The sequence below is a fragment of the Jiangella asiatica genome (assembly GCF_004349065.1).
Taxonomy (GTDB): domain Bacteria; phylum Actinomycetota; class Actinomycetes; order Jiangellales; family Jiangellaceae; genus Jiangella; species Jiangella asiatica.
Window position 1 is genome coordinate 1 of the sequence record NZ_SMKZ01000054.1, and the last position, 44,702, is coordinate 44,702.

39 protein-coding genes, 2 tRNA genes and 1 pseudogene are annotated in these 44,702 nt (G+C 70.3%); 24 read left to right on the forward strand and 18 right to left on the reverse strand.

The window, feature by feature from the left end:
* A partial coding sequence (locus tag E1269_RS32510) for a hypothetical protein (RefSeq protein WP_162606635.1) occupies window positions 1-424 on the forward strand: 424 nt, incomplete at its 5' end.
* Between the two features lie 51 nt (window positions 425-475).
* Complete coding sequence (locus E1269_RS26275; RefSeq protein ID WP_203434092.1) at window positions 476-1,498, forward strand: hypothetical protein; 1,023 nt, start codon at window positions 476-478, stop codon at window positions 1,496-1,498.
* Between the two features lie 4 nt (window positions 1,499-1,502).
* Here the strand turns inward: E1269_RS26275 and E1269_RS26280 are convergent, their stop codons facing one another.
* Window positions 1,503-3,167 carry an LCP family protein gene (locus E1269_RS26280; RefSeq protein WP_162606636.1) on the reverse strand — a complete coding sequence of 555 codons (1,665 nt, stop codon included), beginning with the start codon at window positions 3,165-3,167 and terminating at the stop codon, window positions 1,503-1,505.
* Between the two features lie 150 nt (window positions 3,168-3,317).
* The gene (locus E1269_RS26285) at window positions 3,318-3,968 is read right to left on the reverse strand and encodes a phosphoribosyltransferase (protein WP_131900177.1); all 651 of its coding nucleotides are present in this window, start codon (window positions 3,966-3,968) and stop codon (window positions 3,318-3,320) included.
* A gap of 72 nt (window positions 3,969-4,040) precedes the next feature.
* On the opposite strand from E1269_RS26285, the gene E1269_RS26290 reads away from it, so the two are divergent.
* The 3 genes from E1269_RS26290 to E1269_RS26300 all read left to right on the forward strand — a co-directional run bounded on the left by E1269_RS26290 (window position 4,041) and on the right by E1269_RS26300 (window position 5,542).
* A tRNA-Ser gene (locus E1269_RS26290) sits at window positions 4,041-4,131 on the forward strand.
* Window positions 4,132-4,355: 224 nt separating this feature from the next.
* The gene (locus E1269_RS26295; RefSeq protein WP_131900179.1) at window positions 4,356-4,745 is read left to right on the forward strand and encodes a VOC family protein; all 390 of its coding nucleotides are present in this window, start codon (window positions 4,356-4,358) and stop codon (window positions 4,743-4,745) included.
* A gap of 56 nt (window positions 4,746-4,801) precedes the next feature.
* Complete coding sequence (locus tag E1269_RS26300) at window positions 4,802-5,542, forward strand: hypothetical protein (RefSeq protein WP_131900181.1); 741 nt, start codon at window positions 4,802-4,804, stop codon at window positions 5,540-5,542.
* Here E1269_RS26300 and E1269_RS26305 read toward each other — a convergent pair.
* The 3 genes from E1269_RS26305 to E1269_RS26315 form a co-directional block, all read right to left on the reverse strand.
* Window positions 5,539-5,976, reverse strand: coding sequence for a VOC family protein (locus tag E1269_RS26305; protein ID WP_131900183.1), 438 nt, complete (start codon window positions 5,974-5,976; stop codon window positions 5,539-5,541). The genes E1269_RS26300 and E1269_RS26305 overlap by 4 nt on opposite strands.
* Window positions 5,977-6,023: 47 nt before the next feature.
* Window positions 6,024-7,859 (reverse strand): phosphoenolpyruvate carboxykinase (GTP), encoded by a 1,836-nt coding sequence (locus E1269_RS26310; RefSeq protein ID WP_131900185.1) that lies wholly within the window; start codon window positions 7,857-7,859, stop codon window positions 6,024-6,026.
* 321 nt (window positions 7,860-8,180) lie between these two features.
* Complete coding sequence (locus tag E1269_RS26315; protein WP_131900187.1) at window positions 8,181-9,380, reverse strand: metal-dependent hydrolase family protein; 1,200 nt, start codon at window positions 9,378-9,380, stop codon at window positions 8,181-8,183.
* A gap of 160 nt (window positions 9,381-9,540) precedes the next feature.
* Between E1269_RS26315 and E1269_RS26320 the strand changes: the two genes are divergently transcribed.
* A tRNA-Arg gene (locus E1269_RS26320) sits at window positions 9,541-9,613 on the forward strand.
* A 65-nt stretch (window positions 9,614-9,678) separates the two neighbouring features.
* On the opposite strand, the gene E1269_RS26325 is transcribed toward E1269_RS26320, so the two are convergent.
* Window positions 9,679-10,074, reverse strand: a complete 396-nt coding sequence (locus tag E1269_RS26325) for a site-specific integrase (protein WP_203434093.1) — start codon at window positions 10,072-10,074, stop codon at window positions 9,679-9,681.
* A gap of 56 nt (window positions 10,075-10,130) precedes the next feature.
* Between E1269_RS26325 and E1269_RS32515 the strand changes: the two genes are divergently transcribed.
* Complete coding sequence (locus tag E1269_RS32515) at window positions 10,131-10,565, forward strand: hypothetical protein (RefSeq protein WP_162606637.1); 435 nt, start codon at window positions 10,131-10,133, stop codon at window positions 10,563-10,565.
* Here the strand turns inward: E1269_RS32515 and E1269_RS26330 are convergent.
* Window positions 10,487-11,695, reverse strand: coding sequence for a YbfB/YjiJ family MFS transporter (locus E1269_RS26330; protein WP_203434094.1), 1,209 nt, complete (start codon window positions 11,693-11,695; stop codon window positions 10,487-10,489). The genes E1269_RS32515 and E1269_RS26330 overlap by 79 nt on opposite strands.
* A 71-nt stretch (window positions 11,696-11,766) precedes the next feature.
* On the opposite strand from E1269_RS26330, the gene E1269_RS26335 reads away from it, so the two are divergent.
* A complete protein-coding gene (locus E1269_RS26335; RefSeq protein WP_131900191.1) occupies window positions 11,767-12,732 on the forward strand; it encodes a helix-turn-helix domain-containing protein in 966 nt (321 codons plus the stop codon).
* 344 nt (window positions 12,733-13,076) lie between these two features.
* Here the strand turns inward: E1269_RS26335 and E1269_RS34405 are convergent.
* The 6 genes and pseudogenes from E1269_RS34405 to E1269_RS26365 form a co-directional block, all read right to left on the reverse strand.
* Window positions 13,077-13,148: pseudogene (locus tag E1269_RS34405) on the reverse strand (hypothetical protein); the annotation flags it as partial.
* A gap of 105 nt (window positions 13,149-13,253) precedes the next feature.
* On the reverse strand, window positions 13,254-14,177 hold the full coding sequence (locus tag E1269_RS26345; RefSeq protein WP_131900193.1) for an AEC family transporter: 924 nt from the start codon (window positions 14,175-14,177) through the stop codon (window positions 13,254-13,256).
* Between the two features lie 36 nt (window positions 14,178-14,213).
* Window positions 14,214-15,407 carry an acyl-CoA dehydrogenase family protein gene (locus tag E1269_RS26350; RefSeq protein ID WP_131900195.1) on the reverse strand — a complete coding sequence of 398 codons (1,194 nt, stop codon included), beginning with the start codon at window positions 15,405-15,407 and terminating at the stop codon, window positions 14,214-14,216.
* On the reverse strand, window positions 15,404-16,522 hold the full coding sequence (locus tag E1269_RS26355) for a CaiB/BaiF CoA transferase family protein (RefSeq protein ID WP_131900197.1): 1,119 nt from the start codon (window positions 16,520-16,522) through the stop codon (window positions 15,404-15,406). Before E1269_RS26355 ends, E1269_RS26350 begins: the two co-directional genes overlap by 4 nt.
* Window positions 16,519-17,763, reverse strand: coding sequence for a hypothetical protein (locus E1269_RS26360; protein WP_131900199.1), 1,245 nt, complete (start codon window positions 17,761-17,763; stop codon window positions 16,519-16,521). The genes E1269_RS26355 and E1269_RS26360 overlap by 4 nt, the downstream gene beginning before the upstream one ends.
* Window positions 17,760-19,064, reverse strand: coding sequence for a CaiB/BaiF CoA transferase family protein (locus tag E1269_RS26365; RefSeq protein ID WP_162606638.1), 1,305 nt, complete (start codon window positions 19,062-19,064; stop codon window positions 17,760-17,762). The genes E1269_RS26360 and E1269_RS26365 overlap by 4 nt, the downstream gene beginning before the upstream one ends.
* A 94-nt stretch (window positions 19,065-19,158) precedes the next feature.
* On the opposite strand from E1269_RS26365, the gene E1269_RS26370 reads away from it, so the two are divergent.
* A complete protein-coding gene (locus tag E1269_RS26370) occupies window positions 19,159-19,953 on the forward strand; it encodes an IclR family transcriptional regulator (RefSeq protein ID WP_162606639.1) in 795 nt (264 codons plus the stop codon).
* On the opposite strand, the gene E1269_RS26375 is transcribed toward E1269_RS26370, so the two are convergent.
* Window positions 19,913-20,710: an enoyl-CoA hydratase/isomerase family protein gene (locus tag E1269_RS26375; RefSeq protein WP_162606640.1), complete on the reverse strand. Its 798-nt coding sequence runs from the start codon at window positions 20,708-20,710 to the stop codon at window positions 19,913-19,915. The two genes, E1269_RS26370 and E1269_RS26375, sit on opposite strands and share 41 nt — an antisense overlap.
* A gap of 43 nt (window positions 20,711-20,753) precedes the next feature.
* Window positions 20,754-21,557, reverse strand: coding sequence for an enoyl-CoA hydratase/isomerase family protein (locus tag E1269_RS26380; protein WP_162606641.1), 804 nt, complete (start codon window positions 21,555-21,557; stop codon window positions 20,754-20,756).
* 290 nt (window positions 21,558-21,847) lie between these two features.
* Here E1269_RS26380 and E1269_RS34410 point away from each other — a divergent pair, with 290 nt between their 5' ends.
* The 11 genes from E1269_RS34410 (at window position 21,848) to E1269_RS26430 (ending at window position 31,448) form a co-directional block, all read left to right on the forward strand.
* Entirely contained in the window at window positions 21,848-22,075 is a 228-nt protein-coding gene (locus E1269_RS34410) for a hypothetical protein (RefSeq protein WP_420810675.1), read from the forward strand.
* 127 nt (window positions 22,076-22,202) lie between these two features.
* Complete coding sequence (locus tag E1269_RS26390; protein WP_162606642.1) at window positions 22,203-23,231, forward strand: Bug family tripartite tricarboxylate transporter substrate binding protein; 1,029 nt, start codon at window positions 22,203-22,205, stop codon at window positions 23,229-23,231.
* Window positions 23,228-23,770, forward strand: coding sequence for a tripartite tricarboxylate transporter TctB family protein (locus E1269_RS26395; RefSeq protein WP_131900211.1), 543 nt, complete (start codon window positions 23,228-23,230; stop codon window positions 23,768-23,770). The genes E1269_RS26390 and E1269_RS26395 overlap by 4 nt, the downstream gene beginning before the upstream one ends.
* A 10-nt stretch (window positions 23,771-23,780) precedes the next feature.
* Complete coding sequence (locus E1269_RS26400; protein WP_131900213.1) at window positions 23,781-25,346, forward strand: tripartite tricarboxylate transporter permease; 1,566 nt, start codon at window positions 23,781-23,783, stop codon at window positions 25,344-25,346.
* Window positions 25,324-26,331: an aldo/keto reductase gene (locus tag E1269_RS26405; protein WP_203434095.1), complete on the forward strand. Its 1,008-nt coding sequence runs from the start codon at window positions 25,324-25,326 to the stop codon at window positions 26,329-26,331. The genes E1269_RS26400 and E1269_RS26405 overlap by 23 nt, the downstream gene beginning before the upstream one ends.
* A gap of 39 nt (window positions 26,332-26,370) precedes the next feature.
* On the forward strand, window positions 26,371-27,588 hold the full coding sequence (locus tag E1269_RS26410) for an enolase C-terminal domain-like protein (RefSeq protein ID WP_131900215.1): 1,218 nt from the start codon (window positions 26,371-26,373) through the stop codon (window positions 27,586-27,588).
* Window positions 27,589-27,624: 36 nt separating this feature from the next.
* A complete protein-coding gene (locus E1269_RS26415; protein ID WP_162606643.1) occupies window positions 27,625-28,299 on the forward strand; it encodes a GntR family transcriptional regulator in 675 nt (224 codons plus the stop codon).
* A 49-nt stretch (window positions 28,300-28,348) separates the two neighbouring features.
* Complete coding sequence (locus tag E1269_RS26420; RefSeq protein ID WP_131900219.1) at window positions 28,349-29,458, forward strand: Ldh family oxidoreductase; 1,110 nt, start codon at window positions 28,349-28,351, stop codon at window positions 29,456-29,458.
* Between the two features lie 16 nt (window positions 29,459-29,474).
* Entirely contained in the window at window positions 29,475-29,612 is a 138-nt protein-coding gene (locus E1269_RS32520; RefSeq protein WP_162606644.1) for a hypothetical protein, read from the forward strand.
* Window positions 29,613-29,640: 28 nt separating this feature from the next.
* On the forward strand, window positions 29,641-30,660 hold the full coding sequence (locus tag E1269_RS26425; protein WP_131900221.1) for a 2-hydroxyacid dehydrogenase: 1,020 nt from the start codon (window positions 29,641-29,643) through the stop codon (window positions 30,658-30,660).
* 5 nt (window positions 30,661-30,665) lie between these two features.
* On the forward strand, window positions 30,666-31,448 hold the full coding sequence (locus E1269_RS26430; protein WP_131900223.1) for an HpcH/HpaI aldolase family protein: 783 nt from the start codon (window positions 30,666-30,668) through the stop codon (window positions 31,446-31,448).
* Window positions 31,449-32,073: 625 nt separating this feature from the next.
* Here the strand turns inward: E1269_RS26430 and E1269_RS26435 are convergent.
* Entirely contained in the window at window positions 32,074-32,796 is a 723-nt protein-coding gene (locus E1269_RS26435; protein ID WP_476702872.1) for a phosphotransferase enzyme family protein, read from the reverse strand.
* Window positions 32,797-33,108: 312 nt separating this feature from the next.
* Between E1269_RS26435 and E1269_RS26440 the strand changes: the two genes are divergently transcribed.
* The 3 genes from E1269_RS26440 to E1269_RS26455 all read left to right on the forward strand — a co-directional run bounded on the left by E1269_RS26440 (window position 33,109) and on the right by E1269_RS26455 (window position 37,434).
* On the forward strand, window positions 33,109-36,381 hold the full coding sequence (locus tag E1269_RS26440) for a galactose-binding domain-containing protein (protein WP_131900227.1): 3,273 nt from the start codon (window positions 33,109-33,111) through the stop codon (window positions 36,379-36,381).
* 236 nt (window positions 36,382-36,617) lie between these two features.
* The gene (locus E1269_RS33945; protein ID WP_275264644.1) at window positions 36,618-36,746 is read left to right on the forward strand and encodes a hypothetical protein; all 129 of its coding nucleotides are present in this window, start codon (window positions 36,618-36,620) and stop codon (window positions 36,744-36,746) included.
* 349 nt (window positions 36,747-37,095) lie between these two features.
* Window positions 37,096-37,434: a HEAT repeat domain-containing protein gene (locus E1269_RS26455; RefSeq protein ID WP_203434096.1), complete on the forward strand. Its 339-nt coding sequence runs from the start codon at window positions 37,096-37,098 to the stop codon at window positions 37,432-37,434.
* 17 nt (window positions 37,435-37,451) lie between these two features.
* Here the strand turns inward: E1269_RS26455 and E1269_RS26460 are convergent, their stop codons facing one another.
* Window positions 37,452-40,145 (reverse strand): LuxR C-terminal-related transcriptional regulator, encoded by a 2,694-nt coding sequence (locus E1269_RS26460; RefSeq protein WP_131900231.1) that lies wholly within the window; start codon window positions 40,143-40,145, stop codon window positions 37,452-37,454.
* 135 nt (window positions 40,146-40,280) lie between these two features.
* Here E1269_RS26460 and E1269_RS26465 point away from each other — a divergent pair, with 135 nt between their 5' ends.
* Window positions 40,281-40,889, forward strand: coding sequence for a dihydrofolate reductase family protein (locus tag E1269_RS26465; protein WP_131900233.1), 609 nt, complete (start codon window positions 40,281-40,283; stop codon window positions 40,887-40,889).
* An 81-nt stretch (window positions 40,890-40,970) separates the two neighbouring features.
* Here E1269_RS26465 and E1269_RS26470 read toward each other — a convergent pair whose 3' ends face one another.
* Window positions 40,971-43,889: an AfsR/SARP family transcriptional regulator gene (locus tag E1269_RS26470; protein ID WP_131900235.1), complete on the reverse strand. Its 2,919-nt coding sequence runs from the start codon at window positions 43,887-43,889 to the stop codon at window positions 40,971-40,973.
* Between the last annotated feature and the right edge of the window lie 813 nt (window positions 43,890-44,702).

Below are 44,702 nucleotides of genomic sequence, written 5' to 3' on the forward strand. Positions count from 1 at the left end.
GACAGCCGTGGGGCTGGGCCTGGTCACCATCGGCCTCACGGTGGTGCTCGCGCTCGATCTCGCCGGCTGGCTGCGCGCCACCCTCCTGGTGGTGCTGGCCGTCGCCGCCCTCGTCGCCCTGGTCGTCCTGCTGGCCGGGGTAGCACGGGTGATGCGTCGTGGCACGCGGCTCGTGCTCGACGACGACGGCTTCGTCAACGCAACCGGGTTCGGCGTCCGGGCGGAGCGGGTTCCGTGGCGTGACGTGCGGAAGGTCCAGACCGACGGCACCATCGTGTCCGTCGACCTCGCGCATGGGCGGCAGAGCCTGATCCGCACCTCGGCCATCGACGTCGAGCCGCGGGTCCTGGCGCGCGAGCTGCGCGGCCGGCTCAACCGCGACCGCGGCTACCGCCCGCTGAGCGGGCCCGAGGGTCCCTTCTGATCCACATCGCGCCCGTGTGCCGCGCGGACGAATCGGGGCACACTGGAACGAATGCGTAGATGTCTGGTTCTGCTCGCTGTGCTGACCGCGCTGCCGGCGGGGTGCTTCTCCGGCACCGGCTCCCCGGACGCGTCGGCACCATCGGGATCGACGTCGTCGACGGCGTCACCGTCGGCCGCGGCGCCGAGCCGGACGCCGTCGTCGCCGCCCATGGACACCCCCAGCCCCGCACCGACGCCGAGCCCCACGCCGTCGCCGGCCTCAACCGCACTGGAGGGGACCACACTGCCGGGCGGCGGGCGCACGATCCTGCCCGATCACCGCCTGGTCGGCTTCGCCGGCGGCCGCTCGGCATCGTTCGGCCGGCTGTTCACCGACGACCTCGACGCCGTCGCCGCGCGGCTGGGCGACGTCGCCGACCACTATGTGCCGGACGGGCGCCGGCCACTACCGGTCTTCGAGCTCATCACCGTGATCGCGCACAAGACGCCGGCCGCCGACGGGCTCTACCGGACCCGCGAGCCCGACGACGTCATCCAGGCCTACCTCGACACCGCCCGGGCGCACGGCGGGCTGCTGCTGTTGAACATCCAGCCCGGCCGGGCGGACTTCCTCGACGAGGTGAGCCGGCTGGAGCGGTGGCTAATCGAACCGGACGTCGGCGTGGCACTGGACCCGGAATGGGCGGTCGGACCCGGCCAGGTACCCGGGGACGTCTACGGCAGCACCACCGGCGCCGAGCTGGACTCCGTCGCGGCGTACCTGGCGTCGCTGGTCCGCGCGCACGACCTGCCGGAGAAGGTGATGGTGTTCCACCAGGTGCACTCGTCGGTCGTCCAGGACGAGGCGGCGCTACGCCGGCACGACGGCGTCGTCACGATCAAGAGCGTCGACGGCATCGGCGACCGCGCCAGCAAGGAGGAGACCTGGCGGACCCTGATGCGCACCAAGCCGGCACACGTCGCGGCCGGGTTCAAGCTCTTCTTCGACGAAGACACCGAGCAGGGTCCGCTGATGACACCGGCGCAGGTGCTCGCGCTAACCCCGAAGCCGGACTACGTCATGTACGAGTGAGCGGTCAGCACACCGCGCCGGTGTCGACCGGCTCGTCGGCCGGCTCGTCGGTGGCGTCGTCGGACGGGCTCTCCTCGGACTGCTCCGTGCCGTCGGTGCCGCCTTCGGTGGTCTCGTCGCTGGACTGGCGCGCCTCGGTGTCGGTAACCGTCGATCGCTCCGCACTGGCCTCGGCCGCGGTGTTCTGCTCGGCCGCCTCGGTCGTGTCCTCCGGGGCCTCGTCCGTGGGCGTGTCTGCGGGCGTCTCGGTGCCGGTGGGCTCCGCGGCGAGGATCTCGACGATGCGGGCGTGCAGCTCGTCGTAGTCCGGGTCGCTCGACGTGGTGCCCATGCTGGCGAAGAAGTCGTCGTCGAGCGTCAGGCTCTCCAGCGGCTGGCCCTGGACCTTGACCATCAGCTCGATGAGCGCCGGGAACATGTCGGCCGGCACGTCGGAGGTGATGATGTCGCCGGCGGCGTTGGCCAGGCTCTGGTACTGGCTGAGCAGCGTGGCCGGGTCGGCCTCGTCGACGATGGCGTTCATGACGCAGCGCTGGCGCTCCATGCGCTCGTAGTCGTCGCTGCCGCAGCGCGAGCGGGCGAACCACAGCGCGTGGAACCCGTCGAGCAGCTGGTCCTCGCCCTGCTCGATGTAGCCGTTGGCTTCGGTGCAGGACCCGTCGGGAAGGCTCTTGTTGCCGTACGGGATGTCACGTGGGACGTCGACGGTGATGCCGCCCAGCGCGTCGACGACCGCCTCGAACCCGGCGAGGTCGACCATCATGAAGTAGTCGACCTCGATGCCCAGCGCGCCCTCGACGGCCCACTTGTTGGCGTCCGCACCGGGGTCGCCGACCCCTTCGAACACCTCCGGGTGCTGGGTCGGGATGTTGCGGTAGACGGCGTTGAGCATCCACTCGCCGGCGTCGCCGGAGCCGTCGAATCCGTCCGGGTACAGCTCGGCCAGCGGGCTGTCCGCGGGGAACGGGAACCCCTGCAGGTTGCGGGGCAGCGAGATCATGGTGGTGGCGCCGGTCTCGGTGTCGATGCTGGCAAGGATCTGGGTGTCAGGACGCAGCCCTTCGCGGCCCTCGCCGGCGTCGCCGCCGAGGAACAGCACGTTGAGCCGCGGCTTGTCGGCCCACGGGTCGGCGGTGTCGAGCTCGGGCGTGGTGTGGCTCGCGCCGCTGGAGGAGATGTTGCCGATGAGCTCGCGCTGTGTGAACGCGTACCGGGAGCCCACCGCCATCGGCGCGACGACGACCGACGCCGCCACGATGACGACGGCGGCACCGGCCAGCCGCTTGCTCGCGGGCAACCCCTCCGGCTCCAGCACCCGGTGCGTGCCGAGCGCGACCAGCAGCCAGGCCACCGCCGCGACGGCGAGCACACCCCCGAGCATGAACATCATCTCGCGGTCGCCGCCGTAGGACGCCAGCTCCGACGGCGGGATCAGCACCACCACGGCCAGCGTGGCGGCGAGGGCGAGGCAGAGGAGAACGACTATGGTCGTGCCGATCCGGCGCCTGCCGGCGGCGATGAGGCCGGTACCGGGGACGAGCGTCCCGAGGAACGTCAGACCGAGGAAGCGCCCATAGCGCTGGTCGCGCGACTGCCGGCGCGACTGGAGTCGAGCGCGGCGAGCACCCTGCGCGCGGCGGCTGGCCGGTCTGCGCCGGACGTCGTTCACGTGCCCTTCACACCTCCTCGCTGCCATGATCCGCCGGAGCCAGGATAATCACACCTTGCACCGGCATAGTGGGCCGTCTGTGTTAGATGACGCCCGAAGCGGCCGAGAAGTTGCCATAGGTGACCACGGTCACGACGTCCGCCCGGCGTGTCACCGTGACAGTGTGGCTCGGACCTCGTCATCGGTGACCTGGGAGAAGTCCCGGTACCAAGCCCCGACGGCGGCGAAATACCGCGGCATCTGCAGCACCACAACCGCGTCGACCAGCTCCGCCAGTTGGTCGATCGCCTCCCGCGGACCGACCGGCACCGCCGCGACCACCTGCTCCGGCGCCGGCCGGTGCGACGCGACCAACTCCGCCGCGGCCCGGATGGTCGCGCCCGTCGCGATGCCGTCGTCGACGATGACGACGGTGCGACCGCCCAGCCGCGGGGGTGGCCGGTCACCACGCAGCAGCCGCTCCCGCTCGCGCGCCTCGGTCTGCGCCTGGCCGTACGCTTCCTCCAGCTCCTGGTCGGAGATGCGAGCGTGCGCGATGACGTCGTCGTTTCGGACCCGCAGCCCGGCCGCCGTCACCGCGCCCGCCGCCAGCTCCGGCTGCCACGGCACCCCCACCTTGCGCACCACCAGCACGTCCAGCTCGCCGCCCAGCTCCAGCGCAACCGGGGCGGCCACATCCACCCCGCCCCGCGGCAGGCCCAGGACCAGAGCCTCCGCCGGGCGGCCCAGTTGCTCTCGCAGGGCAGCACCCAGCTCCTCGCCGGCTTCCCGGCGGTCACGCCAGACGCGTCCGGACGGCATCACACCCCCTGACTTTGCCGCCTCCGGCGGCGGAAGGGTAGCCTTGCGTCGCTCCGTATTTGTACGAGGCATGGAGGCGTCGCCTAGTCCGGTCTATGGCGCCCGCCTGCTAAGCGGGTTGAGGGCTCAAACCCTCTCGCGGGTTCAAATCCCGCCGCCTCCGCCCCACCAGCACGAACACGACGGGCCGGTCCACACCAGGACCGGCCCGACGCACGTCCCGTCTCAGTTTCGTCTCAGTTGTCATCGTCCCGGGCGAGACCGTGATACTGGCCGACCCGTCCCGCGTGACCCGGGGCGACCGCGTGATGCACCTGCTCTACGACGTGGAGAACGCGGCGCCGCGGTGATCACGACCCTGTCACCGGCCGCTGCTAACGTCCAGGCATGTTCACCTCCCCGCAGGTCAACGTGTATGCCCGCGACGTCGCCCGCTCGGTCGAGTTCTATCGGGCCTTCGGGTTCGAGGAGACGTTCCGGACGCCGCGCGAGGGTGACCCCATCCACGTGGAGCTGCAACTCGACGGGTTCACGCTCGGCGTGGCGGCCGTGAGCTCGGCGATCGCCGATCACGGGCTCGATCTCGATCCCGACCGTCCGGGTCGCGGCATGGAGGTCGCGATCTGGACCGACGACGTCGACGGCGTCGTGGAGCAGTTGGCGGCGGCCGGAGCACCGGTGCTCTCAGAACCGCACGACTGGCTCGACTCACTCCGGGTGGCGTGGGTCGCCGACCCCGACGGCAACCCCGTCGAACTGGTGCAACGGCGGCCCTGAATGCCGGGGTTGCTACTGTTTCCGCGGCCTTGACGTGCTGACGAGAGGTTCCGCAGGTGTCCGCAGCGTTCACGCGTTCCCGTTCGGCCGCCGTCGCAGTCGCCGTCGTCGCCCTCGGTGTGGTCCTGGCCGGATGCGGCGGCGACGACGGCCAACCGGCCGCCGCCACCGGCAACCCGTCCGCGACCGAGCCGGCCGAAGCTCCCGTGTCCCCAACGCCGGCAGCTACGACCACCGCCGCGCCGGCCACGCCGCCCGCGACCGATGCCGCCGCGCCGGCGGAACCGGCGGCGCCGGCCGGTGAGGAGCAGCCCGCCGCCGAGGGCGAGCCGCCCGCGGCCGAGCCCGAGACGCCGGCACCGGACGTGCCGCCCGCGGAACCGCCGGCCGAGCCCGACGACCCAGCACCCGATCCGCCGGCCTCGGCGGCGGACGTGTGCACTCTCGGCGCGGAGGCGATCACCGGGCTGCTCGGTGCCGGCGCCGCCCCCATGCCCGAGGAGGCCGATCCGAACGTCTGCTTCTGGTCCAGCCCAGCCGGCCAGGAGCTCGTGGTCAGCGTGTCGCCCTACGACGACTGGGTGCCCGCGGACGCCGTGCCGGGCACCCGGCCGCAGGCGGTGCCCGACCTCGGCGACGAGGCCTGGGCGTCGCTGGGCGCACCATCCAACCTGCAGGTGGCGTGGCGGCGGGCCACCATCTCAGCCAGCGTCAGCGCGAGTCTGCCCAGCGGCGGCTCGGAGCTGCCCGACGTCGCTCGCGCGGTCGATGCCGCCCTGCGAGCGGCCGGCTCCTAGCTGATCACGTACTCGTCGCCGACGGCGTCCTGCAGCTCCTGCCTGGACGCCGGCGTCTCCGGGCCGCTGATGTGCCAGCGGTGCCCGAACGGGTCGAACAGCCAGCCGCCGCGGCCGTGCGGCGAGTCGGTCACCGGGCGCTCGACGGTGGCACCGGCGGCGACCGCCCGCTCGAAGAACGCGTCGACGTCCTGGACCTGGAGGACCAGCGATACCGGTGTCCGGCCGATGGTGGTCGGGCTGAAGACGCCGCCGTCGGGCCATTCGTCCGCGATCATGACGCGGGCGCCGTCGACCACGAACTCGGCGTGCCCGATGGTGCCCGTCTGCGGGTCGGTCCAGCGAGTGGTCTCCTCGGCCCCGAAAGCCCGGACGTAGAAGTCCAGCGCCGCGGCCGCGTCCTTCGCACAGAGATACGGCGTGAGGGTGGCCATGGGGGTGCTCCTTCCGACGCACCCACCGTAGCCCCGCCGTCCGAGCGTCACATGCCCAGGCGCGCCTTCAAGCCGTCGAGCTCGGCCCAGAGGAGCGTGGGCAGGTCGTCGCCGAACTTTTCGAACCACTCGGTGATGCCCGGCACCTCGGCCCGCCACTCGTCGGGGTCGACGCGCAGGCAGGCCGCCAGCTGCTCCGGCGTGAGGTCCAGACCCTCGGTGTCCAGCGACTCCGGCGCCGGCACGTGGCCGATCGGTGTCTCCGTCGCCGCGGCGGTCCCCTCCAACCGCTCGACGACCCACTTGAGGACGCGGCCGTTCTCGCCGAACCCGGGCCAGAGGAACCCGCCGTCGTCGTCGCGGCGGAACCAGTTCACGTAGAAGATCTTCGGCAGCTTGACCGCGTCGGCGTCCTTGCCCAGCGCGATCCAGTGCGCGAAGTAGTCACCGCCGTTGTAGCCGATGAACGGCAGCATCGCCATCGGGTCGCGCCGCACGACGCCCACCTTGCCGGCCGCTGCCGCCGTCGTCTCCGACGAGAGCGTGGCGCCCATGAACACGCCGTGGGTCCAGTCGCGCGCCTCGGTGACCAGCGGGATCGTGGTGGCCCGGCGACCGCCGAAGAGGATCGCCGAGATCGGGACGCCGCGCGGGTCCTCGTACTCCGGCGCGATGATCGGGCACTGGGTGATCGGGGTGCAGAACCGCGAGTTCGGGTGCGAAGAGGGGTCCGGCGACTGTGGATCCCAATCCCGGCCCCGCCAGTCGGTGAGGTGCTCCGGCGGCTCGTCCGTCATGCCCTCCCACCAGATGTCGCCGTCGTCGGTCAGCGCCACGTTGGTGAAGACGCTGTTGCCGCGTTCGATGGTGCGCATCGCGTTCGGGTTGGTCTTCCAGCCGGTGCCGGGCGCGACGCCGAACAGGCCGTACTCGGGGTTGACGGCGTAGAGGCGGCCGTCCTCGCCGAACCGCATCCAGGCGATGTCGTCGCCGAGGGTCTCGACCTTCCAGCCCGGGATGGTCGGCTCCAGCATGGCCAGGTTGGTCTTGCCGCAGGCGGACGGGAACGCGGCGGCGATGTAGCGCACGACGCCCTGCGGCGAGGTCAGCTTGAGGATCAGCATGTGCTCGGCGAGCCAGCCCTCGTCGCGGGCCATCACGCTCGCGATCCGCAACGAGTAGCACTTCTTGCCCAGCAGCGAATTGCCGCCGTAGCCCGAGCCGTACGACCAGATCATCCGCTCCTCGGGGAACTGGGTGATGTACTTCGTCTGGCTGCACGGCCACGGGACGTCCTGCTGTCCGGGCTCCAGCGGCGCGCCCAGCGAGTGCAGACAGGGAACGAAGTCGGCGTCGTCACCCATGGCGGAGAGCACGTGCGCGCCCATCCGAGCCATGATCCGCATCGACGCGACCACGTACGCCGAGTCGGTCAGCTCGACGCCGAACATCGGGTTCTCGGCGGTCAGCGGGCCCATGCAGAACGGGATGACGTACATGGTCCGCCCGCGCATCGAGCCCCGGTACAGCCGCGTCATCTCGGCCTTCATCTCGGCCGGATCGCGCCAGTTGTTCGTCGGGCCGGCGTCGGCCTCGTCGACGGAACAGATGAACGTGCGCTCCTCGACCCGTGCCACGTCCGTCGGGTCGGTCCGGGCCCAGAAGGAGTTCGGCTTCTTCGCCGCGTCCAGCCGGACCAGCGTCCCGGCCTCGACCAGCTGGTCGGTGAGCACGGTCCACTCCTCGTCGGAGCCGTCGCACCAGCGGACACGGTCGGGCTGGGTGAGTTCCGCGACCTCGCGGACCCAGGCGAGCAGGCGGGCGTGAGATGTCGGCGCGTCGTCGAGGTGGTGATCGGTCCCGGGATCGGCGAACGTCGTCATGTGCTGGGTCACCCTTTTCTGTGGTCGGCCCGGTGGCGCGGGTCGGCGGACGCGGCTGTGGCCCGGCCTCAGGTCATTCGGAGGCGGGCTACGTTGCCGCGGGGATGTTCAGCACGTTAGGGGTCGGCGTCTCAGGCGCTGGGACTCAGAACGGGGTGATCAGGGCCACATCACGAACCGTAATCGGGACAAACTAGGACACTGGTACGTACCTAGCCTGACCTGCCATTCAGGCTGGTACGTACCACCTGTCCACAGATCGGTCGCTCCGCGCGTCCCCTAGCGTGGGCGGTTCGCGGCCGGTCGCGAGACGGCACAACCTCAGACGACGCGGCCGCGGGTGACGACGGTGCGGCCCTCGGCGGCCCACAGCAGCGACGGGTCGCCGAACGGGTCGCCGTCGAACAGGACGAGGTCGCCGGCGGCACCGCTGCCGAGGCGGCCGAGGTCGTCGCGGCCGAGCAGCCGGGCGTTCACCGACGTGGCCGAGCGCAAGGCGTCGAGCACGCCGAGGACCTCGACCTGCAGCCGCAGCCCGACGAGCTGGTCGTCCTCGAGGTCACCCATCAGGTCGGTGCCGAAGCCGACGGGGGCTCCCGCGTCGCGGGCGAGCTCGATCGCGCGCTTGCCCTCGGACAGGACCTCGCGGTTCTTCGCCTTGGAGATCGGGTTCATGCCCAACTCGTCGCCCCGCCGGTCCATCGCGTCGTAGGCGGCCAGCGTGGGCACCAGGAACGCGCCGTGCTCGGCCATCAGCTTCGCCGTCGGCGCGTCGAGCAAGTTGCCGTGCTCGATGGAGCGCACCCCGTTGGCGACGGAGTGCTCGATCGCCTCCGGCGAGTACGCGTGCGCGGCGACGTACGAGCCGCGGCGGGCCGCCTCATCGGTGATGGCACGCACCTCGTCCGCGCTGTACTGCGGCCGGCGGATCGGGTCGGTCAGCGAGACGACGCCGCCGGAGGTCATGATCTTGATGGCGTGTGCGCCCCGGCGGAACCGCTCGCGGACCGCGCGCCTGACCCCGTCGACGCCGTCGACGATCTCGGTCATGTGGTTGTGCCCCACGCACAGGTCATGGTCGCCCGGACGCGGGTCGCCATGGCCGCCGGTCTGCGAGAGCGCCGGGCCGGTGTAGAGGTACCGCGGCGCGGCTACCAGGCCCTCGTCGATGGCTCGGGCCAGGCCCGGGTCGCCGCCGGCGACGTCGCGGACCGTGGTGAAGCCCCGGCGCAGCGCGTTGCCGAGGCGCCGGGCCGCCTTGAGCGCGACATAGCTCAGCGGGCTGGACTCGATACCGACCATGTCGAGCCCGACGCCGTACGCGTGACAGTGCGCGTCGATCAGGCCCGGGACCACCACCCCGCCCCGTGCGTCGACGACCTGACCGTCGCCGCCGGTCACCGAGGCGCCCACCTCGGCCACCACTCCGTCGACGATGCGCACCCCGCCCTCGGACAACTCGGCATCGACGCCGTCGAAGATGCGGGCGTTGACGATGGTGATGCTCGACTGCTGGCCCATGGACGGTGGCCCCTCCGTGTACGGCGACCTGGCGACACGTGACACCGTATAGGTGCTGTCAGCGCAGGTGACGGTCGGGCTGGCGGGCACGCGAACGTAGTGATTTCGGCCAGGACGCCCGGACCGGTACACTCGTTCATCGGTCCGCCGCGCGGGCCGGGCGCCCGTAGCTCAACGGATAGAGCATCTGACTACGGATCAGAAGGTTAGGGGTTCGAATCCCTTCGGGCGCGCCCACCGAAACCCCAGGCCACAGCGACACCGGCCTGGGGATTCGTCGTCTCTGGGCCATGGCTTGCTAACAGGGCACCGGCAGCGCGGCCGGCGGGTCGTCATCATCGCGACCGTCCGAGTCCGCATCCGAGGCGCCGTCGCTGTCCAACTCACGTGCGAAGATATCCGCCACGTCGGCCGCGCGCTGGCGGATGACATGCGCATAGACGCGGAGGGTGATCGCGGGACCGGCATGGCCGAGCCGTTCGGCCACCACGTGCACCGGCACACCAGCGAGCAGCAGCGTCGTCGCGTGCACGTGCCGCAGATCGTGGAGCCGAGCACGCGGCAGCCTGTCCGGCTCCATCACTGTCCGGTCGTACGCCTCGATCAGGCGCGGCATGAGCTGCGACACCGTGTCGGGAAACACTGGTCCGCCGAGTCCACGGGTGAACACGTGATCCTCATCGAGGCCGCGCACGACGGCGGTTTGACCACGCCGTCCAGCGCGAGCGCGACAACCGCGAAGAGCAGGAGATGATCGCTGCCAAGCGGGCCGAGCTTGCCGAGCAGGGCGCACCGGTCCTCGACCACGACGCGGCCTGCGACCCAGCGCCCGCAGACCTGCGCGGCCTGGTCGACGCCGACGGCAACGACCTCACCGGGGACAACGTAGCCGTGTTCGGGCGCGGTTACCGGCTGCCGCACCACGCCAACGTCGTCATCACCGACGGCGAGTCCTACCGCATTCGACAAGCCCGAACGAAGGGAGCCACCATCCAAACCAGAAAACTGATCAACCTGAGGGGTGGGGACTTCTACTCGGCCCCAACGGGGACCACAACCTGGCCGTCGGCAACTCGCCGGGGAAGTCAGCCCTGGATCGGAGATCGCTATCTGGCTGGCGGCGGCGTGAGCCAGGTCGCCACCGAGAGAGCGGCGGCAGCCACGAGCGCGGACCCGACGCCGTGATGGGCCGCCAGCGCTCCGGCCGCGGCCGGCCCGGCGATGGTGCCGATGCCGAGGAAGAATACGGTCGCGCTGAATCCTGTGGTCGGGCGCTCCGGGAAGACCTGGTAGCTCCATACGGCGAGAAGTGCGGAACCGGCCATGAAGCTCGGGCCGTACAGCACGGCGGAAACACCGACGGCGGCCAGGGCTGAGGGGGCGGAGCCCAGGAGTGTCGACGCCACGGCGAGCAGGCCGAACAGTGCCACGTGGGAGCGGCGCAGGCCCAGTCTGGCGAAGACTGCACCGGCGAAGATGCCGGCCGTCCCGGCCGTTCCCATGGCGGTCCAGAAGAGGGCCGCGATGCCGTCGTGGTCACCGGAAGGGGCCGCCGTGGTGATCGCATCGACAGCGAGCAGCCAGAAGACCGAACCCACGACGCCGTACGACAAGGCGGTCAGGTAGAGCGGTACGGCCTGGCGTCGGGCGAACCAGCCCAGGCCGAGCCGCGGCGGCCGTCGTCCACGGGTGGCCGGCCCGGCCGGCAGGACCCGGATGTTGTAGATGGTGGCAGCGAGCGCGCCGGCGCCGAAGAGCAGCCATGCGTACGTCCAGCTCGAACCGTGCAGCATCAGGGCCAGAGGGCCGGCGGCGGCGACGCCGAACGCGGTGCCGCTCGGTATCAGGGCCAGCACCCGCTCCCGCCGTTCCGGCAGGACCATCCGCTCGGCCGCGTCGGAGTAGGGTGCCCAGATCCAGCCGGGACTGGTGCCGGCGAGGATGAGACCTGCGACCAGGGCCGGCCACCCGTTGGCCAAGGCCACCAGCGTCATCCCGACCGTGGCGGACAGGCCGCCGACCGTGACGAGCGCACGGGGCCCCACGCGTGCGGCGAGGATGCCAACCAGAACCAGCGCCACGAGGTACCCGGCGTAGGTCGCACTTCCGATCAGCCCCAGAGCGGACATCGGAAGGTCGAAGTCGTCCCGGATGTCAGGGAGGAACAGGCCGTAGCCGTACCGGGCGAAGCCGAACGAGACGCCAACCGCGGCCAGGCCGGCGAGTCCCAGCCGGCGAGCGTTTGACAGCTTGGGGCGTGACGACCTGCGGTGCGAAGGGCCTGTGGTGTGTGTGCGGATGGTGGCGATTGGCATGGTCACCATGCTTCGATGTGCCACTGCCGACTGCCAGTGGCGTAAAGGACACCCTCCGATAAGATTTCGCCATGACTGACGTGGAACCATTGCATCACGTGGCAGTCGTCGCATACGGGGGGATGTCCGCCTTCGAACTGGGCATCGTCACCGAGGTGTTCGGCGTCAAATGGCCCGGCGCGCCCGCATACCGGCTCACCGTGTGCGCGGAGGAGCCCGGTCAGGTGAACATGATCGGCGACGCGACCCTGCGCACACGGCATCGGCTCGAGACGCTCGCCGCCGCTGACACGGTCATCATCCCGAGTGTCTCGGACATCCACGACGAGGCGAGCCCGGAGCTGACGGCGGCGCTGCGCCAAGCACACAGCCGGGGCGCGCGGATTGTCTCGATCTGCACCGGCGCCTTCGCTCTCGCCTCAGCGGGCCTGCTCGACGGGCGGAGGGCCACCACCCACTGGCTGTATGCCGACGTCCTGCGCCGTAGGTATCCGCGCGTGGACGTCGACCCAACGCCGCTGTACATCGACGAGGGCGACATCTTGACCAGCGCTGGAAGCGCCGCGGGCCTCGATCTGTGCGTGCACCTGGTTCGCCGGGACCACGGCGGCGTCGCGGCCAACCTGGTAGCGCGACGGCTGGTGGTGTCGCCGCATCGCGACGGCGGCCAGGCACAGTACATCGAGGCACCAGTCGCCAACGACTCGCAGGACGACCGGATAGCAACCAGCATGACCTGGGCCCTCGGGCGGCTCGGGGAACCGATGACGGTGGAGATGCTCGCTCGGCACGCCGCGATGTCTCCGCGCAGCTACTTACGGCACTTCACCCGAGCCACCGGCACCAGCCCGATCCGCTGGCTGATCGCGCAGCGGGTGCAAGCCAGCCTGCCTTTGCTCGAGGCCGCAGATACGCCGGTGGAACGGATCGCCGCGATGGTCGGCTTCGAGAGCGCAGTCACGTACCGGCACCACTTCCACCGGGCAATGCGCACCTCGCCGTCGGCGTATCGACGTGCGTTCCGGGCGACGACGTAAACAGCGCTCCTGGCTCGGGTTGTGCGAGAAGTCGCCGTAGGCACCAGCGGTGCGGTCGCTCGAACCCCACGGTCCACGGCGCGGCCATCAGATACTGCGTCGGGACCACCGGCGTAGTCGCCCATAGCGGTGATCGCGGCGCTGAGCTCGGATGCGGCGCTGGCGTGGATGCGCTCGCCGTTGAGGTAGGCACCACGGTCCGGATGGCGGTGAAGCGCTCGGCGAGCAAGGGCAGGTCGACGATCCCCAGCACGGGCGTGCCGTCGACGATCAAGCCAAGCGACGATCCGCGCCTCGACCTCGTGGCTCGCGCCGCCCGCGGCGAGCATGGCCTCCACGGTCCCTTCGCCTCCGTCGGCCACCGGAACGCTCGACACCCGAGCCTCGGGGCACGCCGCGCGGACACCGGCCGCCATAGCCGCAGGGGCCTCGTCGGCACTGAGCGTTCCCCTTGAACTTGTCCGGGGCGACGAGAACCCGGGGATGTCCGGTCACGGCCACGGCTCCTTTCGTCGAGCGGATCACGCGAAAATCGCCGTGATTAGCAGGATCAGCGGCAGTGACAGCAGCGTGGTGAGCAGGACCGCCTCGCGGGCCAGGCCGAACGACACCCCGTAGCGGACGGCGTGGACGAAGATGTTCTGCGCGGACGGCAGGGCGGCGACGACCATGGCGGTCAGGAGTTCGCGGCCGTCCAGCCCGAAGAGTCTGGCCCCGACCGCGTAAGCGATCGCGGGAGCGGCGACGGTCTTGAGAACCACCGCGAGCCACATCGCGCCGCTGTCCCGCCCACGGCCCGGCAGCGGCGCACCGTACAGCGACAACCCGAAGGCCAGGAGCATGAGCGGGACGGCAGCACCGCCCAGCATCTCGATCGGCGCCATGACGATCTCCGGCGGGTGCCAGCCGACGGCGGCGACGACGAAGCCCAGCGCCACCGAGACCACCAGAGGATTGCGGGTCGCGGCCAGCCGCACGCGCCAGCGGCTGGTCCCGCCGCGTCCGGTCAGCAGGTCCAGGGCGATGAAGCTCAGCGGCATCATGACGAGGACCTGGAAGAGCATGACAGGCGCGACGACCGCCGCGCTGCCGACCACCAGCACCAGCAGCGGGATGCCCAGGTTGTTGGTGTTGACGTAGCTGGCGCACAGGGCCCCGATCACGACCTCCTGGCTTGGTCGCAACAACAGGAGGCGGGCCAGTACGACATAAAGCAGGGCGACGACCGTCGCGGTGACGACGGCCACCGTCGCGGCACCGGAGAAGACGGCCCGCACGTCGGCTCGGTACAAGATGGTGAACAGCAGGGCCGGGGCGGCCACCGAGAACGACAGCCGCGACAGCGGGACCTCGGCGGCGTCACCGAGCAGCTTGATGCGACCGAGCACGTACCCGATACCGACGACGACGCCGAGGAGCGCGAATCCGCTCAGGACCTCCGGCACTGACCGACCCCTCGTCGACCCGGCGTCATCGGTTCGTCATGCGAGGAGATCCCGCGCAACGATGTTGCGCTGGATCTGGTTCGTGCCCTCGATGATCTGGAGCCCCTTCGCCTCCCTCATGAAGCGCTCCATCGGGTAGTCCGTGCTGTAGCCGTTGGCTCCGAAGATCTGCAGGGCATCGACCGTGATCTTCATGGCGGTGTCGGTGGCGAAGGTCTTGGCCATGCCGATCAGCGGGGCGGCTTCGCGAGGAGAGGTGCCGCCGTCCAGCACCGCGGCGGACTTGTACACCAGGTGGCGGGACGCTTCGAGCCCGATCTTCATGTCGGCAAGCATCCACTGCAGCCCCTGGAAGTCTGCGATGGCCTGGCCGAACGCCCGGCGTTCCTTGGCGTAGGCGACCGCATGGTCCAGCGCTCCCCGGGCGAGGCCGAGCGCACGGGCGCCGACCAGGGGGCGGAGCAGCGTGAACGTGCTCGCCGCCGTGCCAAAGCCCTTTCCCTCCTCGCCGAGCCGGTCGGACTCGGGGACGAATACGCCGTCGAACCGGACCTCGCACGAGGGGATGGCGCGGCCGCCGATCTTGTTCATCTTCCGGCCCAGGTGAACCCCCTCGGCGCCGGTCGCCACGACGAAGGTGCTCAGGCCCTTGTGCCCGGCCTCCCCTGTGCGCGCGAAGGTGACGAAGTAGTCCGAGACCGGCGCGTTGCCGGCCCAGACCTTCGTGCCGGTCAGCCGGTATCCGCCGGACACGTGCTCCGCCCTGGTGTGGAGGTTCGCCATGTCCGAACCGACCTCGGGCTCGGTGTTGGCGGTGGAGAAGCGCAGTTCGCCGCGGGCGAGGCCGGGCAGGTACCGGGAGCGCTGTTCGTCGTCGCCCGCCAGGCTGATCGCGAAGAACGGCTGCCAAGTCATCATCAGCAGGTATGACGTGTTGTAGCACGCGCGGGTCAGCTCCTCGATGACCAGCGCGCACGTCAGGATGCCCGCTTCCTGGCCACCGTCCTCGGAAGAGAACGGGAGCGCGAGCAGGCCCTCGGCGAGGAGTAGCTCGAACATGTCCTGCGGGTAGTCGCCGGTGCGGTCGCGTTCGGCCGCTCCGGCCCCGACCGGACCGTCCGCGAGCCGGCGGACACGTTCGACGATTGCCTGCTGCTCGGTCGTCAGCGCGTACTGCTCGCCGGTGTCGTGCGTGCGCTGGGCGGTGGAGCTCTGCGTGGTGGTGTTCACAGCTGTTCCTGTCGCGGGTTGTGGGGTGCGGGACAGAGAGCGGGATCGGTGGGATTGTCGGCCCGGAGCTCGCGGAGCACGGCCTCGGTGTGCTCGCCGAGCAAGGGCGGAGGGATGGTCGCCGGCGGCCACGGGGGATCGGCGTCGAACGGCGTGCGCAGTTGGTTGAGGTCGCCGACGATGGGATGCGCGACGCGGACCGTCCGGGTGGGCGGCCCGGGAAGGACGTCGGACAGGTCCTGGACAGGCGCGGCGGTCACGCCGGCGGCTTCGAAAGCGCGCAGGGCGGCGTCCCGGCACGTTAGGGCGAGGTGGTCCCGGAGGCCGCGCGCGGTGCCAGCGGAGATGCCGAGTGCCCGACCGGCCAGTTCGCCGTCGTCGCACTCCAGCCACAAAGCATCGCCGGCGGCGCAGACATAGGAGCCCCGCACGCCGGGCTCGTGAGCGGGTTCGGCCTCGGGCGCCTCGCCGGCACCGGTCATGCGGTCGACCTGGGCGTAGAGCTGGGCGTCCAGGAGATTGAGATCGATGACGCACCCCTGCCCGGTGCGGCGGCGACGAAGCAGCGCCGCCATGATGGAGCCAGCCGCGAGCGCGGCCGCGGCGAAGTCGGGCAGACTCACGCCCATCCGCACCGGCGCGCCCGCGGCCCGGCCGGACTCGTGCATCGCCCCGCTGATCGCCTGGATCACCGGATCGTTGGCGGGCCGGGCCGCGGCCGGTCCGTCGTTGCCGAAAGCGGAGATCGCGCAGTGGATCAGCCCGGGGTTCGCCCGGCGCAGGACGACCGGACCGACGCCCAGCCGGTCGACCGTCCCGGGACGGAAGTTGTGCACGACGACGTCCACGTCACGCGCCATGGCCTGGACGATGCGCTGACCGGTCGGCCTCTTCAGGTCAAGGGCGACCGCTCGCTTGCCGCGATTGCAGCTGAGGAAGACCGCCGACTCCGCGCCGCTGTAAACCGCGCCGATCGAGCGCCCGATCTCGCCGCGGCCGGGCGGCTCGACCTTGACCACATCGGCGCCGAGGTCGGCGAGCGTCTGGGTGCACCAGGGGCCGGCCACGAAATGGGTGAGATCGAGGACCCGGACACCGGCGAGCGGGCCGGTCATTCAGCCTCACGCCCGGAGCCGACCAGCTTGACGGCCGGTGCCAGGCTCAAGGGTGTCCAGTCGGCGTGGGCCCATCGGTACGCGGCTTCCACGACCCAGTAGTTGCCGTAGGGCATGACGTCCTCCATCGGGAAGCGGGAGAATCCGGCGCCGGCCTTCTCGGCCGGCAGCCGACCCCAGCTGCTGTGCAGCAGGACGCCGCCGGGCGACAGATGGTCGCGGAACAGGCTGCCGCTGATGCGGGCGGCGATACGTTCCGCCCACCCCGCCGACGCCGGGTCCAGGCGGCCGAGGCGCAGCAGGGCGTTCGCCGCGATCGCCGCGCTGCAGGTGTCTCGCGGCACGCCCGGCGCCGCCGGATCGTCGAAGTCGTAGAAGGGCACGTGGTCCGCGGGAAGGTGCTCGACGTACCAGTGGCAGGCGCGGCGTGCCACGTCCAGGAACCGCGCGTCGCCGGTGGCCTCGTAGACGTTGGTGTAGTTGTGCATCGCCCAGGCCTGGCCCCGCGCCCAGGTCGCGTCGTCGTCGTAGCCCTGCATGGAGTACCGTCGCGCCGGCGCTCCGGAGTCGAGATCGAACTCGATTGCCTGGTGCGCCGAACCGTCGGCGCGGATGATGCCGTAATCCAGCAGCGCGGCGTTGTGGGCGACGGCGATGTCGCGCAGCTCTGGGCGCCGCTGCGCCGCCCAGTAGAAGGGCAGGAGATTCAGCCCGGTGTCGATGACGGCTCGGTTGACGTCGCGTACCTGGAAGAAGACCCCGAACCGGTCGTCGAAGTTCTCCGCGTACCGGGCCACCGCTTCCACCGCCGTGTCGGCGAGGGCCGAGTCTCCGCTGATCCGTGCGCCGAGGCATGACGCGTAGAACAGGTCGCTCCCGGCGGCGGAGAACCTCGGCGGTGCGGCGGCCAAGGTGTCGGCCACCGAGCGGGCCACGCGCATCGCCGCGGCGCACACGCGGTCGTCGCCGAAATGGGTCCCGACCAGCCAGAGCCGCCCGGCCAGGAAGCCCACCCACTGGAAGGTCGCCCATGCGTGCGGGTTGTACGGCGCGACCGGGCGGTAGCCGCCGGTGGAGTAGCTGAACGCCGGAACCTCGCCGTCGTCGGCGTCCTCGATCAGGCTCAGCACCGGGTCGAGTCCGCGCTTGACGTCCTCCAGGGCGCGGGAGGACGCCGCGCGCACGTCGGCGTCCGACGGGCCCATGTCCAGCGGCGCGTGGTCGGTTTGGGAGGCGGTCATCGGGCCACCTCCCCGCGTCCGACGACGATGGATGCGGCCTCGGCGGCGACGCCGGAGGAGACGAGGGCGCCGATCTCGTCGTCGTCCAGGCCGGACTCGCGCAGCACCGCGCGGGTGTCCGCTCCGAGCAGCGGCGGGGCGTCGCGGACCGGCGGGCGGACTCCGTCGAAGCGCATCGGCGCCGCGAGCGTGCGCAACGTGCCGAGCGTCGGGTGATCGACCTCGGTGACAATGTCGTTGTGCACGACCTGGGAGTCGGTCATTGCCTGGGACAAGGTATTGACCGGTGCGCACGGCACCCCGGCCTTGTGCAGGACGGCGAGCCACCGGTCGCTGGCCCGGTCGGCGAAGGTCGCTTCGAGCAGCTCGGCGAGTTCCCGTCGCCGCACGACGCGATCCCGGTTGGTGGCATAACCCGGGTCCGCGAGCAGGTCGGGGCGGTCCAGCGCCTGGCACAGCAGTCGCCAGAACTTGTCGTTGATGATCGAGATGTAGACGTACTCGCCGTCGGCACATCGGAACGCCTGGTATGGGGAGAACTGGGGGTGCGCACTGCCGAGCCGGGGCTGGTCCTCGCCGTTGATGAGGTACTCCTGCGCGCGTGGCCCGAGCGCGAAGACCTCGGCATCGAGGAGGTTGAGATCCACCTGGCTGCCCTCGCCGTGGCGATCACGGCCCACCAGCCCGGCCAGGACAGCCTGGGCGGCCAGCATCCCGGCCGCGAAATCCGGGACGCTGACACCTTGACGGGCCGGCGGGCCGTGCTCCTCGCCCGTGATCGCCATCGCACCGGACAGCGCCTGGATGATCGGGTCGTTTCCGGCCAGGTTCGCGTAGGGCCCGTCGGCGCCGAACGCGGAGATCGAGACGTACACCAGTCCTGGGTTGCGCTCGGCCAGAGCCGGTCGATCCACGCCGAGCGCCGCCGCCTTGCCAGGGCGAAGGTTTTCGACCACAGCGTCTGCCCGGTCGGCGAGCCGGTAGAACGCGGCCCGCCCCTCCGGTCGCTTGAGGTCCAGCGCGACGCTGCGCTTGTTGCGGTTCAGCGACAGGAAGACGGCACTCTGATCCTCCGCGTAGACGCTTCCGGCCTGCCGGGACATGTCTCCGGACTCCGGCCGCTCGATCTTCACGACGTCGGCGCCGAGATCGGCAAGCAGCATGGTGCACCACGGTCCGGCGGCGAGGTGGCTGAGGTCGAGGACGGTCACGCCCTCGAGGGGCAGATGTGCATTCACAGCTCTCCGTTCGTAAATAGGAACGCTGTTCGGAACACTAGTTAGCATGGGGACGGCTGGCAAGACCGGGCCGATACACCGGACATCCCGCAACCGCGGGACGCCGTTAGGTTGGTGTCGCGGGTATCGCGGCGGTGCGCGGGCGGAGGAGACGACCATGGTCAGCGACAACGGGCTGGTGCGCTCAGTGGAACGGGTCACGGCGCTGCTGGAGCTGATGTCCGCGCACAAGGAGCCGCTGCGTCTGTCCGAGATCGCCCAGGAGCTCGGCATTCCGAAGAGCACCGCGCACGGCCTGCTGAACACACTGGTGGTCCGTGACTTCGTGGCACGGACGGACGACCAGGGGTATCGGCTGTCCATGCGGTTGTTCTCTTTGGTGTCGACCGCACTGGGCTTCGACGACATGCGTGACGTCGCGCGTCCCGCGATGCGCGAACTGTCCGCGAGCACGCGCGGGACCTGCAGCCTGGCCGTGCTGGACGGGCACGACGTGCTCTACATCGAGAAGGTCGAGGACCGGAGCAGTCTCGTCCAGGTCGTGACGCAGGTGGGCACGAGGGTCTCCGCGCACGTGACGGCGCTGGGCAAGGCGCTGGTCGGCGCGATGCCCGCCGCCGAGCGGGAAAGGTGGATCGACGAGCACGCCTTCGGCAAGGTGACCGACAGCACGGTGGCCGGTCCGGAGGAGTTCCGCGCCCAGCTGGCCGAACAGGACCGCCTCGGATACGCGCTCAACGACCAGGAGCTGCACTCCGCAGTCACCGCTTGGGCGGCACCGGTCCGCGACCACACGGGCGGGGCGGTCGCGGCTCTGAGCCTGGCACATCTCGGGGAGCCTCCGTCCTCCACGCGGAAACACGAACTCGGTCTCGTCGTGCGGCGCGCCGCCGAGAGCGTCTCAGCAGCGCTCATCTCCACACCGGCGGGCGCTTCTCCAGGAAGGCGCTGACGCCCGTTTCGCTGTCGGGCATGACGGCGTTCATCGTCAACCTGTCCGTCATGTAGGCCAGGGCCTGACCGACGTCCATGCCGGCGGCGGTGCGCAGTGCGTCCTTGCCCATCGCGAGCACGGCCGGCGAGAAGGACGCCAGCCGGGCCGCCAGCGCCTCGGCGGATTCCCACAGGCCGGCAGCGGGGACGACGCGATTGGCCAGCCCCATGTCCCGCGCCTCGTGGGCGTTGAACCGCTCGCCGGTGAATGCGAGTTCGGCCATCTTCCGCGGGCCGATGATCCGCTCGATCACGACGCTGATGATGAACGGAAACCTGCCGATCGTGATCTCGGGTGTCCCGAAGACGGCGTCGTCGGCGGCGATCACGAGGTCGGCGGCCGCGACGAGTCCGAGGCCGCCGCCGAGCGCATATCCCCGGACGGCGGCGATCACCAGCGTGGTCGTCCGACGGATCGCGTCGAGGGAATCCGCGATGGTGTCGAACTCGGCCCGGTACTGCTCCGCCTGCTTGCCCGTCACCTCCCGCAGGTCGGCGCCCGCCGAGAATGCTCGCTCACCGGCGCCGCGCAGGACGATGCAGCCCACCGACGCGTCGTCGTCCAGCTGCGTCAGGGCGTCGATCAACGCGAGATTCATCGCAGTGCAGAGCGCGTTGTGGACCTCGGGCCGATCGAGGATCAGCCAGGCGATTCGGCCTGACCGTTCGATGCGGACGTAGGGGCGGTCCGGCGGCGTGCGTTCGGATCCGGTCATGGGCCCACCGGGGCTGATCGGGAAGCGCGGCTCGTCATCGTGGTCAGGCATGCCGGAAGCGCGGTTCCCGGCGCTCCAGGAACGCCGCGGCGCCCTCCGCCGCGTCGGCTGTGGTGAAGGCGCGGGCGAACAGCTGGGACTCGTACTCCAGGCCCACCTCGAGCGGAGCGGCGGCGCCGGTGTCGACCAGCTGCTTGATGAACCGCAGCGCCTTACCGGGCCGTTCGGCCAGCGTTCGGGCCCAGGCATGCGCCTCCTGGTCGACCAGACCGTCGTCGACGACCCGGTTCAGCAACCCGATCCGCAACGCCTCCGCGGCATCGATCGGGTCGCCGAACATCATCAGCTGCTTGGCGTTGGAGCCGCCGACGATGCGCGGCAACAGCTGCGAGCCGCTCGTGCCGGGGAAGATGCCCCGCTTGACCTCGGGGAGAGCGAAGGTCGACCGGCGGGACGCGATCCGCAGGTCGGCGAACAGCGCGAGTTCGAGACCGCCGCCGTAGGCGATTCCGTCGATGGCCGCGATCACCGGGCACCGGCACCGCCGGACGGCTTCAGAGACGCGGTGCCCCTGCTTGGATACCTCGTAAGCGTTGCCGAGCCGGATCCGATCCGGGAACTCCTTGAGGTTGGCGCCGGCCGAGAACGCCCGGTCGCCGGATCCGGTCAGCACGATCGCCCGGACGCCGTCGTCGGCCGAGAGTTCGGTGAACACCTCGGCGATGCGTTCCTTGAGCGCGCTCGTGAGGATGTTGAGCGGGGGATTCCGCAACACCACCGTGGCCACGGCGTCGTCACTGCGAACCTCGACCAGCGAGGCGGGGTCGGGTGCTTCCTTGCTCTCCACGCGATCGTCCATTCCTGCCGTCGGCTGCGGGACGACGGCACGCCGTCGGCGTCGGTCCACCGCGGCGCGCCGTTCAATCTATGGTGGTATACCACATACACAGGCTTCTGGCCCCGGCGCCGGCAGGGCCATCCGGCGCGACAGCAAGGAGTACGGCGTGACGATCAGCTGGCCGAACTGACGGCTACGCCTGGACTCCACCGGGGTCTCCTATTCAGTGCGTCGCGAGTCGCGCCCGGAGGCGACCCGCCGAGGAACTGCTGGCCACGGCGGAGGAACTGGACGCGCAACTGATCGTTATATGCCTGCGCCGCAGGTTTCCCACGGGCAAGCTCCTGTTCGGCAGTACCGCCCAGTACGTCCCTGCTGGAAGCCGAGTGCGACGTCCTGGCCGCCAAGGCCCCGCACGCATCCCGCTGATCCCGCTCGGCCCTTCCCGTGGGCCGGCCATGGTCGCCCGCGCGGCACGGCCGCCGGTTGTGCGATCCCCGGTCGCCGGATGTGCGGAGAATGCTTGACAGGTCTGGACATGCCGTGTGTTGTATACCGCATTCCGAGATCGACGGTTCGGATCCATGTGGAGGGCTTGCGCGACAGCGCGACGACCAGCACGTGGGACGCGCGACACAAGCCGAAGGAGCCTTGATGCGCAGGACTCGACTTATCGCTGCCGCCCTACCCTTCCTGCTTCTCGGAGCGGCCTGCGCCGACACCGGCGGCGGCGCGACGGGCGGGGAAGCCGACGCTGAGGCCCCCGCTGACGGCGAGTGGCCCGGTGAGCTCACCATCTACGTACCGGCCGCACCCGGCGGTGGCTTCGACATCATGGTGCGGGGGATGCAGGACCACATGGCTGAGGCGCTGGGCGAGAGCGTCGTGGTCACGAACGTCGAGGGTGCCAGCGGCGCGATCGCCGCCGCCGAGATGCTCGACCGGCCGGCGGACGGCACGTCCATGATGGTCGTGTCCAGATCGGTCTCGTCGGTGCCGTACAGCGGGTCGCCGGACATCGATCCGGTGGAGGACTTCGCGCCGCTGGGCGTGTCGATCCAGGACGTGTCGTCACTGACCGTGCGCGCCGACTCGCCGTACCAGACGGTCGGCGAGTTCGTCGACCACGCCAAGGCCAATCCGGGCGAAATTACCATCGGGCACTCGGGCGTCGGATCCGTGTGGCACGCCGCGGGGCTCCTGCTGGCGGAGGCGGCGGGCGTCGAGTTCTCGTTCGTTCCCTACGAGGGTGGCTCGGAGTCCGCCGCGGCGTTACTCGCCGGAGAGATCGACGCGGTCCTCAACGGCCCGTCGGAGACGCGACCCATCATCGAAGGCGGCGATGCCGTCACTATCGGGGTCCTCGGCGACGAGCGCTCGGCGGCGCTTCCGGACGTGCCGACCCTGAAGGAGGAGGGCATCGACGTCTCGTACTACGTCTGGCGTGGCTACGTGGTCGACGCCGAGACCCCGGAAGCCGTCCGGGAGGAGCTCTCGGCCAGGCTCGAAAAGGCCGCGACGCAGGACGAGTACGTCACCGCGATGAACGAGGTCGGCTTCGAGACGACGTGGACCCCGGCCGACGAGTTCGGCGAGCTCATCGTCGAGGAGGACAAGCTCGTGCGTGAACTTTTCGAGGGTGAGGACTTCATGAACACGACACCGGACCGCCTGAACCAATGACCGCGCGTCAGCTCCCGAAGGACATCATCAGCGGGATCCTGTTCGTGCTCCTCGGCGGCGGGGCCTTGTGGGCGACATCGGAGTTGGGAGGCGGCGCGTCGATAGCCGAGGACCCGGCGCTGCTGCCGCGCGTCGTCGGGGTCGGCCTCATCGTCTCGGGTGTCGTCCTCGTCGGGCTCTGTCTCGTGCGCCGGCGGCTCGGCGTCACCGGTGCGGATGACGCCGAGAGCATCCCGGTCGATCTTCCGGTGCCGGAGTGGGACGACAGGGCCGAGGACGACGACTCCGCGCCCGGGGAATGGCGGGTCGTCATCGGGCTCGCGGCGGCCGTGATCCTCTACGTGGCCGGGGCCTTCGAGCTCGGTTTCATCACGTCCACGGCCGCGTTCGTCGTCGCGGCGGGGTTGATCCTCGGCCGGCGCCGCGATGCCCGCTCGCTCATCGTCCTCGTGGTGTTCGCCGTCGTCGTCGCGATCGTGGCGTTCAGCGGGTTCTTCGAGTTGCTGAACGTGCGCATGCCCATCACCCCGCTACGTTGAACGAGGCTCCATGACTCCGATTGCCGCTTCGGTCGGCTCGCTGTACACCGAGGGCTGGTCGCTGGTCATCAGTCCCACGACACTGCTGCTCATCCTCGCCGGTGTCCTGGTCGGCATGATCGTCGGCGCGATCCCCGGCCTGACGGCGAACATGAGTGTCGCCGTGCTCGTGCCGCTGACCTTCACGATGTCGCCCACCGAGGCGATCGCCGTCCTCACCGGGATATGGCTGGGGTCCATGTACGGCGGCACCTTGCCGGCGGTCCTGATCAACATGCCGGGGACGCCCGCCGACCTGATGTCCACCATCGACGGGTATCCGATGAGTCGCCGCGGCGAGGGCGGCCGTGCGATCGGGATCGGAGTCCTCTCCTCCTTTCTGGGAGGCACGTTCAGCGTCCTCGTGCTCGGTACGGCCGGGCCGACGCTGGCCGCGTTCGCCCGGAACTTCGGCTCGGCCGAGTACTTCGCCGTTGCCGTGCTGGGGTTGTCGGTGATCGCCTTCGTCTCGGGATCGTCGATGTCGAAGGGCATCATCTCGGCGTTGATCGGCCTGCTGCTCGGCACGATCGGCCGCGACGCACTGACCGGGCAGACCCGCTTGACGTTCGGTCAGGATGAGCTGTTCGGCGGCCTGGACTTCATCGCCGTAGTGGTCGGGATCTTCGGCCTCGCCGAGGTGATGGAGCAGGTCTATGCCCGTCGGCACCGGGTGAAGGAGAGGCCTCAGGAGATCGCCGGGGTATGGGCCGCCGTCAAGGACGTGAGACCGCTCAAATGGGTCATCGCCCGTTCATCGGTCATCGGAACGGTGGTCGGCGCCATCCCGGGCGCCGGAGCGACGATCGCCTCGGTCATTTCCTACGGCACCCAGAAGCAGGTGTCCAAGCAGCCGGAGAAGATGGGTACCGGCGCGCCCGAAGGACTGTCGGCCTCCGACAGTGCCAACAACGCCGCCAGCGGCGGAGCGCTGCTGACGATGCTCTCCCTGGGCATCCCCGGTGACTCGCTGACCGCCATCCTCCTCGGTGCGCTCATCGTGCAGGGTGTCGAGCCGGGACCGTTGCTGTTCGAGAACGACACCCAGCTCGTGTCCTCGATCTTCATCTGCCTGCTCATCGCCAATGTCTGCCTGTTGCTCATCGGGATGTTCGGCGCCCGGTACTTCGCCAAGGTCCTCGACGTCCCGCGAACCCTGATGTATCCCCTAATCACGGTGGCCTGCATCAGCGGGGCATTCGCGCTCAACGGGAGCACCTTCGACGTGTGGGTGATGCTCCTGTCGGCCGTCCTGGGCTTCCTGTTCGCCCGTGCGGACATCCCCAAGGCGCCGTTGGTCCTGGCGCTCATCCTCGGCCCGATCCTCGAGACCAACCTCCGCCGGTTGCTCTCGCTGCACGACGGCGATGTGACGGCCTCTGCCGGCACGCTGGTGACCAGCCCGGTCGGGCTGCCCGTGCTCCTGCTCACCGCGGCGCTGTTCGCCCTGCCCATGATCCGAGCCCTACGACACCGGAACCCCGCCCGCCGCGTGGGGGAGCAGCACCCCGCCGATGTCGGGCCCCGCCGGAAATAGCCGAGGAGTAGGCATGGAACAGATCAAGGTCGACGGCACGGACTTGTCCATCAGCCAGGTCGTGTTCGGCACCATGACGTTCGGTGCCCAGGTCGACGAGGCAGAGGCCGCACAGATGATCGCGACCTGCCGCGAGGCGGGCATCACGATGTTCGACACCTCCAACAACTATGCCGGCGGTGCGTCGGAGGAGATTCTCGGTCGCATCGTCAAGCCCTTCCGCGACGAGGTCCTCATCTCGACGAAGGGCGGCAGCCACGTCGATCAGACCGATGCCTCGCTCGCCGGCTTGAGTACCAAGGCGCTCCACCGAGCGGTGGACGGGAGCCTGCAGCGGCTCGGTGTGGACCACATCGACGTCTATTACCTGCACCGGCCAGACTGGAACACGCCGATCGAGGAGACCCTCGAGGCCCTCGACCAGATCGTCCGTTCGGGAAAGGTGCGCTACGTCGGGCAGTCGAACTACGCGGCCTGGCAGATCACCGAGATGCTCTATCTCGCCCGGATGAACGGCTGGCCCGAGATCCGGATCTCCCAGCCGATGTACAACCTCGTGGGCCGCCGCGTCGAAGCCGAGTACGCCGCCTGTTCCGAACGCATGGGCCTGACGAATATCACCTACAATCCGCTCGCCGGCGGCCTGCTGACCGGCAAGCACCGGCCCGACGAGACGCCCGAGGCGGGCACGCGGTTCAGCAAGCCCATGTACCGGGAACGTTATTGGAACGACGTCCAGTTCCGGGCGGTCGAGCGGCTGCGCGGCATCGCCGAGGACGCCGGGCTGACCCTCATCGAACTGGCCTTCCGGTGGATCGCCGCGCGTCCGCTGGCCCACGCCATGCTGCTCGGCGCCTCGCGGCTGAGCCAGCTCGAGTCGAACCTGAAGGCGCTGCACGGCCCGCGGCCGAGTCCGGACGTCATGACGGCGTGTGACGAGGTGTGGGACGACCTGCGCGGCGCGGCCCCGGACTACAACCGCTGACGGCACACGCCGTCGCACCGACGGACGACGAAGGACACAATGAAGATCACAGATATCCGGGCGACCACCGTCGCGGTGCCGCTGGAGGCGCCGCTGCGGCACGCCAACGGTGGCCACTGGGGGCGGTTCGTCCGCACCATCGTCGAGGTCGATACCGACGAGGGCCTGACCGGACTCGGTGAGCTTCGTGGCGCGGGCGCGGCCACCGAGGACGCCCTGGTCGGGCTCAAGCACTACCTCGTGGGGCACGACCCGTTCGACCTGGAGGCGATGCGGTTCAAGCTGCTCAACCCCACGGCCGCGCTCTACGGCAATCGCACCAGCCTGCACTCGGCACTCGAGTTCGCCTGCATCGACCTGATGGGCAAGTATCTCGACGTCCCCGCCTCGCAGCTGTTCGGTGGCCGACTGCGTGACGAGGTGAGCTTCGGTTCCTACCTGTTCTTCCGGTATCCCGACGACGATGGCACGGGGGAGGTGCGTACACCGGACCAGCTGGTTGCCCAAGCCGCGGAGCTCAAACGGCTGCACGGATTCCGGTCGCACAAGCTCAAGGGCGGCGTCTTCCCGCCCGACTACGAACGGGAGTGCTACGAGGCGTTGGCGGCGGCGTACCCGTCCGACGGCCTGCGCTACGACCCCAACGCCGTGCTGAGCGTGGAGGAATCGATCCGGTTCGGCATGGCCATCGAACATCTGCGCAACGACTACTTCGAGGATCCGACGTGGGGTCTCAACGGCATGCGGCGCGTTCGTGAGAACGTACGGATCCCGCTGGCCACCAACACCGTCGTGGTGAACTTCGAACAGCTCGCTGCCAACGTCCTGGATCCGGCGGTCGATGTGATCCTGCTCGACACCACGTTCTGGGGAGGGATCCGGCCGTGCATCAAGGCCGCAGGGGTGTGTGAGACCTTCCAGTTCTCCGTCGCGATGCACTCCTCCGGCGAACTGGGTATCCAATTGGCCACCATGCTCCATCTCGGCGCGGTGCTGCCCGCCCTGCCGTTCGCCGTCGATACTCACTACCACCACCTGCTCGACGACGTCATCGTCGGCGGGAAGATGCAGTATCAGGACGGCGCCATCGCGGTGCCGACCGGTCCCGGGCTCGGCGTGGAGCTCGATCGTGACCGCATGCAGACGTACGCGGACCACTTTCACGAGGTCGGGAACTACACGTACGACCGCGATCCGAAGCGGCCCGGCTGGTATCCGCTCGTGCCCAACGAACGCTGGGCCGACCCATGGCGCTAACGTATGCTGTATTTGGTATTCCAATCAGGAGACGGCATGACATCGCTCGGGCGCATCGAGACTGTTCCGCTGGGAGACCGCACTCTCGAGGCCATTCGGTCGGCCATCATCAGCGGCGAACTGGGCGGTGGTGTCCCGCTGAGCGACCGCCAGCTGTCGGAATCGCTGGGGGTCAGCCGCACGCCGGTGCGCGAGGCGCTGCACCGGTTGAAGGAAGCCGGGCTGGTCGAGGCCCGCGGACGCACAGGGTGGGCAGTGACCCGGTTCACCGAGCAGGACGTCCGCGAGATCTTCCAGCTACGGAAGCTCCTCGAACCCGTCGGTCTCGAGGAGCTCGAGGCCGCCGACGGTGACGAGCAGGTCAGGACGATCGCGTCGTTCTTCGACGACTATTCCCACCCGATCGCGCCCGCGCGCTACGTCGACTACTTCGCCCGGGACAACCAGTTCCACAAGGCAATCGTCCAGTGCAGCGCCAACCGTCGGATCCGCCATTTCTACGAGGTCATCGAGAGCCACATCGATCGCGGCCGCTTCTTCCTGTTCGGCGTGGCGGCCGGCCGGGTGGAGGAGACGCTCGACGAGCACCTCGCCATCGCCGAGGCGGTGGCCGAGCGCGACTTCGGCCGTGCACGCACCGAACTGCTGCGCCACCTGCGCACCGGTGAGGAACTCATGATCAAGCAGCTACGACAGCAACCCGCGCCGTGATCGCATACCGACCACCGCACCAGCCATCGCCGTCCGAGCTGGAGGATGCATGACGAAGTCATCTGCCTACATGCGGGGCACGGCCGCCACTGCGCCCCCGCAGCGTGTACCGCTGGACGAGTTGCGCGCCCACTGTTCGGCGGTCCTGCGCGGCGCCGGGCTCGCCCATGCGGCGGCGGATCTCGTGGCTGACTCGCTGACAGACGCGGAGGCGCGCGGGATCTCCTCCCACGGCGTCACGCGTACCCGGATCTACGCCGAACGGCTCCAAGCGGGGATGATCGACGGCGCCGCCACGCCGGTCGTCGTGCGCGAGGACACCGCCGGGGTACATCTGGACGCCGGCAACGCCATCGGTCACGTCGGCGCGAGCGCCGGCATCGACCTGGCGATCGAGAAGGCAGAGAGCGGCTCCGTCGGCGCCGTCGGCGTGGCGAACTCCAATCACTGCGGCACGCTGGCCTACTTCACCCGCCGCGCGGCTCGTGCCGGTCTGGTCGCCATCGCCATGTCGACGGCACCGACCACGATGGTGTACTTCGGCGGCAAGTCCCGGGCCGTGGGCACCAACCCGCTGAGCATCGCCGTGCCCCGCCGGGACGGCCCGCCGATCACCGTGGACATGGCGACGAGTGCCACCGCTCGCGGCAAGATCATCCTTGCCAACCAGCTCGGCCAGGACATCCCCGAGGGCTGGGCCGTGGACGTCGACGGGCGGCCGACGACCGATGCCGCCGCGGCGCTGGAGGGCTCGGTCATGCCGTTCGGCGGGCCGAAGGGATCCGGGCTGGCCATGATGGTCGATCTGCTGGCCGGTGCCCTTGTCGCCGGTGTCAGCGGGGAGGGCATCGGCGACATGTACGAGGACTGGACGCGCCCGCAGCGCGTCGGCCACCTCTTCATCACGCTCAATCCCGACGGCTGGCTGGGCAGGTCGTCGTTACTGGCACACGTCGAGGACTTCGCCGGCCGGATCCATGACCTGCCCCCGGCTGAGGGATTCGACCAGGTCCTCCTGCCCGGCGAAATGGAGGAGCGAGCCTACGAGCGCGCCAGGACCGACGGCGTCACCCTCTCGGCCGCCGTCTTCGCCGACCTGCAGAACATCGCGGACGAGGTCGGAGCCCAGCACCAGGTCGTCGGCACCACGGCGGACTGAGCCCGAAGGAGAACACGTGCCCGAATACCTGATCCATGACGCGACGGAGACGCCGCCGGCGGAGCTCCTTCAGCGCGGCCATCCTGAGTGGCACCTGGGACCGGTCCTGGGTGTACGAGCACTGCAGATCCGCACCGTCCCGGCGACGCGCTGATGCGCGACGAGCGATCGAGGAGCGAGCGATGACACCGCGAGTGGTGGTTTCCCAGTACGTCTTCCCCGAGGCCGTGGACCAGCTCCGCCGGGCCGGGTTCGACGTCGAGGCACGCAACGACGACGAGCCGCTGCCGCCGGAGCAGCTCCAGGAGCTGGTGCGGGGCGCTGCTGGGCTGGTGTCCATGCTCACGGACCGGATCGATGCTGACTTCCTGGCGTCGGCGCCGGACCTGTCCGTCGTGGCCAACGTGGCCGTCGGGTACGACAACATCGACGTGGCGGCGGCCACGCGAGCCGGCATTGCGGTGTGCAACACGCCGGACGTCCTGACTGACGCCACGGCCGATCTGACGTGGTCGCTGATCCTGGCGACCGCACGGCGGGTCCCCGAGGGCGACGCCTTCCTGCGTGCTGGCCGGTATACGCACTGGAAGCTGGCGCAGGAGCAGCTCGGCGCGGACGTGTTCGGCCAGAGCCTGGGCATCTACGGGTTCGGCAAGATCGGCCAGGCGGTGGCGCGTCGCGCCGTGGGCGGATTCGACATGACGGTGCGTTACCACGACGCCCACCGGCTGCCGCGCGACCGCGAACGCGAACTGGGCGTGACCTACGCCGAGATGGACGAGCTCCTGGCCACGGCCGACTTCCTCTCGGTCCACGCGCCCCTGACCGAGAGCACGCGTCACGGTATCGACGCCACGGCGCTGGCCCGGATGAAGCCCTCCGCCATCCTCGTCAATACCGCACGGGGCCCGATCGTCGACGAGGCGGCGCTGGTCGAGGCGCTAGCCACCGGGTCGATCGCCGGCGCCGGCCTCGACGTCTACGAGGACGAGCCCACCGTCCATCCCGGGCTGGTGGAGCAGCGTGAACGCGTCGTGCTGCTTCCCCACCTGGGCAGCGCCACCGCGTCCACGCGCCGGCGGATGGCGGCCATCGCCGTCGGCAACGTGATCGACGCCCTCAGCGGCCGGCGTCCACGGACCTTGGTCAACACCGACGTCCGCCCGGCCGTCGGAGCCACCAGCGACGAAACAGGAGCCTGAGCACCATGACGTTCACGAATCCCTTGCGCGAGATGTGGGCCCGGGGAGAGGTAACCCGCGGCGCATGGTGCAGCTCGCCCAGCGCCGTCGTCGCCGAGACGCTGGCGGCCACGGGCTACGACTACGTATGCGCCGACCTGCAACACGGGGCGGTGGACTACCCCGACGCGGTGCACATGCTGCAGGCGATCTGGGGCCAGGGGGCGACGCCAATAGCCCGGGTTCCAGCCAACGACCCGGCGACCATCGGTCGCATCCTGGACGCCGGGGCACTCGGCGTGGTCGTGCCGCTCGTCAGCACGCCCGAGGAAGCCGCCCGCGCGGTGGCGGCCTGTCGTTACCCACCCACGGGGGGTCGTTCCTTCGGACCGGTGCGAGCGGCGACGGTGATGGGTTCACGCGACCCGCACGATCTGGACCAGGTGGTCTGCGCGGTCATGGTCGAGACTCGCGAGGGCCTCGAGCGGGTGGACGAGATCGCGGCCACGCCCGGTCTGGACGCGATCTACGTGGGGCCGGCCGACCTGTCCCTGGCGCTGGACTTGCCCCCGGCATACGAGCACGACCACGTCGATCACGTCGGCGCTGTCGCGGCCATCCAGGGTGCCTGCAGACGCCACGGGATCGTGGCCGGCGTGCACTGCGTGGGCGGTGAGATGGGTGCCCGGCGCGCGGAACAGGGCTTCCAGATGATGACCCTGGTCAATGATCTGGCGCTCGTCCGGTCGGCCGCCGCCGAGGAGCTTGCCCTCGCCACTCGGGGGCTGAGCGCCCGAACGGCCGGGTAGAGCCCCCGGCACCGAGACGAAGCCGGTTCCAACGCGCTGCGGGGGATGGCTGTCTGGATGAGCTTCCGTCTACGTTCCGTATGCATAGGCCCGCGGCGCCGGGATGTCTCGGGGTACGTTGTATCGCCTCCGTGACCGTGGGGGGCTGATTCAGGTCGGTCACGATCTCTACCGGCGATGGTCGGGCGCCGCGGCCGACCCGGACTTGGTCGAGATTGCACTTCGCGCCATGCAACCGACGTTGTTGCAACGGCGCTGGCGCGGCATGGTCTGACCGACGAGATTCCCGTCGCCTACGACGTCGCCGTCCCATCAGGTTAAGAGGCCGGGTTGTCGCAGTGCCGGTGTCGTGGCATCGGTTTGCCACGGAGACGTTCGATCTCGGCCGAGAGACCTTCTCCGAATCGGCCACGAGTAGCAGGCTAGCAATGCAACTGGCGGATACGCCTGGCACAGGGTGGACGATCACGGCCCCGTCGCGCATCGTGACGGAGGACAGCTGTTCCGAGCGCTGCCATGACGCGGCTGATGCTTGGCGGACTTCTGTCACCTCACCCTTGACGCCCACCTAGGAAGCCGAGTCGCCCGGGTCCGCCGACCGATTGGGAACCGCTCACCGGCAGATTCAGGCACTGTCATTGGTCGGCGTGAGTGTGGCATTGATCAGTTCCTGCTCGTGGTCAACGGCGTGGACGATTCGGCGCCATCTGGCCTCCAGGTCGTGGAACATCATGGACCGAAGCGCGTGAAACAGGGCAGCCGTGAAGATGCCCCCGGCAGAGGTTGGCAGGAACCCGGCTTCCCGCCGATAGGCGCCGTAGAAGGCCCGGGCAGCCGCGCCGTTGAATCGCAGGTCATGCGACAGGAACTCGTTGATGAGCGGGAAGCCGAGATCCAAGACGACTGGTCCGTAACCCGACTCGTCCCAATCCAACAGAACCGCCGAGTCCGGTCCGACGTGAAGCAGATTGGACGCAGCCGGCTCACCATGAATCGTCGAGACCGGAATCAACGGCATGTCTTGAATCCGCCGGACAAGATCGACCGCACGCCCCGCGAAGGGCAGCCGACTGACCTGGGCGCGGATCTCGTCGACCGCAGCATCCACAGGTATCCCAAACTCGTGGTCGCTACGTGTGATGCGATGCAAACGTCCCAACGCTCGACCCGCCGCCGACCACCCCTCTGGGGCTTCGCCCAGCTGCCTGCCGTCCACCCACTCCGAAACGCTCAACCGACAACTGCCGAGGTTAACCGCCAGCTCGCCATCCCGAGTCGGGACCACTGCCGGAGCCAGACCTCGACCATGACGGGCAACGTGATCTTGAGTCTCGGCTCCCCACATCACCGACCGGTCGGGACTGATCCGTGGCCAGCGCTTTCAGACGAAGCGCCCCGGCTTCGGATCAGGTGCTCATCTGGCATTGACATTTCAGCACCATGTGCGTAACTCTCTCACATACCGCATGTAGCGTGCATCAAGTGGGTTGAGAGAAACCGCAGAGTCGTCGTCGCGACGGAGCAAGGCGGGAACCAGAGCGTGGAGAGGGCAGCCTCGGTGCGTTCGCCGGGGGCCGCGAGCTGCGGAGTCTCCGACGTGACGAGGCAGGGCGCCGCTTTCGCATCATCCGACAACCGGTAGACGAGATTGGATCGACCGATGAACCAACCTTCGGGCAACATGCCCCGCCGGACCCTGCTCAAGTACGCCGCCGTCGGCGGCGCCGGCATCGTCGTGCCGATCGTCGTGGCGTCCGGCTCGGCAGTTGCTGGTGAGGTCGACGACGACAGCACCCTGCTGCTGAACCGCGCGACGATGGTGAAGTGGAAGCGTACGGCCGGCGGGTGGGGCCTGGACTCGCTCCGGATCAGGAGCCACAGGGCATGGCGCCGCGTCCTCAACCCGTCCGGCCGGTACGGTATCTGGTCCGCCAGCTCAGCGCCGAGCGCCGAGACCGTTCAACGGGCGACTGCGGGCACCGTGGCCACGTTCCTCCCGCAGCAGGCGCGTCGCGACCGTCAGGGCGTCACCTTCACCGCAACGCAACCGACCGGCACCATGGTGGCGGTGTGGCGGTTCGACCCGGACCACCCTACTGATCTGCTGGTCACGCTCACCTGGACGCCGAACGCCGCTGGCTGGTACTCCGTCCCCAGCCCCACGCTCGCCACCGTCGACGACGACGACCTCGGCTGGGGCGTCGTCCCCGGCTACTGGTCGTCGGCAACCCTGGCCGCCGACGACGACCTGACGTACCTGTACCAGATCGGCGTGCCGAAGGCGCCGATGGTCACCACCGAGGCCAGCACGACCAGCCTCACCGCCATCGTGTCCAGCCGTGCCCGGGGCACGACCCTCGCCGTCGTCGCCGACCCGTCGCTGGCGCGCGACCCGTGGGCCGACGACACGTCCACCCAGAACACCTGGAAAGTCGGGACATCCCTGCGCGCGTTGACCGGCGAGCTGAGCCCCACCAGCTTCTACCCGGTACTCGGACAGGCCGGCTCGCAGCTCGCGGCCGGTGAGCCGGTCACGGCCACCTTCCGATACGTCCTGAGCGACGCGGGTTGGTACGAGGTCAGCAAGCACGTCACCCGGGACGTGTACGGGCTCGGCGATTACCTCGCCCTCGCCGCCGCGTCCGAGTCGCTGTCCCACCGGATCAACCGAATGCACGACCACCTGGTCACGCCACAGTCCAGGTGGCACACCTGGGAGTACGAAGGACTCACGCTGGGCGCGGAGGGCTCCAAGATCTCCGATGTCGGCGCGATGTGGATGATGGACGCGATCACCGGTGATCCGATCATCCACCACGATCGGCTGCCGTACGCGCGCAACTTCAAGCTGGCTCAGCAACAGACCGCGGAGGGACCGTTCCGGGGGGCCGCGCTCGGCGAGTACTTCAGGAACGGCCAGTTCGTCAGCGCGATCGTCGGCGCGGCGACCGGCATCGACGAACCGGACTACGTCACGCCGAGCTTCACCACCTACTACACCTTGGCCGACATGGCCAACATCGTGTTGTTCGACCCGTCCGACACCGAGCTGCGCGACCGGATCCGCCTTGGTGCGGACAAGCTGTTGAGCTGGCAGCACGACGACGGCAGCTTCGACATCGGCTACCAACGGGAGAACCCCGACGCCTTGCAGTATCCGGAGCTGACCGACCTGCGCGCCACCTGGTATGGCTTCCTGGCCGCGTACCGAATCCTCGGCGACCGGAAGTACCTGGACGCGGCCCAGCAGGGCGCCGACTGGTTCGTCGAGCATGCCGTCAAGACCGGCGATTTCCTCGGCTTGTGCGACGACTTCCGGATCATCCGCGACTTCCAGGTGATCTTCGCGGCCCAAGCCCTGCTCGAACTGCACGAGCTGACTGGCACCCAGGCGTATCTAGATGCTGCCATCTCGTGCGCGCGGTTCTACACCCTGCACATCCACAACCACCCGACGCCGACCGCGGCCACCAAGACCTTCCACGGGGTGGAGATGGAGGACTGGCGTGCCAGCCAGGTCGGGATGTGCTTCGAGCACTCTGGCTTCACCGGCAGCGCCAACAAGGAAGGCCCGATGCTGCTCTCGTGCCACGCCGGCGCCTTCGTCCGGTTCCACGAGCTGACCGGAGACGAGCACTTTCTCGATCTCGCCCGAGCCGCCGCGCGTGGGCGGGACGCGTTCGTCGGCCCTGAAACCGGCACCCCGTCCTACTACTGGCGGGACGGCAACGGTGCGTCGACCCAGTTTCCCTGGCACGCCTGGTGGCACATCGGGTGGATCGTGGACTATCTGCTCGCCGAGGCGCATTTGCGCACCGAAGGGAAGATCAGCTTCCCGCCGGGGCTCTGCACGGCGAAGGTCGGCGCGCACCGGCCGTTCGGTTTCGCCCCGGGCACGGTGTACGGGAAGGACGCCAACCTGTGGATGCCCCGCACCCTGCTCGTCGTCGACAAGTCCGATGTCGACGTCGTCACCGCCCGCTCGATCGACGGGAGCCGGCTGTACGTGGTGGCGCTGAACCAGCTCGGCGCGGCGACGTCGGCGACCATCACGCTCAACCCGCGCGCCGTCGAGCAAGGCCGGCTCGCGACGTGGACCGGTTGGGACGTCATCACCGGTGAGGGGACCAAGACAGCGGCCGACGAATGGTCGGTGCGGCTCGCCCCGAACGGTGTTGCCGTGCTCGAGATCGAGTTACGCCTCGCCGACGACCCGCAAGGACCGGAGCTGCGGACCTTCCGCGTCGAGGGCGCTTACCGGGCGCCGGTGGTGAGCTGGTCCTACTTCACCACCGTCGAGGCGTGGGTGCAGTGGCGGGAGGCCGACGGCGAGACCTGGACCGACACCAACCGGTCCACTGGATACGACTTCAACCAAACCCTCGACCTGTCCGACGTGACCGCGCCGGCCGTGGTCGAGGTGCGCATCGCCACCCTGCTGCCGAGTGGCGACATCGGGTGCTCGGAGGTCACGCGGTGGAACGTGCCGCGGCAGTACTTGCCGGACGGCCCGAACATCGCCCTCAACCGGCCGGTGGAGGTCAGCTCCATCTACCAGCCGCAATACACCGGCGACAAGGCGGTGGACGGCAACACCGCCGACAACGCCAGCCGGTGGCTCTCCGCGGTCGGTGACCTAGAGCCGTCGATCACCGTGCACCTCGCCACCGTCACGACGCCGAAGCTGGTCCGCATCTACAGCGGTGGCGCCATCGCCAGGGGTCGGTTGGTGTCCGCCATGGTCCAGACCCGCTCAGCCGACGGCAGCTGGACACAGGTCGGCGCGGTGAGCGGCAACACCGAGCCTCGGCTGGACATCCCCCTCGATTCGGGGCCGACCGACCAGGTCCGGCTCGTGGCCACCGATCCGTCCCGCGATGAGATCGACGTCGTCCGCATGTACGAACTGGAGATCTACGACCAGGTTCGATAACACAACGCAACTCGGCTTCATCTCGCTCGATGGAAAGATACCGATGCGCCTCCCCTACGGTGCGTTGACCGCTCTGGTTGTCGGGCAACTCGTGCCCGCGCCAGCCCCGGCGTGAGCGGGCCGCGTCGACGGCACTTACACGCTTGCCGATGGCGTCGCCCGCCGTGACTCTCAGCGATTCACGCCATCCGCGCGGAAAGCGGACCGACCAAGTCACAATCGATTCAATCGAGTCCATGAGCAAACAGCGCCCCGGTGTCGGCGCACACGGGGGAGGTGCGACGCCGGAGGAGGCCGTGGCCGATCTTCGGGTGGCGCTGGTCGGGCTCGTTGTTGAGTTCGGAGCACCGGACGAGCTGACCTGACGGTCGACATCGCCTGATGCGCCCTGCTCCCGTCCGTACCCGGCACCGAGGTCGTCAGAGCTCTGTCGAAGCACGGGTTCCGCGGTAGCGCGCATCAACGGCAGTCAACACGTCATGCCACCCTGACGGGCGCGGGACGACCGTGCCATGAAGCTCGACGCTGACAGCTGACCCTGGTGCCTTACGCGTTGTCCCAGGTCCAGCGGGGTCCGGGCCGCGGTCCCGGCGGTCGCCGGGGACCACGCCGTGATCGCTGTGCGGCCGGGCGGCACGGCCCGGGTGCCCGGCTAGTCGGAGATCATCGACGGCTAGGGCTCCGGGCGAGCGGGTCCGCGGTTACGCTCCTGCCGTGCCGACGCAGTTCGAGAAGGCCATGCGGCTCATGCGCCGCCACGATCCGCAGGCCCGGGAGGACGGGTTCCAGATCCTGCTCGCCCAGGCCGCAGATCACGTCGACGAGCTGATGACGGAGTTCGTCCGCGAACGTGCCGACCACGGGCTGCGGTGCTGGCTGCTGGAGCTCATCGGCGAGGGTCGCTCGCCGGCCGCGCTCCCGCTGCTGGTCGAGCAGCTCCAGGGCGACGACGAGGCACTGCGCGGCTGGGCGGCGCGGGGCCTGGAACTGCTCGACTCCAAGCCGGCGCGCGAGCAGCTGTGGCAGGCACGGGCCAACGGGCTCATCCGCTGACACCGTCCTCGCTCGGATCAGCGGGCGGCGGCCAGCCGGGCGAGCTCCGTCCGGTTGGCCACCTGGAGCTTGGCGTACACGTGCGCCAGGTGGGTCTTGACCGTGCCGCGGCTCATGAACAGCCTGGTCGCGATCTCCGGGTTGGACATCCCTTGAACTGCCAGGTCCACCACCGAGCGCTCGGTCGGGGTGAGGCTCTCCCACCCCGAGTCCGGTCGCCGGCGCGGGCCGCGGGCGCGGGCGGCGTAGGCGACGGCATCCGGCAGCGACATCGCCTCGCCCCGCTCCACGAGTGCCGGCGACGACGGGGTCAGTTCACCCTCTGTCTGGGCTGACTGTCCATCCGCCGACGACGGGGTGAGCGTGGCGCCCGCGTCACGCCGGGCCCGTCGGGCGGCACCCGTCAGGACACTGGCAGGCTCGTCCGCCCCGCGCCGCAGCAGCAGCTCCGCCAGCGACTCGAGACTGTCGATGCAGCCCAGCACCAGGCCGTGATCGTTGCGGATGCGCAGCGCCTCGTGCTGCAGCGCGAGCGCGCGGTCCGGGTCACCGTCGGCGGCCAGGGACGCGTGGACGGCGAGCGCGGCGGCCCGCACGCCGGGCAGTTGGGCGGTCATCGGCGTGGCCAGGACCTCGTCGGCCAGGTGCCCGGCCGCCGCGTCGTCGCCGGACGTCATCAAGGCTGTCGCCAGCACCACTCGGGTCTGCGGCGACAGGTGCTCGTCCGCCGGAGCCGGATGCCACCGCGCCTCGCGCCGGCACCAATCCACGGCCTCCTCCGGTTGACCGCGGTCCAGCGCGATCAGCGCCTTGACCCGCTCCCACCCGGGGATGAACGGTGCCTCGTCCAGGCCGCCGACCAGCCGGTCCATGGGCGCCATGGCTTCCTCGGCGAGGTCGAGCCGGCCCTGCAGCACCCGGATCTCGGCCAAGATGCTCCGCGCGGACCCGGTCCGGTGGAAGTCACGCAGCGGCTCAGCCGTCATCACCGCACGCTCGGCGAGCTCGCTTGCGCGCCTGAGGTCTCCGGCGTAGGCCGTGGCCTGAGCCAGCCAGCCCAGGCCGGAGGACCCGACGCCGCGGTCGCCGCGCCGCAGCAGGCCGTCCAGCGCCGGCTCGATGCACGCGATCGCCGCCGCGTGGTCGTCGCGGATCAGGTCGACCAGCCCGACCAGCACGGCCGAGGCGTCGGCAACGAACGCATCACCGGCCCGAGCGGCGTCGTCGCGCACGACGGCCGCCTCACGCCGGGCCCGGTCCAGGTCGTCGCCGATCTCACCGACGGCGGCCAGCGAGCGTGCCCGCAGCCAGACCCGCTCCGCGCCGGTCTCGGCGGCCAGCTCCGCGGCGTCCCGGACCGCGTCCAGCCCCACGCCGCCGGGCACCGTCGTATCGGCGACCAGGGCGAGGGCCACCATGACCTCCGCTTGTAGTGCGGTCCGCTCGCCCGCCCCTCGGCCCGCGGCCAGCCGAAGCAGCCGCATCCCTTCCGGGCCCCGGCCCTCTAGGTGCCACAGCCAGGCCACGCCGGCGGCCAGCCGCCGCCCGCGTGCGGGGTCGTCGGCGGCCAGGCCCCACTCGATGGCGGACCGGACGTTCGGATACTCGGCGGCGACGGCGGCCCGCCAGGCGTCCTTGTCCGTGTCGACCAGCGCGGCGAGCCCGTCCACCAGCGCCAGCTGGAGGTCGAGGTGGCAGTCCCGCAGCCGCTCGGTCTCGCCCGCCTCCGCCAGCCGGGCCAGCGCGTAGTCGCGGACGACGCCGAGCATCCGGTACCTCGCGACCGGGCCGGCCGTGTCCGCGACGACGAGCGAGGTGTCGATCAGCCCGCGCAACGCCTTGACCAGCCGGTCAGCGGTCGGCCCGCCCAGAGCCGCGAGCCCGGTGACGGCGCCGGCCGCGAACCCTGGCTCGAAGACGCCGAGCCAGCGGAACAGGACACGCTCGTCGTCGCCGAGCAGGTCGTGGCTCCACCGCATCGAGCCCTCGAGGGTTCGCTGCCGGAACGCGGCGGTCCGCGTGCCGCCGTCGAGCATGGTGAACGGGTCGTGCAGCGCGTCGGCGATCTGCGCCGGCGTGAGCGTGCCAGCCCAGCCGGCGGCCAGCTCCAGCGCCAGCGGCACGCGGTCGAGCCGGTCGCAGACGCGGCGCGCGCCGGCCCGGACATCCTCCGCGTCCTCGCCTGCGACACCGGCGCGGTCCAGGAACAGCTCCAGCGCGTCGGCGAGGTCCAGCGGGGGCACCCGCCAGACGCGTTCGCCGTCGACACCCAGCGGCGCCCGGCTGGTGGCCAGCACCGCGACTCGCGGGCAACGCGCCAGGAGCGCCGCTACGACCTTGGCGGCGTCGGCCAACAGGTGCTCGCAGTTGTCGAGGACGACGAAGGCGTCACGGTCGCCGAGCGCGGTCAGGACCGCCGCGAGCGGGTCCGAGCCCGCCGGTACCAGCACGTCGAGGACGTCCAGGGCGTCCGCGACGCGGCGGGCGACCTGCGCGCCGTCGCGCTCGTTCTCCAAACCGACCCACACCACGTCCGGCCGGGACTCGCCCAGCTCGTGACACGCCCGCACCGCGAGCCGGGTCTTGCCGCAGCCTCCCGGGCCGACCAGGGTCAGCACCCGGCCCTCGGTCAGTGCCGCACCGACGGCGGCGAGCTCGGCGCCGCGGCCGACGAAGGACGTCAGCTCCGGCGGAAGGTGGTGGACAGGCATCGTCCGCAGTCTTGCACCGCCTCGGCCAAGCCGGCGCGGGGATATCGGCCAGCTGGCAGATGTTCCGCCGGCGCCCCGCCGGAACGATCGACATCAGACGGTGCCGCCCAGGCGCCACCCACCGAAGGAACCGACATGACCTCGAACACCACGCCCCGCCGCACGGTCGTCGCCAACATCTCTCTGTCACTCGACGGACGCGTCAACGGGCCCGGCGGCGAGTACGACATGAGTTGGATCGCCCCGCACGCCGTCACCGACGCCGCGCGAGACCTCATGGTCCGCCTGACCGACACCGCGACCACCATCCTGCTCGGCCGCAAGAACTACGAAGGCTTCGCCGGCTTCTGGCCGCCCGTGGCCGATGACGAGAACGCCGAGCCCCGCGACCGCGCCACCGCCCGCTGGCTCAACTCGACGGAGAAGGTCGTCTTCTCCACCACTCTGACGGATGCGACGTGGCAGAACTCGTGGATCGCCGGCGCCGACCCCGCGGCGACGGTTCGGCGGCTGCGCGAGGAGCCCGGCGGCGACATCGTCATCCAGAACAGCAGCAGTCTCATCCGTGCCTTGCTCGACGCCGGCGAGGTCGACCGGATGATGATCAACCTGTGCCCTGAACTGGCCGGCGGCGGCGCCCGGCTGTTCGAGGACGGCGTGCCTCGGACGTCGTGGTCGCTCACCGACCTCTCGACCAGCGAGTCCGGCGCGATCTGTCTGGTCTACGACCGGGTCACCAACTGATCTCGCTCACCCGCCGTCGCGGGCCCGACACCGCCAGCGTCGCCGCGGCGGCGGGTCGCCGTTCGGACGCGCGTTGCCCGGTCAGGGCAATTCGCCCTTCAGGGCTGTCCCGAACAGTGCGGCGCGCGGGTCGTCGGCAGGCCCGAGGAGGGCCATGCCCTCGTCGTAGGCGGCCCGCGCCTGGTCCGGGCGACCGGTCCGCATCAGGACGTCGACGAGGATCAGCAGCACGTCGATCAGGACGTGGGTCCCGCCGATCTCCCGCAGCACCGGCTGGGCCTTGCGACAGTAGGCCTCGGCCTCGGCGTAGTCGCCGCGACGCTGGTGTGACCAGGCGAGGTTCGACAGCGCCATGCTCTCGATCGTGCGGTTGTGGTTCTCCCTGGCCAGGTCGAGGGCGCGCTCGGTGTGGACGATTCCGTCGCGGATGCGGTTGAGACCGATCAGCACGAACCCGAGGTTCAGCTCGCAGCCGGCGAGGTTGGGTGTGAGCAAGGACGTGTCGCGAGGACCGGCCTGCCAGCGCCGGGCGGCGACCAGGGCCGCCTCGCCGTGGCGGAGGGCGGTGTCGAGGTCGCCGACGTGGAAGATGGTGGTGGCCAGCGTCATCTCGACGACCGACTCGGTCCCGACGTCACCGGCGGCGCGGCACCGGTCCAGCGCCTCGGTGAGAAGCGCCACCGCCTGCGGGCCGCGTCCGGGCCGGTCGACGGCGCAACCATGGTGCAGCAGTGCGATGTAGAGCGGACCGTCTCCAACGTGCTTGGCCGCGGCTACCCCGATCTCGGCCAGCTCCACCATCTCGTCACTGTGCGCTGCCAGCAACAGCAGCCGGCTCAGCTCCCAGGACAGCCGCCACGCCGTCTCGTACCGGCCGAGGTCGTACGCGCGCCGGGTCGCCAGCTCCAGCCCGCGCCGTTCGGCGTCACACCACGCCCGCGCCACGGTGACGTCGTCGAACCTGAGCGGCCGCACCACGGGGTCCGACGGCGCAGCGGGCTCAGCGGCCGGGTGGCCACCCGGCTTGAGCAGCTCGACCGCGTTGTGCAGCGAGCCCAGGCACCAGTCGAGGGCGCGCTCGCTCGCGGCGTCACGGTCGGCCGGGCTGTCCTCCGTCTCGGCTACGGCCGCGGCGTAGACGCGGACGAGGTCGTGCAGCCGGTACCGCCCGCGCGACCGGCTGCCGAGCGACATGTCCACCAGGTGATCGAGGAGCTGACGGGCGCGGTCCAGCGGCAGGCCGGCGACCGCCGCAGCGAGCTCGGCGCTGAAGTCCAGCGGCACCACATGTGCTACCAGGCGGAACATTCGGGCCGTCGACGGGTCCAAGGCGGCGTAGGACCACGAGAGCACCGACCGCACGCTTGCCGCGGGATCGTTGTCACCGGCGTCGAGCGCCGCCAGCCGGCCGCGCTCGTCCCGCAGCTCCAGCAGCGCGTCGTGTGCGGCGCTGCGAGCGGATGCGTCCGCGGCGGCGGTGTGGCCCACTCCGTTCCACGCGTTCCGGTCGTCATCGTCGTTTCGGCGGGCGACGTACTCGGCAGCGATGACGAGCGCCAGCGGCAGGTAGCCACAGAACCCGGCCAGCTCGGCCACGGCCGCCGGGGCAACGGCGAGGCGGTGCCGCCCGAACCTGGCGCTCAGCAGCGCCTCCGCCTCCGCGGCTGGTAGCTCGCCGACGGCGACTCGGCCGGCGCCCTCGCGCGCGGACAGCCCGCGCAACGCGCCGCGACTGGTGACGATGACCCGGGCGGACGACCCAGGAAGCAGTGGGCGGACCTGCTCGGAGTCGCGGGCGTTGTCCAGCACCACGAGGAGCCGCCGGTCCGCCGTCAGCGTCCGGTACAGCGCCACGCGCGCGTCGAGGCCGGCCGGCATCTGGTCGGCCGGCACCCCCAGCCCGGTGAGCATCAGGCGCAGCGCCGCGGCCGGCTCGACGGGCGTCCCGGTGGCGAAACCGCGTAGGTCGATGAAGAGCTGCCCGTCGGGGAACTCCGCCTGCCGGCGGTGCGCCCAGTGCACCGCCAGCGACGTCTTTCCGGCTCCACCCTGCCCGGTGACGGCGGCCACGACGGCGCCCGGCGCGCCCGACCCACCGATTCCGAGCGCGCGGTCGAGCGCCTCGACCTCGTCAGCGCGGCCGACCAGCTCGACGTCGGCGGGAAGCTGGCGAGGCCGGCGAACGACGTCGTTCATGAGCCGGAGCGTGTCGGCGGGTGAGTTGGCGTCACCGCCGGACCGGTCGGGGTTGAGCAGTGCGGCATGGATGCGTTGCAGCTCCGCTCCCGGATCGGTACCCAACTCCTCGACGAGGCGCCGCCGGAGCGTCTCGTAGGCGGCCAGCGCCTCCGCGGGGCGGCCGGAGGTGGCCAGGATGCGCAGGTGGCGTGCCCACAGCGACTCGCGCAACGGGTGCAGCTCAGCCGCGGCCCGAATCGAGGCGGCCTGCCCCGGAAGCTCGCCGGCGGCCAGGGCGAGGTCGGTCACCCGTTCCAGCGCGGCAAGGTACTCCTCCGTGAGGCGGACGGCCTCCATAGTCGCCAGCCGGCCGACCGCCGCGCCGTCGTACGGCGTGCCGCGCCAGAGGCCGAGCGCGCGGTTGAGCAGCCGCCGCTCGGAGCCGGGGTCCGCAGCGGTGGCCGCCGTGCCCAGCAGTTGCTCGAATCGGACGACGTCGACCTGGTCCGGCTCGACGACCAGCGCGTAGCCTCCCGGCCGGCTGGCGATCGCCTCGTCCGGCAGCAGCCTGCGCAGCCGCGCCATCAAGGTCTGGACCGTGCGCCGTAGGTTCAGCGGCGGCTGGTTGGCCCACACGTACTCGCCGAGGAGGTCCAGCGAGACCGTCCGGCCGGCCGACGCGGCGAGCACTGCGAGGACGCCGCGCAGGCGGTCGCTGGTGACCTGAACGGGGCGCCCGTCGCGCCGGACCTCGAACGGCCCGAGCAGGCCCATCCACAGCCCACCCGGCGTGGGGTCGCCGTCCGGTCGTCCGGTGTTCACTCCGACAGCATTCCCGGGCCGAGCCCGCCCTGTCACGTCGCAGTCCGGGCGGCCGGACGGTGGTGTCGGCCTGACTCGGCCAGAAAATCCGGCCGACGATGTAACCCGGTGGCGGTGTCAGGACATGTTCATGGTGACGGCCGCACCGACCCGGCCGCGGAGAGGGGTGGCGTGGCCGTTGGAGGCGACCGGACCAGGGCGGGGGTCTCGCCCACCCGCGGCGGCGCAGGTTCGAGGTCCTCTTCCGCAGCGAGTCGCGCGCCATCCTCGGGTACGCCCCGCGCCGGGTGGCCGCGGCCGAGGACGCCGCGGACATCGTGGCCGAGACGCTCTTCGTGGCGTGGGCGGCGCATGGACGAGGTACCCGACGGCGCCGAGGCGCGGCCGTGCCTGTACGGCGTCGCGCGCAATGCTCTCGCCAACCATGCCCGCGGTGAGCGCCGGCGCGATCGCCTGGCCGAGCGTCTCCGCGACGAGCTTGGTGGCCACGGTCGACCTGTCGGTCCCCGTCGAGGCGAATGCCGCGGGCACGATCCGCAAAACCCGATCCCACCCCCGGGGTGTCCGGGGTTCCTGCTCGCAAGGGCATCCCGGTCACTGGCGTGTTCGGCACGGCCCAACCCGGCTCGGTACGACTCGACCCTCTGCCGGCTCAGCGGGCCCGCCCTCGCGAGCTGACCCCCGGGCTCCCGGAAGGATCCGCCGCACCTCGACCGGGGAAAGCACCGGCGAACTCGGTCCTTCGAGAGCCGGCACGGGGGCGGCCGCACCCCGACCGCGGCAGAACCGACCCGACAGACCCCAGCCCCAGCC

What these genes read in the sequence shown, in the direction of transcription:
- E1269_RS26275 (WP_203434092.1), top strand. Translation starts at nt 476, where the DNA reads ATGCGTAGATGTCTGGTTCTGCTCGCTGTGCTGACCGCGCTGCCGGCG.
- E1269_RS26285 (WP_131900177.1), bottom strand. Translation starts at nt 3,968, where the DNA reads ATGCCGTCCGGACGCGTCTGGCGTGACCGCCGGGAAGCCGGCGAGGAG.
- E1269_RS26295 (WP_131900179.1), top strand. Translation starts at nt 4,356, where the DNA reads ATGTTCACCTCCCCGCAGGTCAACGTGTATGCCCGCGACGTCGCCCGC.
- E1269_RS26305 (WP_131900183.1), bottom strand. Translation starts at nt 5,976, where the DNA reads ATGGCCACCCTCACGCCGTATCTCTGTGCGAAGGACGCGGCCGCGGCG.
- E1269_RS26310 (WP_131900185.1), bottom strand. Translation starts at nt 7,859, where the DNA reads ATGACGACGTTCGCCGATCCCGGGACCGATCACCACCTCGACGACGCG.
- E1269_RS26315 (WP_131900187.1), bottom strand. Translation starts at nt 9,380, where the DNA reads ATGGGCCAGCAGTCGAGCATCACCATCGTCAACGCCCGCATCTTCGAC.
- E1269_RS32515 (WP_162606637.1), top strand. Translation starts at nt 10,131, where the DNA reads ATGATCGCTGCCAAGCGGGCCGAGCTTGCCGAGCAGGGCGCACCGGTC.
- E1269_RS26330 (WP_203434094.1), bottom strand. Translation starts at nt 11,695, where the DNA reads ATGCCAATCGCCACCATCCGCACACACACCACAGGCCCTTCGCACCGC.
- E1269_RS26335 (WP_131900191.1), top strand. Translation starts at nt 11,767, where the DNA reads ATGACTGACGTGGAACCATTGCATCACGTGGCAGTCGTCGCATACGGG.
- E1269_RS26355 (WP_131900197.1), bottom strand. Translation starts at nt 16,522, where the DNA reads ATGACCGGCCCGCTCGCCGGTGTCCGGGTCCTCGATCTCACCCATTTC.
- E1269_RS26360 (WP_131900199.1), bottom strand. Translation starts at nt 17,763, where the DNA reads ATGACCGCCTCCCAAACCGACCACGCGCCGCTGGACATGGGCCCGTCG.
- E1269_RS26370 (WP_162606639.1), top strand. Translation starts at nt 19,159, where the DNA reads ATGGTCAGCGACAACGGGCTGGTGCGCTCAGTGGAACGGGTCACGGCG.
- E1269_RS26375 (WP_162606640.1), bottom strand. Translation starts at nt 20,710, where the DNA reads ATGACCGGATCCGAACGCACGCCGCCGGACCGCCCCTACGTCCGCATC.
- E1269_RS26390 (WP_162606642.1), top strand. Translation starts at nt 22,203, where the DNA reads ATGCGCAGGACTCGACTTATCGCTGCCGCCCTACCCTTCCTGCTTCTC.
- E1269_RS26395 (WP_131900211.1), top strand. Translation starts at nt 23,228, where the DNA reads ATGACCGCGCGTCAGCTCCCGAAGGACATCATCAGCGGGATCCTGTTC.
- E1269_RS26400 (WP_131900213.1), top strand. Translation starts at nt 23,781, where the DNA reads ATGACTCCGATTGCCGCTTCGGTCGGCTCGCTGTACACCGAGGGCTGG.
- E1269_RS26405 (WP_203434095.1), top strand. Translation starts at nt 25,324, where the DNA reads ATGTCGGGCCCCGCCGGAAATAGCCGAGGAGTAGGCATGGAACAGATC.
- E1269_RS26410 (WP_131900215.1), top strand. Translation starts at nt 26,371, where the DNA reads ATGAAGATCACAGATATCCGGGCGACCACCGTCGCGGTGCCGCTGGAG.
- E1269_RS26415 (WP_162606643.1), top strand. Translation starts at nt 27,625, where the DNA reads ATGACATCGCTCGGGCGCATCGAGACTGTTCCGCTGGGAGACCGCACT.
- E1269_RS26420 (WP_131900219.1), top strand. Translation starts at nt 28,349, where the DNA reads ATGACGAAGTCATCTGCCTACATGCGGGGCACGGCCGCCACTGCGCCC.
- E1269_RS26425 (WP_131900221.1), top strand. Translation starts at nt 29,641, where the DNA reads ATGACACCGCGAGTGGTGGTTTCCCAGTACGTCTTCCCCGAGGCCGTG.
- E1269_RS26430 (WP_131900223.1), top strand. Translation starts at nt 30,666, where the DNA reads ATGACGTTCACGAATCCCTTGCGCGAGATGTGGGCCCGGGGAGAGGTA.
- E1269_RS26440 (WP_131900227.1), top strand. Translation starts at nt 33,109, where the DNA reads ATGAACCAACCTTCGGGCAACATGCCCCGCCGGACCCTGCTCAAGTAC.
- E1269_RS33945 (WP_275264644.1), top strand. Translation starts at nt 36,618, where the DNA reads ATGAGCAAACAGCGCCCCGGTGTCGGCGCACACGGGGGAGGTGCGACG.
- E1269_RS26460 (WP_131900231.1), bottom strand. Translation starts at nt 40,145, where the DNA reads ATGCCTGTCCACCACCTTCCGCCGGAGCTGACGTCCTTCGTCGGCCGC.
- E1269_RS26465 (WP_131900233.1), top strand. Translation starts at nt 40,281, where the DNA reads ATGACCTCGAACACCACGCCCCGCCGCACGGTCGTCGCCAACATCTCT.